Raw genomic sequence first — 57,671 nt, forward strand, 5'->3', positions numbered from 1 at the left:
GAGTGCATCGTGACAAAGCGCCATCATCCTCTGCACCATTGTGCTCGAACCGTTGAGTTCCATTTCATCGGTGAAGAGTGCCTGCACGCTTGACAGCCGAACCGCGACTCCTGCCTCCAGCAAGTCTTTACTGGCGATCTTCAGCGCAAGTTGGCCCATGCGGACCCGATCGAGCCAGTGCATCGTCAGCCGGTTCTTCTTTAGCCACCGACGGCAACATTCAACGACATGGTCCACACGCCATTCTTGATTCAGCGCGTACGATGCCGCCGCAATCGCGACGAGGAAACATAGCAACTCGGCACGCGTGCTGTCGTGCTCGGTGAATTCAGTTTTGTTCATGCTTATTGGCCTGCCTACGATCGTCTATCAACCTCACCACATGCGGGCATGGGCGCGAGAATCAACATGGGTGCGGATTCGCACTGTCCAGGTTATCGCCCCGTTGCCCAGCGCGTTGATTATTACTGGTTTGAACCTCTACTAAGGTGCACGCAGTACGAGCGGCCTCCGGATCTTCTGTTCCATGGCCGGCTCCGTCTACGGAGAGCAATCTGGTGCATAGCACGTGCAAGTCTACATTTCCGCCGCGTCAGCGGTTCGAACCAGCATAGTTGACATTGGGCATGTGACAAAGATCGACACGATTGCCTTGGCGCTGGCCTTGCTCGGCATGCGATTGGAGTTGAACGTGATCCCGGCGTAGAGATGAATCTGGAGATTGGGAGTTCGCGCGCTTCTCTGAGATGAGTACCGCGACTGACAGCGGACAAATTGGCCTGGAACCAGGCGGCCGAGACGCCTATTGCATACGGATATCGGCAAAACGATCGCTTCGGAATTGGGGCCACATATCGATCGCGCGTACACGCAATTCGACAAACAGCAGCCGAAGCTGAAATCGGCGGCTAATCAAATGCGATCGGAGGAAGTGCGGAACCGGCTAAAACCCTCGGAACCCTTGCTAATTCTTGGTGCGCCCGGCTGGGATCGAACCAGCAACCCCTGCCTTCGGAGGGCAGTACTCTATCCATTGAGCTACGGGCGCGTATGACCGAGGGCACCGCGTTCCATATACAAAACAATGGAGGCAGGGCCGCTGCGAGTCCGAAACAATACCTGTTTTCCGCCGATCCGTCCACCGCAAGGACCAGGCCAACCGATAACCGAACCCGCGAGCACCCTCGTCCCGGCAACCGGAATCCGGGTTAACACGCGCTGCGACAGGCCTTTGCGGGCACGCCGCCACGTAAACGTTCCGTCTATAATCGACCGTGCTGGTGAAAACGATCACGAACACCCCGGAAAGTCGTTGTTGGCGTCACGCTGTTGCTGAACCGACTCACAAATAAAAGGGAGACGAGACGAGCATGAGTGAATCACCCCACGGAGTCCCGATCAAAACGCCTGGCCAACTCATTGCGGCAATAGTCGCCGGGTTCGCCGTCCCGATCGTCGTGATCGTCCTGCTGGCCGTCTACGTCAACAACACGACGCGCACCGGCGCCGGCACCGACTCCCTCTCCGACGCCGAAGTGGCCGCGCGCATCGCCCCGGTTGCGCAGGTCGACATACGCGACGCCAACGCCCCCCGCGTGTACAAAACCGGCGAAGAAGTCTTCAAGGCGGTCTGCACAACCTGCCACACGGCCGGCGTAGCCGGCGCACCCAAGTTCGGCAATGCCGGCGACTGGGCGCCCCGCATCGCGGAAGGCTACGACACCCTGCTCCACAACGCGCTCAACGGCAAAGGCGGCATGCCCGCACGCGGCGGCACCAGCCCCGACGACTATAGCGACTTCGAAATCTCCCGCGCAGTCGTCTATATGGCCAACGACGCCGGCGCAAAATTCGCCGAACCCGCGCAACCGGCGCCAGGCGCGGCAGCGGGCGCATCGGCGGCAGCACCGGCGAGCGGAGCAGCAGCAGGCGCAGCCTCGACCGATAACGCCCAGGCCGCCGCCGCAGTCGCGGCACTGGCGAACGTGCCGCAAGCAAGTTCAGGCGCGGCAGCAGGCACACAAAGCGCGGATGCATCGCAGGCTGGCAAGACGCTCTACACGCAGGTCTGCCAGGCCTGTCACGCGGCCGGTGTGCTCAATGCGCCGAAATATGGCGATAAGGACGCCTGGGCCCCGCGCCTGAAAGAGCCGATGGACACCGTCTACAACTACGCATTGCACGGCAAGGGCGCGATGCCGCCCAAGGGTGGATCGAATGCATCCGATGCCGACGTGAAAGCCGCCGTCGATTACATGGTCGCAGCCGCCAAATAATTAGGCGCGTCCCTCACGCACCGCAAACAAAAAACCCTGCGCAAACGCAGGGTTTTTTAATGCAGCCAAGGCCAACCGAGACAATCAAGCCGGCTTCTGCAGCAACTCTTTGAGCCGCGCCATCCGGTCCTTCGGCGACATCGGCGCTTCCTCCTCGGTCGGCGGCGGGGCATCGTCGAGAAGCATTTCGGGGATAAACCGCGACGCCTCGCACACCACCGTCTCCCGCGCCCGCTTGCGTTTCTTGCACCAGTTCACATGAAGGCTGCGCTGCGCTCGCGTGATCGCAACGTACATCAGCCGCCGCTCTTCCTCGATCCGGCCGGTGTCGACCGGGGCGTCCGCGTCCGCATCGGGATTACCTCGATGCGGCATGATCCCCTCCTCGACGCCAACCAGAAACACGTGCGGATATTCGAGCCCCTTCGATGCATGCACTGTCGTCAGCCGCACGGCATCGGGGTTTTCGTCCTTGCCCTCCAGCATGGACATCAGCGCAACGGTCTGGATCAGGCCGAGCAGGTTCTTGCCTTCATCGCCGAAACCATCGGCGTTGTCATACCCCGTGGCCTCCGAATCCTCGGACGGCTCCGCCTCCGGCTTTGTGCCCTTTTTCTTCAGCCACTCGCAGAATTCAAGCACGTTCTGCCACTTCGATTGCGCCTGCCGTTCGTCGTGGGCATCGTAGAGATAGGCCTCGTAATGGATCGCCTCCATCATGTCGTCGAGCACCTGGGTGGCCGGATCGCGCCCCGCCCGATCGGCCAGGCGCTGCATCCATTCGCAGAACGCGCGCAACGGCTCGACCTGCCGCGCCGATAACCGCGCCTCAATGCCGCCCATGAACACGGCTTCGAATAGCGACACCTTCGCCTGCCCCGCGAACGAACCCAGCGCTTCGAGCGTGGTATTGCCGACACCCCGCCGCGGCGTGGTGATCGCGCGGATAAACGCGGGGTCGTCGTCAGGATTCGCGATCAGCCGCAAATACGCGACGATGTCCTTGATCTCGGCTTTATCGAAGAATGACTGGCCGCCCGACAACACGTAGGGAATCCGTTCCCGCCGCAAAACCTGCTCGAAGATCCGCGCCTGAAAATTCCCACGATACAAAATGGCGTAGTCGCGAAACGCCGCGCGCCGCTCGAACTTATGCGCCGACAGCCGGAACACCACCGATTCCGCTTCGTGCTCTTCGTCGTTGCAAGCGGTCACGGTAATGGAGTCGCCCATGCCGTGTTCGGACCACAGCTTCTTCTCGAACAATTTCGGGTTGTTCGCAATCACATTGTTGGCGGCCGTCAGGATGCGCACGGTCGACCGATAGTTCTGCTCGAGCTTCACCACGTGCAGCTTCGGAAAGTCCTTGCCCAACTGCGCCAGGTTTTCAAGCGTTGCGCCGCGCCAACCGTAGATGGCCTGGTCGTCATCGCCCACGGCCGTAAACGCCGCACGCGGACCGGCCAGCAATTTCAGCAGCTCGTATTGACAGGTATTCGTGTCCTGATATTCATCGATCAGCAGATAACGCAGCCGGTTCTGCCACTTTTCGCGAACCTGCTCGTTCTCCGCGAAAAGCTGCGCGGGCTTCAGGATCAGATCGTCGAAATCAAGCGCCTGATAGGCGTGCAGCGTTGCCACATAGCTGCGGAACACAATGGCCGCCTGCATCTCGTCCTCATTGGACGCGCTCGCCGCCGCCTGATCCGGCGACATCATGCCGTTTTTCCACAGCGAAATAATCGACTGGACCTTGCGGATCAGGCCCTTGTCGGTAGTTCCGAGCTGTTCCTGGACGAGGCCGAAGCAATCGCTGGAATCCATGATCGAGAACTGCGGTTTCAGGCCGACGTGCTCGGCCTCCTGCCGCATGATCTGGACGCCAAGCGAGTGAAACGTGGAGATGGTCAACTGGTTCACCGGCACCCGGCGGCCTTCCTTGCCGGGCGTGGTGAGCGTCTTCCCTTCGAGCAGCTTGGCCGTGCGCTCGCGCATTTCGAGCGCGGCCTTGTTCGTGAAGGTCAGCGCGGCAATGTGCTTCGGCTCGAAACCCTTGCCTTCGATCAGATGGGCAATCTTCTGGGTGATCACGCGTGTCTTGCCGCTGCCGGCGCCGGCAAGGACAAGACATGGGCCATCGAGATAGCGCACCGCTTCGGATTGCGCGGCGTTCATACCTGCTGCGGACATCGTTCGGACACTTTGAGATGCGTAAATCGGGCGGACGTTTCGGCTGCCGGAAATACGCTGTGGTGAGCAAAATTGCGCCACTCCCAAGCGGGCGCAATTTCGAGAGCGCGATGTTAACACGGGTTTGTTTGTTTGTTTCAATCCACGCGCCCGTGAGGCGCGACGCAGACGTAACCACCGGCCCAACATCGCCAGCGGCCCATGCCACAATACCGGCATCGCCAAGACAACAGGATGCCCGCATGACAGCACTTCTAAAAGTAGGCCTGATGGGCTATGGCTTTGCCGGCGAAACGTTTCACGCGCCGGTAATCGAGCATTGTGGCCGCGCGACGGTGTCCGCCATTGCCACCGGCAAACCCGAGCGGGCGCAGGCTGATTATCCGAACGCGACGATCGTCGAGGATTTCGATGCACTGCTCGCCCTCGATGAACTCGATTGCATCGTCATTGCAACGCCCAACGACACCCATTTCGATCTCGCCAGGAAAGCCCTGGAAGCGGGCAGGAACGTCGTGGTCGACAAGCCGGTCACCTTGTCCGGCGCTGACGCAAAAACGCTCACTGAGTTGGCCAAAACGCGCGGACTGCTGTTCGCGCCGTTCCATAACCGTCGCTGGGATGGCGATTTCATGACGGTGCGCGCGTTGATCGAAAGCGGCCGGCTTGGGCGCGTCACGCACTACGAATCGCATTTCGACCGGTTTCGGCCGAAAGTGCCGCAGCGCTGGCGCGAGGAAGCGTCGCGTGGTGGCGGCTTGTTGTTCGATCTCGGGCCGCATCTCATCGATCAGGCGCTGGCGCTCTTCGGCCAGCCACAAACCATATTCGCCAGCGTCAAAGCCCACCGCGATCACGCGAGCGCACCGGATTATGTTCATCTGCTGCTCGGCTATGCGGACAAGGAGATCGTGCTGCACGCGACCGCGCTGGCCGCGCTGGAACCGCCGCGCTTCGCCATCCACGGCACGCGCGGCAGTTATGTGAAAACGGGTCTCGATGTGCAGGAAGACCAGCTCAAAGCCGGTTTGCGCCCGGGAAACCCCGGCTTCGGCCACAATCCGCCCGGCCTGCTTCGCGAAGTCGATGGCGACCACGACTTGCGCCAGGAATTCGCGACCCGCGATGGCGCTTATGCGGAGTTTTATCGAGCGCTGGCGGCATCGGTGCTCGAGGGGAAGCCGTTCCCGGTCACGGCACAAGATGCCGTCGATGTCATGACCATCATCGATATCGCCATTCGCAGCAATGCCGAGGGACGCCGGCTGGATTTCACGCCGCTGTGATATCGCAGCGATAACGCAGCGATAACAATCGGCCCACGCAAGACTTTCAAACACACAGCGTTACATTTGCGCACCGTCCCGGCGTCAGCCGGCGCGGTGCGCGGACCGTTCTTCTCCAATCGTCTTATCTTAAAAACCAAAAGAAGGAGAACTTCAATGCTGACGCTTAAAGCAGGTTTTACCCGTGCGCTGATTGGCGTGGCGCTCGCGGGATCGCTGGCGGCGTGTGTCGTCGAACCGGCACGGCAAGTCAATGTCGTTCAGGAAACGCCTGTACGCCCCGATCCGCATATGGAAGCGGTTCATCGGATGGATCAGGTCAACGGTCGCATCAACGCGCTTTGGCATCACGTCGATCAGCGCGTAAGCCAGGGCTTTTATCCGCCGCCACAAGGCGATGCGTTCCATCATCGGCTGGATGCAGTGCGTCAGGAAGCGCGTGACATGGCTTCCCAGCACGGCGGGGGTTTGTCGGGTGAAGAACAGCACACGCTGAACGGCGAGCTGGACGGTTTGCAGCACGCGATTCGGTAAGCACCGCGGTTTTATGCGCCGAACGACAGGCCCTTGTGCGGGTATCCGTCGTTCGGCTTGGCTTTCTTATTCTCATTGATGCCCCGCATTGAGCTGAATCCCCAGCAACATCTCCGCTACGTCCAGAAAAGCGCGTCGATCCAGGGCTCGGAAAGGATCAAGAGCCGCTGCGTCGGCCTCTCCCGTTTGACAAGCTGAATTCGGTCGCGTAAATTCGCCGCACGCGTCGGGAGAGCGCGCTGGCTTCGGTTGTTCGCATCGAGAACGACTTAAAACGAAGCAAGCGCCGCCGAAGGGGCACACCCACAAACTCTCAGGCAAAAGGACCGGCCGCGTCGAAGTTCCGTATATGAACTGCGCCTTGAATTGGGCGCCAAAAACGGAAAGTCGAACTCTGGAGAGCGGCATCGGCTAACAAAGAAGTACCAGCCAGATGCCCACCGAAGGGGCGCGCGTTGGACGTCGGATCACTGGCGAACAGCGTGCAATCTCTCAGGTACCGAGGACAGAGGGGTCATGTACCGGATCGCTACGCGGTTTGGGCTTTGCATGTTGCATTGGCGTTATTCAATGCAGCAGCGAAGGCCGAAACCCCGAGCGGGTTCAACGCATGGCCTTTTTTTGTTTTCGCGCACGCCCGAGGCCCGCTCCATGTCTGATCTTCAACACACGCCTTTGCACGCCGCTCACCTTGCGCTCAACGCACGCATGGTCGATTTCGGCGGCTGGGACATGCCCGTCAATTACGGTTCGCAGATCGACGAACACCACGCGGTGCGCACCGACGCCGGCATGTTCGACGTGTCGCACATGCGCGTCGTCGATTTCACCGGCGACAAAGCCCGCGAGTTCTTCAAGTACGCAATCGCCAACAACGTCGACAAACTGACCGTTCCCGGCAAGGCGCTGTATTCGTGCCTGCTGAACCCGGAAGGCGGCGTGATCGATGACCTGATCGTCTATTACTTCGCCGATGACAACTATCGCGTCGTCGTGAACGCCGGCACGGCTGAGAAAGACATCGCGTGGTTCGGCCATCTGAATGCCGAAGGCGGTTTTGGACTGACCATCACGCCGCGCCGCGATTTCGCGATCGTCGCCGTGCAAGGACCGAACTCACGCGAAAAAGTCTGGCAAGTTCTGCCGGAAACGCGCGACGCCACCGCAGAACTCAAACCCTTCAACGCCGTGCAATTCCCGGTCAGCTCGTTCGGCGACATCATGCTCGCGCGCACCGGCTACACCGGCGAGGACGGTTTCGAAATCGTGGTCCCCGCTACGCAAGTGGTCGCGTTCTGGAACGCATTGATTGCGCAGGGCGTTAAGCCCGCGGGCCTCGGTGCACGCGACACGCTGCGTCTCGAAGCCGGCATGAACCTCTACGGCCAGGACATGGACGACACGGTTTCGCCGCTCGACGCCGGCCTCGCCTGGACCGTCGACTTGAACGATGCAAATCGCGCATTCGTCGGCCGTGCGGCGCTGGAAAAAAATGGATCGAAGGCGCGCTTTGTCGGTTTGATTCTGCAGAAGGAAAACGGCCGCGCCGGTGGCGTGCTTCGTGCCCACCAAAAAGTCGTCACAGTCGATGGCGAAGGCGAGATCACCAGCGGCACTTTCTCGCCGTCGATGCAGGAATCCATCGCGTTCGCCCGGGTGCCGGCGAGCGTGAAACCGGGCGACAAAGTGCATGTCGTCATCCGCGACAAACAACTGCCGGCAAGCGTGGTAAAACTGCCTTTCGTGCGCAACGGCAAGGTTTTGGCGTCGCTTTAAACAGCCCGCAAGCGCCTGCTGAAAACGCGGCGCACGTCCCACTCTCAAGACAACTGGAGCATCCGCATGAGCATCCCGGCCGACCTCAAATACACCGAATCGCACGAATGGGTGCGCACCGAATCCGACGGCACGCTGACCATCGGTATTACGGATCACGCACAGGAAGCACTGGGCGATGTCGTGTTCATCGAATTGCCGCCGGTGGGTAAAACCGTTGCCGCCGGCGACGCCATCGCGGTGATCGAATCGGTGAAAGCAGCATCCGATATCTACGCGCCCGTGGCCGGCGAAATCGTCGGCGCGAACGATGCGCTGACCAGCACGCCGGACCAGATCAACGGCACGCCGTACGAAAGCTGGCTCTTCAAGATCAAGCCCGCCGCCGACGCCAAGACAGATCGGTTGATCGATGCCGGTGCATACGGCGCCTCGATCGGCGAGTAAGACTTTTCAACGACCGTGCGGCGTGCTTTTTATAAAAAGCCGCCGCACCAGCAGGAATTCTCATGAAGCTCGAACACCCGGACCGTCTGATGAATCGCTCATCCTTGTCCCTCGCCGCGCTCGAATGCCACGATGCGTTCGCCCAGCGGCACATTGGCCCGGATGCGGCCGACCAGCACGCCATGTTGGACGCGCTTGGTTTCGCGTCGCGCGCGGCGTTCATCGACGCGGTGATTCCTACGGCCATTCGACGCCACGAAACGCTGCCGCTCGGCGCGTTCACGCAGCCGAAAAGCGAAGCGGAAGCGCTGGCGTCGTTGAGGAAACTCGCGGATCAGAACCTGGTGTTCAGGAACTATATTGGCCAGGGTTATTACGGCACGCACACGCCGGCGGTGATCCTGCGCAACGTGCTTGAAAACCCGGCGTGGTACACGGCTTACACGCCGTATCAGCCGGAGATTTCGCAAGGCCGTCTGGAAGCGTTGCTCAATTTCCAGCAGATGATTGTCGACCTGACAGGTCTCGCGATTTCGAACGCATCATTGCTTGATGAAGCCACCGCCGCTGCCGAAGCCATGACACTGCTGCAACGTGCGGGTAAGCCGAAATCAAACCTGTTTTATGTCGCCGACGACGTGCTGCCGCAGACCATCGAAGTCGTGCGCACGCGCGCAAAACCGGCTGGCATTGAAGTGAAAGTCGGTCCTGCCGCCGACGCAGCCACGGCCAACGCATTCGGCGTGCTGCTGCAATATCCGGGCGCGAACGGCGATGTGCATGACTATCGCGCGTTGACTGAAGCGGTGCACGCCGCCGGTGGTTTTGTAATCGCCGCCGCCGATCTGCTCGCGCTCACGCTGCTTACGCCGCCGGGCGAATGGGGCGCGGATGTGGCTATCGGTAATACGCAGCGCTTTGGCGTGCCGGTTGGTTTCGGCGGTCCGCACGCGGCGTACATGGCCGTACGCGATGACTTCAAGCGGCAAATGCCGGGCCGTCTGGTCGGCGTGACCGTCGATGCCCAAGGCAAGCACGCGCTGCGTCTCGCGCTGCAAACCCGTGAGCAACATATCCGCCGCGAAAAGGCGACATCGAATGTATGTACGGCGCAGGCGTTGCTCGCGATCATGGCCAGCATGTACGCCGTGTATCACGGGCCGCAGGGCCTGAAGACCATCGCGTTGCGCGTGAATCGCGTGGCGTCGATCTTCGCGGCCGGCGTGCAAAAACTCGGCTACACGCTCGCCAACGAGACGTTCTTCGATACTGTCACCATCGTCAGCGGCACGAATACCACGGCGCTGCATCAGGCGGCGTCGGCGGTGCATGTGAACCTTCGCCATATCGATGCAACGCACGTAGGCGTTTCCGTCGATGAAACCACCACGCGCGACGACCTCCTGAAGCTCTTCGCGTTGTTCACCGAAGTGGCAGGCAAGACGGAAACGTTCGATATCGACGCACTCGATGCAGACGCAAAAGTCTCGCTGCCGAAAACACTGGAACGCACGAGCGAATACCTCACGCATCCGGTGTTCAACCGTCATCACTCCGAGCATGAAATGCTGCGCTATCTGCGCAGTCTGGCGGATAAGGATCTCGCGCTCGACCGCACGATGATCCCGCTCGGTTCGTGCACGATGAAGCTGAACGCGACGTCGGAAATGCTGCCCGTGACGTGGCCCGAATTCGCGCAGATCCATCCGTTTGCGCCGGCTGAGCAAACGGTGGGTTATCGCACGATGATCGACCAGCTTGAGCAAATGCTGGTTGCGTGTACCGGTTACGCGGCTGTATCGCTGCAACCTAACGCTGGCTCGCAAGGCGAGTACGCCGGCTTGCTGATCATCCACGCGTATCACGAATCGCGTGGCGAAGGACATCGGAACATTTGTCTGATTCCGTCGTCGGCGCACGGTACGAACCCGGCATCGGCGCAAATGGCCGGCATGCAGGTTGTTGTCGTTGCGTGCGATGAACAAGGCAATGTCGATATCGCCGACTTGAAGGCCAAGGCCGAAAAGCACGCTGCGAATTTGGCAGCCATCATGATTACGTATCCGTCCACACACGGCGTGTTCGAAGCGAACGTGCGCGAAATCTGCGAGATCGTGCACGCGCATGGCGGTCAGGTTTACGTCGATGGCGCGAACATGAACGCAATGGTCGGCCTCACCGCGCCGGGCCAGTTCGGCGGCGATGTCTCGCACCTGAACCTGCATAAAACCTTCTGCATTCCGCATGGCGGCGGCGGACCGGGCGTGGGTCCGGTCGCGGTCGGCGCGCATTTGGCCAAGTTCTTGCCGAATCAGCATTCGACTGGCTACCAACGTGATGCAGCCGGGATTGGGGCGGTATCGTCGGCGCCTTATGGCTCAGCCGCCATCCTGCCGATCTCGTGGATGTACATCGCGATGATGGGTGCACAAGGCCTCACGAACGCCACCGAAAGCGCGATTCTCGCGGCGAACTATGTGGCGAAGCGGCTCGCGCCCCATTACCCCGTGCTGTACAGCGGCGCGGGTGGTCTGGTCGCGCACGAATGCATTCTCGATCTGCGTCCACTGAAAGAAACCAGCGGCATTTCGGTCGATGACGTCGCGAAACGCCTGATCGATTACGGTTTCCACGCACCGACCATGAGCTTCCCGGTACCGGGCACGCTGATGGTCGAGCCGACGGAATCGGAATCGAAGGAGGAACTGGATCGGTTTATCGATGCAATGATCGCCATTCGCGACGAAATTCGCGCGGTGGAGGAAGGCAAATCGGATCGCGAAGATAATCCGCTGAAGCACGCACCGCATACGGCAGCGGTTGTTGTCGCCGATGACTGGAGCCACGCCTACTCGCGTGAAACGGCGGCGTATCCGCTGACGTCTTTGATCGCGCGCAAGTACTGGCCGCCGGTTGGCCGCGCCGACAACGCCTACGGCGACCGCAATCTGTTCTGTTCGTGCATTCCGTTGTCCGAATACGGCGAATGAATGGACGCTAAATAAGCGCGCGTTTCAACTGTCCGGCTTTCCTGATAGCCGGACAGTTTTGCCGGAGTCACGCAACACCAGATACCATCTCACCCGAACCAAGCCAATCAGGGAGTTTTGCATGGCGCGACAGGTGCGAGTGGTGAGTAAAACGTGGCGTATTCCGGCGATGATCGCGGCCCTTGCAGCAACGGCATTGACCGCACAGAGCGCGTTCGCCGCAATGAATTTTTGCGCTGCGCCCGCGATGCAGAACAGTGAGCGCACGAACGCCGATCCGGGTGTGAAAGCACTGGTAAAAATGGTGCAGTCGCGGCTGAACGACCAGCCAAAAGCGCGGGCGACGCTTCATACAGAAGGCACGTTGCCGCATCAGGGCATTCGCGACGAAAGCGAAGAAGCGGAGAAGGATCTCGACTTGATGCGCGATGCCGCGCTTGCGTGGCGCGCGACCGGCAACGAAGCGTATTTGCGTCTTGTCGACCGGTTTTTATTCGCGTGGGTCACGACGTATCAGCCGAGTTTCAATCCTATCGATGAAACGAATTTCGAGTCGCTGATCCTCGCCTACGACCTGACCGCGAGCGCATTGCCGGTAAAAACACGGAATGCGTCGAATGCGTTCATCGCGAAGATGGTGACGGGATATGTAGCGGATATCGATAAACAAAAGCGTCCATTGACCGGCACGTATCGAAACAACTGGCAGAGTCACCGGATCAAGTTGATCGCGATGGGCGCGTTCACTATCGATGACCGCAAGTTGATTAACGCGGCGCAGCGTCTGTATGTGGAGCATATTGGGGACAACATTGCGCCGGACGGTTCGACCGTCGATTTCGCCGAACGCGACGCGCTGCATTACGTCACTTACGACCTGCAGCCGCTGGTCACAGCCGCGCTCGCCGCGCGTCGTCATAACCGCAACTGGCTGAGCGAGCGCGCGCAGTCGGGTGCGACCCTCGCCGCCGCGCTGAACTGGCTCACGCCCTATGCGCTCGGCACGCGCACCCACGAGGAATTTGTTCGTTCGAGCGTGCCCTTCGATGCCACCCGTCGCGAGGCCGGCCTGCCCGGTTATTCGGGTACGTGGGATCCGAAACACGCGGCCGAATTGTTTCATCTATCGGCGCGGCTCGACGGGCGTTACACGCCCATTTCGCTGCGCCTGGCGCCTACGCCGCCGGCCTGGCTCGCGGTTTGTTTGCCGCTGCCGGCGCGATGATTTTTTAGCACGACCTTTGCAGGAGCAGTCATGGCAGTCAGCGTTTTCGATCTTTTCAAAATCGGCATCGGTCCGTCGAGTTCGCATACGGTCGGGCCGATGCGCGCCGCCCTGATGTTCGTGCAAGGGCTCGAACGCGATGGTCTGCTGGACGCCACGGCTACGGTGAAATGCGAGTTGTACGGCTCGCTCGGCGCAACCGGTAAGGGTCACGGCACGGATCGCGGCGTGATGCTCGGCTTGATGGGCGATGCGCCGGATACGGTGGATGCCGGCACGATCAGCACGCGTCTTGAGACCGTCCGCGCGACAAAAAAGCTCATGTTGCTGGGCCGTCATGAGATTCCGTTTGTGTTGAAGGAACACATTGTTTTTCTGCGGCAGGCGCTGGCTGAGCATCCGAACGGCATGAAACTCCACGCCTTCGATGCCAACGGCGTGTCATTGCGTGACTCGACCTATCTCTCGGTGGGCGGCGGGTTTGTGGTGACGGCGGGGGCATCGAATGTGAAGGTGCTGACCGCTATTGAACAGTTGCCGTACGCGTTCCAGTCCGGCGATGAATTGCTTGCGTTGTGCCGTGAAACGGGGAAATCCGTGGCGCAATTGATGTGGGACAACGAGCGTGTGTGGCGTAGCGAAGACGAGATTCGTTCGGGATTGCTGCGCATTTGGGACGTGATGCAATCGTGCGTGAAGCGCGGTTGCGGAATCGATAACCCCGACGCCGATGGTTGCCTGCCCGGTCCGTTCCAGGTGAAGCGGCGGGCGCCGGTGTTGTATCGGGCGCTGGTTGATAAGCCAGAGCAGGCGTTGCGCGATCCGCTTTCCATGATCGACTGGATTAATCTTTACGCCATTGCGGTGAATGAGGAAAACGCAGTGGGCGGGCGCGTGGTGACGGCGCCGACCAATGGCGCGGCCGGGATTATTCCGGCGGTGCTGCATTACTACGATAGGTTCATGCCTGGGTCGAATGCGCAGGGCGTGATTGATTTCTTGCTGACGGCGGCGGCTATCGGGATTCTGTACAAGATGAACGCTTCCATTTCGGGTGCCGAGGTTGGGTGTCAGGGCGAAGTAGGCGTTGCGTGTTCGATGGCGGCGGCCGGGTTGGCGGCGGTCATGGGCGGAACGCCGACGCAGGTTGAGAATGCCGCCGAGATCGGGATGGAACATAACCTCGGGCTGACCTGCGATCCGGTTGGCGGGATGGTGCAAATTCCGTGCATCGAACGTAATGCAATGGGGTCGATGAAGGCGGTGAACGCTGCACGCATGGCAATGCGCGGGGATGGCAGTCATTACGTGTCGCTCGATTCCGTCATCAAGACAATGATGCAAACCGGGGCTGATATGAAAACCAAATACAAGGAAACGTCGCGGGGTGGGTTGGCGGTGAATATCGTCGAGTGTTAGTTTGTTCGCACCGGTGGACGGGGTTTTGGGCCGGGCGGGTTTTGGGGCGGTGGGCGGGGTCTATGCCGGGGTGGTGCTTTTGGCGTTAGTGGTCGGGGTCTATGCCGGGTTGCTGCTTTCCATGTTAGTGGTCTGCGAGAGTCGGATTTTCTCTTTATCACTATTAGCCACTGTGCGTGGCGGCACGTCATTTCTTTGTCCAAAGCGACAAAGAAACGAAGCAAAGAAAGCGCTTTAACCGCTCTACCCTAAGTGTCCACAGCGTGCAGTTTTGATTCATGGGTGCCCCAAAAGCACGGTGCTCGCCAGAGCCACGGATGTGTGAACCCCTCCTTCTCCGAACACCGATACCCACACGCTTCGCCACCAGTGACTGAACCTGCCCAAGGACCACCCCGCGCTATCCGCGGATAACCGACCATCAATATGCGCCCGCTCCGTCCATATCCCTCGAAAAATCGTAGCCAGAACAGAACCAGCAAAACCCCTCCCTAGCGCCGGCGCCCCGCTCAAGCGTAAGCTATGAAATCCAATGCCCATCGCCGTCCGCGCGAAACCTTCTGGGAGATTTCATCGCATGACATCTGCTGTCTCGTCCCCCAACACCCTTCCGACCACCGGCGCGCGCCTGGTCGTCGATGCACTCCTGACCCACGGCGTCGAACGCGTCTTCTGCGTTCCCGGCGAAAGCTTCCTCGCCATCCTCGATTCCCTCCACGACGAAACCAGCCGCATCCAGACCATCGTCTGCCGCCACGAAGCAGCAGCCGCAAACATGGCGGAAGCGATCGGCAAACTGACCGGGCGCCCCGGCGTGGCACTAGTCACCCGCGGACCAGGCGCCACGCATGCCTCCATCGGCGTCCACACGGCATTCCAGGATTCCACACCCATGATCCTGCTGATCGGCCAATGCGCACGCGAACACATGGACCGCGAGGCCTTCCAGGAAATCGACTACCGCCGCATGTTCGGGCAAATGGCGAAGTGGGTCGCCCAAATCGATGATCCGCGCCGCATTCCCGAATATCTGAGCCATGCATTCCACATCGCAACCTCCGGCCGGCCAGGCCCCGTCGTGCTCGCGTTGCCGGAAGACGTGCTGAGCGACGCGTGCGAAGCCGTGCCGGGTGCGCCGCGTTATCAACGTGTGGCAGCCTCGCCGGCACCCTCGCAGATCGCGCGTTTGAACGACATGCTCGCGGCATCGGAGAGACCCTTTGTCATTGCCGGCGGCAGCGGCTGGACGCCCGAAGCCACGGCGGATTTCGCGCGTTTCGTGGAGACATGGCAATTGCCGGTCGGCTGCGCCTTCCGGTTCCAGGACACGCTGAACAATAACCATCCGAACTATGCCGGCGATGTCGGCCTCGGGATCAATCCCGCCCTCGCCGCACGCATCCGCGATGCCGACTTGCTCCTGGTCCTCGGCCCCCGAATGGGCGAGTCGACAACCGGCGGCTACACGTTGCTCAATATCCCCAAGACCAAACAAACGCTGATCCACGTACACCAAGGCGCGGAAGAACTGGGGCGCGTGTATTCGGCGGATCTGCCGATCGTTTCAGGCATGCCGGAGATGGTGTCAGCGCTCGTGACACTCACGCCGCCCGCGGTCATCCCGTGGAGCGGCACTATTGAAGCAGCGCATGACGCGTATCTCGCGTGGCGCAAGCCGCGGCCCATGCTCGGCGATGTCCAGCTCGGCGAGATAATGGAGCAACTCAGCGAACACCTTCCGGCCGACGCCATCGTGACGAACGGTGCCGGAAATTATGCGACGTGGCTGCATCGGCACTATGCGTATCGGCATTTCCGCTCGCAGGTCGCGCCGACAAGCGGCGCGATGGGCTATGGCGTGCCCGCAGCAATCGCGGCGAAGTCGCTGTATCCGGACCGGGTAGTGGTCGCATTTGCGGGCGACGGATGTTTCATGATGTCGAGCCAGGAGTTGGCCACGGCCATGCAGTACAAGCTCGCGGTGATATTCGTGGTGGTGAACAACCAGCAATACGGCACGATCCGCATGCATCAGGAACGCCACTATCCGAACCGCGTGCACGGCACGGCGCTCACGAACCCCGACTTCGTAGCCTACGCCCGCGCATTTGGAGCACACGGAGAACGGGTGGAATCCACGGCGCAATTCATGCCCGCATTCGAGCGCGCGATGAAAACGGGATTGCCGTCAGTGATAGAAATAAGGATTCCGAAAGATGCGAGTACCCCGGCGGCGACCTTGGATCAGGTAAGGCAACAAGGGGAGAAGTTGCGGCAGAAGTGAACGGCCACCACGTACTGTGACGGCCACGGACACTCGCAAAAGAGCCAGATCAAGGCTCACGCGAAAGCGAACAAAATCAAGGAGACGCAAGACCATGGCATCGCAAGCATTTCTGCAGGCAAGAGACTTTCTGCTGCGTCATCGCGACGACTACGCCACCGCGTACAAAGACTTCGCGTGGCCCGAACTGACGGAGTTCAACTGGGCACTCGACTGGTTCGATGAATACGCACGCAGCAATCTCGATCCCGCGCTGTGGGTGGTCGAAGAGAACGGAGACGAAACGAAGCTCTCGTTTGCGGAGTTATCGGCGAGATCGAATCAGTTGGCCAACTGGTTGAGGCAGCAAGGCGTCCAGCGAGGCGACCGGATCTTGCTGATGCTGCCAAATCAGCCGGCGCTTTGGGAAACCATGCTCGCCGCGATGAAGCTCGGCGCCGTCACCATTCCCGCGACCATGTTGCTAACGCCGGCGGACATCGCCGACCGCATGACGCGCGGCGAAGTGAAGCATGTGATCGTGGCATCGAGTGAAACCGCGAAGTTCGATTCCATCGATAAAACCAAAACCCGCATAGCGGTCGCCATTCCGCAGAGCGCTGCGTTGCCCGAAGGCTGGCTGAATTTCGCCGATGCCTTCAACGAAAGCCCCTCGTTCGAGCCTGAAGGCAGGACGCTCGCGACCGATCCGCTGCTGCTGTATTTCACGAGCGGTACCACGAGCCGCCCGAAGCTCGTACTGCACAGCCATCAGAGCTATCCGGTGGGGCACTTGTCGACCATGTACTGGATCGGCCTGAAACCCGGCGATGTCCATCTCAACATCAGTTCGCCCGGCTGGGCAAAACATGCGTGGAGTTGTGTCTTCGCCCCGTGGAATGCGGGCGCGACCGTGTTCATCCACAACACGTCGCGCTTCAGCGCGAAGGCCACGCTGGAGGCGCTCGTCAAGCACCAGATCACCACGCTGTGCGCGCCGCCGACCGTCTGGCGCATGATGATCCAGGAGGATTTATCGGCGTATAAGGTGCACTTGCGCGAGGTTGTCGGCGCGGGTGAGCCGTTGAATCCCGAGATTATCGAGCGCGTGAAAAAAGCGTGGAACCTGACGTTACGCGATGGTTTCGGCCAGACCGAAACCACGGCGCAGATAGCGAATTCGCCGGGTCAACCGATGAAGCCAGGATCGATGGGCAGGCCATTGCCCGGTTATCGCATCACGCTGCTCGATCACGACGACAACCCCGCCAAGGAAGGCGAACTCGCGTTGATCCTCGACCCCAAGCCGCTGGGTTTGATGGACGGTTACGTGGATGATCCATCGAAGTCGCAGCAAGCGATGCGCGGCGGTCATTATCGTACGGGCGATGTGGCGTCCATCGACGACGACGGTTACTTTACCTACGTAGGCCGCGCCGACGATGTCTTCAAGGCATCGGATTACCGCATCAGTCCGTTCGAGCTGGAGAGCGTGCTGATCGAACATCCGGCGGTCGGCGAAGCGGCGGTGGTGCCGAGTCCGGATCCGCTGCGTTTATCGGTACCGAAAGCGTTCGTCGCGTTGCGCAACGGATATGAACCGACGAAGGAAACCGCCGGTGAAATCCTGAAGTTCGCCGCACAGAAACTGGCCGCGTACAAGCGCATTCGACGTATCGAGTTCTATGAATTGCCGAAGACCATCTCAGGCAAGATTCGTCGCGTAGAACTAAGGAAAACCGAAGAAGCGCGAGGCAGCGATGCACGCCGGGAGAATGAATACTGGGAAGAGGATTTCGCGGGATGAATGCGACTGGCCGGAGGTTGTGTCTGGCAACTTCCGGCTGGAGCGATAGCACCGTTCCCGTGTGAAGCATTCCTTTGCTCCGTCGCGACAATACCAATGCGCGTGACGGCGCTACACCGCTTTACCTGATTGCCGCCCAACCTGCGCAACGCAAGCACTCCAGTCCTCGCAAAGTTTTCTGAAGGAGCGGCTTTGCGTGTGAGCAAACTCCATATCGAAAGCACTTGTGAACTTAGGTTGGTCCAGGGTTTCGTGATAGCCCTGGCCGCCCATCCGATCGGCGAGCCAGCCTTTGGCGTTTCTCAAGGTTTCGCTGTTGGCCGGTGCTGCGTCCGGCGAATCCCAACTGAAATTCCGACATCCGACTAACGAGCGTGCGGCCGCCATGAACCACGCTTCGAACTCCCGATTCGCAAGGACGACGCTAACGCATCGGTGAGGTATGACCTCGCGCGTCCTCCGTCGAATCTCCTCCGCCATCTCAACGGGGCAATCGTCGTCGGCATCGAGCAGAATCAAGATCCAGCCGTTGTCGGTGCACTTTTTTGCCGCAAGCAAGAGGATTCGATTGAACTCATCGACGCGTCGAATGAACTTATCCCGATGAACCCGGATGGGCGGTTCAACGGTGGTGAACGCTTCCGGCGTGAGCCAACTACTTAGTCGCCGCAGAAGGATCGGTAATGCCTGTACTTCCCCGTCCCCTTCGACGATCGAGACCACGCGCGTCATGTCAATTGCCCTCGCCAAAAAGATCAGGCTGTCCTTGCCTGGATGCCTGATTTTCGACGATGGTGGGATCGGGGCCCAATTGATTCAGGCGCAACAACTCGCCGGCTGAAAAAAGATGCTCCCTCATTGTCTCTCTCGATGCTACGTCAAGAGGAGCGATGTACGTCTGTCCTGCCGTGGACGCGACAGCAAGAATGGCGTCCTCGGCAATTTCGAAATCATCGAGGAGATCCGGGCTATGGCTGGTGACGATAATCTGACTCTGTCCAGAAGCGCGTTTTAATGCTTCGCGAAGAGCCGCCGCAGCAGCTGGATGTAACGCGGTCTCCGGTTCTTCAATGCCGATCAGGGACGGTGCGTAGTCCACGTTCCTCTGGAATAACGCGGTTAGTACGCCGAGCGCTCGCAGGGTACCGTCCGACATGTTGTGTGCTAGAAAGCGCCACGGATGCTTGACGCCTGCCATATCTTGTCGAAATTCCAACGATTCCGCCGGACCAACCGAAACACGCGCCACGCCATGGACCATTGGAACGACGGCACGCAGATACTCTTGAATGAGCTGCATTGAAGCCGGCGATGCGCGTTCCAGATGTCCAATGACGCTTACGATATTCTCTCCCGATGGCTTGAGCAAACGTCCGTCTTGAGGCTTTTGCAGCTCACGAATGACCTTCGGGTTCAAGTTATAAAACCCCATAGACGTGAGCCCTTCATAAACCGGGCGGAATGCCTCAAGTCCGGACGCGCCGACCAACGCTAATCTATCGCTGCTCACGACCGGGAAAGTTGCCTCGCTTGTGTGAGTCAGTTTGCCGTGTTCTAACCGGAAGAAAGGTCCCTTGCCGATTTCACCCAAAACGCACTCTTCTTTTCGTATCTCGAATGCCCCATTCGCCAACGCCCCCACTTCAAACGCGTATCTGCCTTTCTGTCCCGTCCGCAAAATGAACTCGAGTCGAATTCCAAAATGCGTCGGATGACCGGCGGAACGCCTTCTTACTTCATTCAGTCCACCACGTTCGCTGATTGCGTTGTCCAGGGAACCGGTCAACGCATCGCGTACTAAATGCAACGCGTCCAGAAAGTTGCTTTTGCCAGAACCGTTCGCGCCCACCAAGAAAGTCAACGGACCCAAAGCCACATCGCAAGCAGCAATGCTCTTGTAGTTCCGCAGCACAACGCGACTCAGGAAAATTGTGGATGACATCTGGTGGTTGATCCGGTTCGCACGACGATGGCGACAGTGTATTCGCTTGTGATCTTGAAAGACCTGCACACATTCTAGCGTTCGAACGCTCCTCTACTGTGAAAAAGCCCCGCAGCGCGAAGCGCGTACGGGGCTTTTCATAACTTCGCATCCTCACAACATCAAACTGAACCTTACTTGCCACCCACGCTTTGCAGCGTCGTCCACTTGCCGTCGACGACCTTGTACAGCGTGATCCCGCCGTTCTTCAAATCGCCCTTCGAGTCATACGCGAGCGCCTTCGACGTCACGCCCGGCATGTCGGTTTTAGCGAGCACCGGCAGATACTTCGCCGGGTCCGTCGAGTTCGCGGTCTTCATCGCCGTGAACATGGCCATTGCGCCGTCGTACGCGTACGGCGAGTACGTTTGCACGTCTTCGTTAAACCGCGCCTTGTACTTCGTAACGTAAGCCGCGCCACCCGGCATTTCATCGAGAGGCAAACCAGCCAGCGATGCCACCGTGCCGTCAGCCGCATTGCCGGCGATCTTCAGGAACGTATCGGTCTTGACCATTTCGCCCGCCATCAACGGCGCGCGCAGGCCCAGCGTCTTCATCTGCTTGACCATCGGGCCAGCTTGCGAATCGGCGCCGCCGTAGTACACGAGGTCAGGATTCAACGACTTGATCTTCGTCAGAATGGCCTTGAAGTCGACAGCCTTGTCGTTCGCGTATTCGCGATCCACGATCGTTGCGCCCGATGCTTTCGCAGCCTTCTCGAACTGGTCGGCGAGACCCTGGCCATAAGCCGTGCGGTCATCGACGATCGCAATCTTCTTCATCTTCAGCGTCTTCACCGCGAACTCGCCGGCGACCGATCCTTGCTGCGTATCGGAAGTCATCATGCGGAATGCGGTCTTGTAACCTTGCGTCGTGTATTCCGGCGCGGTCGCCATTGCGATTTCGGGAATGCCGGCGTTCGCGTAGATGCGCGAAGCGGGGATCGTCGTGCCCGAGTTGAAGTGACCGAGCATGCCCTTGACGTTGTCGTCAACGAGCTTTTGAGCCACGGTCGTGCCGGTGCGCGGGTCAGCCTGGTCATCAGCGGAATCGAGCACGATGCGAATCGGCTTGCCGCCGATCACAGGCTTGGTCGCATTGAAATCTTCAACCGCGAGCACCACGCCGTTCTGGAAATCCTTGCCGTAGTGCGCTTGCGCGCCGGTCATCGGGCCGGCGAATCCTACCTTCACGTCCTCAGCCGTCTGCGCCTGAGCCGTTGCCGCGAGCGACAGTCCAGCAACACACATCGCTGCTGCCAGCTTCTTCATCGTGTAATCCATAACTCTCCTGATTCTCTGGTAGATGGCAGCGTGTGCCGGGATCGCCGTGCCTGCTGCCGTTTGTTTGAGCCAACCCGCCGTGCTGAATACAGCTCAGCCGATCGTCATCAAATTCGCATTGCCGCCCGCGGCCGCCGTGTTCACGCTCACCGAGCGTTCCGTCAGCAACCGTTCGAGCGCATATTCCTGCTCGCCGTCGTGCGCGTCGTCGGCGAATGCTCCCGCCGGCACACCCTGCACCGAGACGATCGGTCCCGGGCGTTTCGCGACGTCCTTCACCAAGGCCATCAATTCGTCGCTGTCGCCTTCGAACAAAACCGCATCGAAGGCCGCGTCCTGGCTCTTGCTCGTCGATGCATACGCCTTGATCGACGCCGGCAACGCCGCTACGAGTTGTTCACCCGCCGCACCGGAAAACAGCGCTTTGTTGCCCGTGGCGAGCACGGCGGCGAGTTGCGCGCGCGCGCCGCTTGCCGTCGATGCCACGCACAACACCGTGCCGCGTGCGCCGAGCGTGTACGTGTTGCGCTCACCGGTCGGGCCTGCCAGCACGGCGGTCGCACCGGCCATCACGTGTTGCAGATGGCCTTCGCAACGTGCCGCCGTTTGCGGATCACGCTCGGCGATCGCCCAGTCACGCAACGCGGTCAGCGCAGCCGGCGTTTCGTTCGCAGCCGTTTGATCCACGATCAGCGCGCTTTCCAGCGATTTCGGCAAGCCCGTGGGACGTTTGGCAAGCAGCCGTTGCAAGTACAGCGCGCCGCCTGCTTTCGGTCCCGTGCCCGACAAGCCTTCGCCGCCGAACGGCTGCACACCGACAACCGCGCCAATCACGTTCCGGTTCACGTAGATGTTGCCCACGTGCGCCCGGCTGACGACGTGCGCGATGGTTTCATCGATACGCGTATGGATGCCCAGCGTCAGCCCGTAACCCGTCGCCTTGATTTGGTCGAGCAGTTTATCAAGATGCGCCCGGCGATACCGCACTACGTGAAGTACCGGGCCGAAGACCTCGCGCTTCAACTCATCGATGGAATCAAGTTCGATCAGCGTCGGCGGGACGAATGTGCCTTGTGCGCAGCCATCGGGCATGGGCAACTGCACGACGTTGCGGCCCTTCTCGCGCATCGAGGCAATGTGGGCGTCGATGCTCTGCTTCGCTTCGGCATCGATCACCGGGCCGACATCGGTGGAAAGGCGGTCGGGATTGCCCATCGCGAGTTGCCGCATCGCGCCGGTGAGCATTTCGAGCGTGCGATCCGCGATGTCGTCCTGCAGGCACAATACGCGCAGCGCCGAACAGCGTTGACCGGCCGAATCGAAGGACGATTGCAGCACGTCCGCGACCACTTGCTCGGCCAGCGCCGACGAATCGACGATCATCGGGTTCTGTCCGCCCGTCTCCGCAATCAGCGGAATCGGCCGGCCGTCCGGGTCGAGCCGTTCGGACAGGGTCTTGTTGATCAGGCGCGCGACTTCCGTCGAACCGGTGAACATCACGGCACGCGTGCGCGGATCGGCGACCAGCGCCGCACCCACGGTTTCACCGTTGCCCGGCAGCAATTGCACCGCGCCCGGCGGCACGCCGGCTTCGCGCAGGATGCGCACTGCTTGCGCTGCGATCAGCGGCGTCTGTTCAGCCGGTTTCGCGAGCACCGGATTACCGGCAGCGAGTGCTGCGGCCACTTGTCCCATGAAGATCGCGAGCGGGAAGTTCCACGGGCTGATGCAAACCACGGGGCCGAGCGGACGGTGGGTATCGTTGGAAAACTCGCTGCGGATCTGCGCCGAGTAATACCGCAGGAAATCGATAGCCTCACGAATCTCCGACACCGCATTCGCCAGCGATTTACCCGCTTCGCGCACGACGAGACCCATCAGCGTATGCATCTGCGCTTCGAGCAGATCGGCCGCGCGGGCGAGGCAATCGGCACGTTCATCCACAGGCGTCGATTGCCAGATCGGCGCGACGGCGACGGCGTTACTCAGAGCGAGAGCAACTTGCTCGGATGTAGCCTCAACCACGGTTCCAACCAGGTCGCGCAAGTCGGCGGGGTTACGAACGTCCCGTGCGACGCCTTCCACTACGTCGGCGGTTTCGAGCATCGGCGCCGCGCGCCACGGATGATTCGCGCTTGCCAGCAACGCCGATGACAACGACGCCAGCCGATGCTCATTCGACAAATCGAAGCCCATCGAATTGAGGCGCTCGTTGCCGTACAACTGACGTGGCAACGCGATCTTCGCATGAGGCAGACCGAGCGGCGTGAGCTTGGACGCTTCGTCGATAGGGTCCTGCACCAGCTCGCTGACCGGAATCGCTTTGTCAGCGATACGGTTCACAAACGACGTATTCGCGCCGTTCTCGAGCAAGCGGCGCACGAGATACGCGAGCAGCGTTTCGTGCGTGCCAACGGGCGCATAGACGCGACACGGCCGGTTGAGCTTGTCGCGTCCGGTGACTTCTTCGTACAGCGGTTCGCCCATGCCGTGCAGGCACTGGAACTCGTACTGCCCGGGGTAATAGTTCCCCCCGGCGAGGTGATAAATAGCCGACAGCGTGAACGCGTTGTGCGTGGCGAATTGCGGATACACGGCATCGGGCGCGCTGAGCAGTTTTTTCGCGCAGGCCACGTACGAGATGTCCGTATAGATCTTGCGCGTATAGACCGGATAGCCTTCGAGGCCATCCACTTGCGCGCGCTTGATTTCCGAATCCCAGTAAGCGCCTTTCACCAGCCGAACCATGATCCGATGCCGGCTGCGACGCGCCAGATCAATCAAATAATCGATAACGAACGGGCAGCGCTTTTGATAAGCCTGCACCACGAAACCGATGCCGTTCCAGCCGGCCAGTTCCGGATCGAAGCACAGCGCTTCGAGCAGATCGAGCGAAATTTCAAGCCGGTCGGCTTCTTCCGCATCGATGTTCAGGCCAATGTCGTAACGCCGCGCGAGCAGCGCCAGCGCTTTCACGCGCGGCAGCAACTCGGTCATCGTGCGTTCCTGTTGCGAGCGCGAGTAACGCGGATGCAGCGCGGACAGCTTGATGGAAATCCCCGGGCCTTCGTAAATGCCCCGCGATCCGGCCGCCTTGCCAATCGCGTGAATCGCCTGCTCGTACGACGCGTAATAGCGAACCGCGTCTTCTTCGGTCGTCGCTGCTTCGCCGAGCATGTCGTAGGAATAGCGGAAACCGCGCGCCTCGAACTTACGGCTGTTAGCCAGCGCTTCCGAAATCGTCTCGCCCGTGACGAATTGCTCGCCCATCAGGCGCATGGCCATATCGACGCCCTTGCGGATCAGCGGCTCACCGCCACGGCCAATCAGGCGCGTCAACGCCGACGACAACCCCGCTTCGCTATTCGTCGTCACCAGCTTGCCGGTGATCATCAGGCCCCACGTCGCCGCGTTCACGAACAGCGACGGCGCCTGGCCCATGTGCGAGCGCCAGTCGCCCTTGCTGACCTTGTCGCGGATCAGCGCGTCGCGGGTGGCGCGATCGGGAATGCGCAGCAAGGCTTCCGCGAGACACATCAGCGCGACGCCTTCCTGGCTGGACAGCGAAAACTCATGGATCAGCCCTTCGACGCCGCCGCCCGTCTGTTTCTTGCGCAGCGCTTCGACGAGCTTCGTCGCCATGGCATTCGTTTCGGCGGCGACGTTGGCCGACAACCGCGCCTGTCCGATCAGAAACGGCACGCACTCCGGTTCCGGCCGCCGGTACGCGGCCGTGATCGCGGCGCGCAGCACCGATTGCGGTTGCACGTTCTGGGCGAAATCGAGGAAGGGATGCGGCGCGCCGTCCTCTTCCGAGTCGGCGTGCACCGACGGTTCCAGCGTATCGGCTGAACCGATTGCACCGGACAGTTCAGGTGGCAACTGTCCATGTTCGATGCGTTCGAGATACGCGAAGATAGCTTGCTTGATGAGCCAGTGCGGCGTGCGTTCGAGCCGCGTGGCAGCGTCTCTAAGACGGGTACGCAGCAGATCGTCGACTTTAACGCCCAGGGTGGTGCTCGCCATATATCCTTCCTTGCCGGAATCGGACCGGCGATAGCTTGAAAAGTGGCGGAATCGTAACCCGCTCATAAAAAAGGTGCAACCAACTTTTCGAGACGGGTTGCACCTATTGAAATTCCTTTCGGAACAAGGGATTACGGGTAATTGAGGATGGCCGTGTGGGCTGGACGTGCTCTAGGATTTCGCGTTTGATAATTTTTCTTGAGCCACCCCTAAGTAATCGCTGTCTGGTGCCGATAAGAACTGGTACGGCCATATCAGCGATGAAACTTTGCGGCCGTCTTACATGCAGCCGCGCGGTTTCGGGGGAGAAGAGGATATGAGCACCTGGACGATTTTTTTCAGCATTTGGGCGATGTGCGCGCTGTGCGTGGTGTTGTTCATCCGCGGCGCGCATCCGCACGTCGAGCGTCCTGAGAGCGACCGCGACAGCGGGAATGACATGACGGTCGGCGGCCTGACGGTTGCGCGCGTGCAAGGCGCGGACCGCGGCAATAGCTGAAGAACGAGCAAAGGCGCCGGGCAACGCGAGGCTAAAACCCACTTACCGACGCAAGCGAAACTAGATATCGAGTGGATCGACCTCGACATTCCATCGGATCACGCCTTTTACCTTGAGACTGCGTAACGCCGGCTGCCAGGCCCGCAACGCATTCTGCAACACGGCACGCGACGCGCATTCCAGCAACAACTGCGCGCGGTGCACGTTAAACACCTTCACGATTGTCAACGGCACCGCGTCGTACACGGTCACGCGTTCGGCGCCTGCCAGCGCCGCGAACTCCGCCGCCGCCGCTCCCAGAAAGTCCAGCGCGGCCTCCAGCGTGCGTCCTTCGGCGCGAAGCATCGCCTGATAGACGAACGGCGGCAAATGGGCATCACGGCGCTCGGCTAGCGTGGAATTGGCAAACCCAACGTAGTCGTGCCGCGCCAGCGCGTGATAAAGCGCGTGCCGCGCGTAACGCGTCTGGATCATCACTTCACCCGGCAAGCCAGCGCGCCCCGCCCGGCCGCTCACCTGCATCAACTGGGCGAAAAGCCGCTCGCTGGCCCGGAAATCGTGAGAAAAAAGCGCGGTATCGGCGTTGAGCACGCCGACCAGCGTCACGCGCTGAAAGTCGTGCCCCTTCGCGATCATCTGCGTGCCGACGAGGATATCGACCTCGCCCGCGTGGACATCGGAGAAAAGGGCTTGTGCGCTGCCCTTGCGCCGCGTGCTGTCGGCATCGATGCGTAGAACCCTCGCTCCCGGCACAGCCGTCGCGAGCGTTTCTTCGACGCGCTGCGTGCCGCGGCCCATCGGCGCGATATCCACATTGCCGCAGTCCGGGCAGGACTTGGGAATCCGCGATTCCCAGCCGCAATGGTGGCAACGCAACGCGCGCTCGGGCTTGTGAAGCACGACGTAGGCGCTGCATCGCGGGCAGCCGGCGACCCAGCCGCAGGCGTCGCACGAAAGGATGGGCGCGTAACCGCGCCGGTTGAGGAACACGAGGCTTTGCTCGCCGCGTTCCAGGCGCGTTTTCATCGCGGCGATCAGCGGCCCCGACAAGCCCTCCACCGACGCCCGGCCGCGCTGCCGCTCCTCTTCCAGGTCGATCAGCCGAACGCTTGGCAGAACCGCCGTCGCCACGGCTCGGCGCGTGAGCGTGAGCTTGGTGTATCGGCCCTGCTCGGCCTGCCACCAGCTTTCGAGCGATGGCGTCGCCGACCCCAGCACCACCGGAATTTCCAACTTATTCGCCCGATAAACCGCGAGATCCCGCGCCGAATAGCGCAAGCCTTCCTGCTGCTTGTAGGCGGGATCGTGTTCTTCATCGACGACAATCAGCGCCAGCTTCGGTAACGACGCCAGCACCGCCAGCCGCGTCCCGAGCACGAGCCGCGCGCGGCCCGTGTGCGCCGCGAGCCAGTTGCGCGCGCGCTCGCCTTCGGCCAGCCCGCTATGCATCGTCACGATGGCGCCCTCCGGCAGCGCGGCGAAACGCGTGCGGAAAGCAGCTTCGAATTGCGGCGTGAGATTGATTTCCGGGACGAGCACGAGCGCTTGCGCGTCAGGGCGCGAACCAAGTAAATGGGCCAGTGCGTGGAGATAAACCTCGGTTTTGCCGCTGCCGGTTACGCCGTGGAGCAAGAACGCGGCGAAACCTTTCGCGCCGGTTATCGCATCGACGGCATCGGATTGCTCTGCGGTCAATTGCGGCAAAAGCGCGTCGGCGGCGTGCAGCGCGGCCTTTTCAACCGCGGGCGCCAGCGCAATGTCCTGCTCCGGCACATCACCGGTTTCCAGCGATACCCATCCGCGCATCTGCCATTCATCAAGCGTGGCGCGCGCTTTCGGATGCAGCGCGCGGGCCTCGGCAGCGGGTAACGTGGGATTGGCAGCGAGGGCATCGGCGAGACGGCGCAGTGCGGTGGCGCGCGCCGGCAACGCATCGGGCAAACTCGCGCGCCCTTCCGGCATCAGCCGATACCGCTCCTCCGGCGCCAGCAATTTCGCCCAGCGCGAGGCGTCGCGCAGAACCTGCGGCAGCGCGGGCAACGCCACTTCGCCCAGACCGCGCTGGTAATACTCGGCCGCGAACAGCGTCAGCGCACGCCATTCGTCGGCAAGCGGCGCGAGCGTGCTGCAAATAGCGGCCACATCACGCAGCTTGTCCGTCGGCACGTCGGTGTGATCCGTGACCTCGCAAATCAGGCCGACCGCATCGCGACGTCCGAACGGAATCCGTACCAGCATGCCGGGCAGCGGCGTGGGGGCCAGATCGTATCGATAGTCGAAAAGCGTCGGTAGAGGATGGTCCAGCGCGACGCGGACAAAGACGCTCAATTGTTCCACCGGCCGCAAGCCACGCCTGAGCAACCGTTCCACCTGAACATTTGACTGTGCGGGGCGTAGTTAAAGTGAAACATCACAATCGACGCTAAGCTGCGGATTATTTTTGAGATTTCGAAGCTTTCCACAGGCCTGTGGATAACTTTGTTGAGAACTTTGATTGACAGGGACAAAAAATGGCGATCTCGCTCGTTGTGTGCGGTAGCCCACATTCCGGGTTGATCTCGAATTTCTCTTATTAATCATGTATTTGAAGACACAAAACATGCCCTCATCATGGCGTTCCGGTCTGAATTGAAGATGGCGCGCCGCAACGTACAAAATGTGCATAAGTCAACTCTTGACATTGGCGGAACGGCCAATCTACGGGCATTTGGCGGCACTTTTGTCTTGCCGCCCAAACGTTTGACGTAAGCTTTTCGTGACGCAGGGCAGCAATCTTTTTTGACCAAACGTCAGTTCTTTAAACGAATGGCGCGACTGTGACGATGTACTTCGTCAACGAGTTCCGCCACGTTCTCCGGACGCGTGAATTGCGAGATACCGTGGCCGAGATTGAAGACATGGCCGGGGAAATTACCGAAGCTGTCGAGCACGGCGCGCGCTTCGGTGCGAATCACGGCCGGCGATGCGAACAGCACCGCTGGATCGATGTTGCCCTGGAGCGCGACCCGATCGCCCACCTTTTCGCGCGCCTGGCGCAGGTTTACGGTCCAGTCGAGACCCACCGCGTCCACGCCGATTGCGGCGATTTGTTCCAGCCACAAGCCGCCGCCCTTCGTGAACGTGATAACCGGCACCTTGACGCCGTCGTGTTCGCGCTTCAATCCTGCGACCACTTTCGCGATGTAGTCGAGCGAGAAGCGTTGATACGCGCCGTCGGCGAGTGCGCCGCCCCAGGTATCGAAGATCATCACGGCTTGCGCGCCCGCTTCGATCTGCGCGTTCAGATAAGCGACGACCGCCTGCGCGTTGATATCGAGGATGCGATGCATCAGGTCCGGCCGCGTGTAAGCCATGGCCTTGACCGTATGGTGATCGGGCGATCCGCCGCCTTCGACCATGTAGCAGGCGAGTGTCCAGGGGCTGCCTGAAAAACCGATCAGCGGCACTTTCTGGCGGCCTTGCGCATCGGTGAGTGCGCGGCGGATTTGCGATACCGCGTCGGTCACGTAGCGCAGCGTCGCGTCGATATCCGGCACGTGCAGCTTGGCCATGTCCTCTTCGGTGCGGACTGTGCGCTCGAATCGGGGGCCTTCGCCCTGGACAAAATTCAGGCCGAGGCCCATTGCATCGGGGATAGTCAGGATGTCCGAGAACAGGATGGCGGCGTCGAGCGGGAAGCGTTCCAGCGGCTGAAGCGTGACTTCCGTTGCGTAATCGGGATTGGTTGCGAGGCCCAGGAAGCTACCGGCGCGAGAACGCGTGGCGTTGTACTCGGGCAGATAGCGGCCCGCCTGACGCATCAGCCAGATCGGCGTGTAGTCGGTGGGTTGGCGCTGCAGCGCGCGCAGGAAAGTGTCGTTCAGGAGTGTGGAAGGCACGTGGCTTGGAGCGTAGGGCAAAGGGACATTCTACCGGACGGGGGGCGGGTCGTTCGTACTCAAGGGGGGGCGTTCGCACTCGATTTGGGGTTGGTGGTGGGGTAGGTTTTGGGGCGGCGAGTGGGGGGTATTGGGTCAGTGCCGGGTTGGTGCTTTCGGCCGTGGTGGTCTGCGAGAGTCGGATTTTCTCTTTATCACTATTAGCCACTGTGCGTGGCGGCACGTCATTTCTTTGTCCAAAGCGACAAAGAAACGAAGCAAAGAAAGCGCTTTCAACCACGCTACCCTAAGTGTCCACAGCGTGCAGTTTTCATTCATAGGTGCCCCAAAAGCACGGTGCTCGCCAGAGCGGAGGATGTGTGAACCCCTCCTTCTCGCGAATCCTGACATGAACACGCTTCGCCCCGTACGCTCTCGGGCAAGCACCATTGCCAAGGAACCCGCGCGGCCTCACGCGTTCCGGCTGCCGCGCTCTTCGCGTGTCAGCTACGTGGTCTGACGGTTATGTCCGTAGGTCACGGCACCACGCGTGTTGCTGCTCCAGTTTTGGTGAGTTACCCGCGTGGTCACCACAGTTATTTGCGTGGGTACGGCCTTACGCATCTTCGCGACCTCGTTTCCAGCAGGGTTGGCGACATGGTTCGAGGCGTGTACACATTTGGAGGGAGGTTATCCGCGGATAGCGCGGGGTGAACCTTGGGCAGATTCAGTCACTGGTGGCGAAGCGTGTGGGTATCCGTGTTCGGAGAAAGAGGGGTTCACACATCCGTGGTTCTGGCGAGCACCGTGCTTTTGGGGCACCTATGAATAGAAACTGCACGCTGTGGACACTTAGGGTAGCGTGGTTTAAAAGCGTTTTCTTTGCTTCGTTTCTTTGTCGCTTTGGACAAAGAAATGACGTGCCGCCACGCACAGTGGCTAATAGTGATAAAGAGAGAATCCGACTCTCGCAGACCACTAACGCCGAAAGCACCAACCCGGCATAGACCCCGACCCATGAACCAGGCAAACCGGCACTGACCCCAACCCCACCCCCACCCCCAGAACCGCCCCAAACCCCGGACCGAGTGCCAACGACGCCCTATCGGCGACTGAAATAATCTTTCCAGGAGTATCGATGAAAGTTCTTGCCCTTGGATGCGCGTCACTTCGCAGTGTCTTTCGCACAGGTATTTGCGCCCTGCTGCTCGGCTTCACCATCGGCGCGCAGGCGCAAACCGTGCAAGGCGGCAGCATCACCGTCGCCCCCGGTGCGACATCACCGGCCAGCACTCAGGCAACTCCGCCCACCCCATCGAGACTCGACGAAATCCTCGCCCGCGGCACACTGCGCATTTGCACGACCGGCGATTACAAGCCGTACTCGTTCCTGAGGCCCGACGGCCAGTTCGAAGGCATCGACATTGATGCCGCACAAAACCTCGCCCAGTCGATGAACGTCAAAGCCGAGTTCATCAAGACATCATGGTCGAACTTGATGAACGATTTCGTCGCAAGGTGCGACATCGCAGTCGGCGGGGTTTCAACCTCGCTCGAACGCCAGAAACGCGCGTTCTTCACGCAACCCTATATGGTCGACGGCAAGACGCCCATCGTCCGCTGCGCCGACGTCGATAAATACCAGACCGTCGCGCAAATCGATCAACCCGGCGTACGCACCATCGTCAATCCGGGCGGTACAAACGAGAAGTTCGCGAAGCAGTTCTTCACGCACTCGCAACTGATCGAGTACCCCGACAACGTGACCATCTTCAAGCAAATCCTCGACGACCAAGCCGACGTGATGGTCACCGACGCCTCCGAAACCCTGCTCCAGCAAAAGCTGAATCCAGGCCTGTGCTCGGTCCATCCGGACAAGCCGTTCCAGTTCGGAGAAAAAGCGTACCTGCTGCCACGGGGCGATGTGGTGTTCCAGCAGTACGTCGATCAATGGCTGCACCTGTCACGCTCGACAGGCGAGTTTCAGGCAATGCTCGATAAATGGCTGAAATGAGGACTGCAGGCGGCCGGTCGCGGCCTAGCCTGGGGGCGGCTCTTTCCCATCATTTGTTCAGATTGCCGACGGCTTGGAGCGTTTCAGCCCATCGGCCCGACGCGGCGGTCGCCTCGGCGAGTAGTTGGTCCCAGTCATCAGGCGGTTGACCCTTACCCAGCATTTTTGAGAAGACCTTGTAGGCGTCGCTTCCCGAGCCGTAGGCGCGCTTGCTGTCCTCATCATTTACCCAGCCGAGGAGGATGATCTTCGAAGCCTTGTGGTAACGGAAGAACAGACGGTACTGCTGGAAAAACTTCGCACGAAACCAATGCTTACGATCATCGCCGAGCGTGGTGCCCTGTCGATATTCAGCCTTCTCCGGATCCTGTGGGATCGCGTCCAGCATCAGATGCGCGATTACGGCGAGCCGCTTGGCAGCATTCCTCTTGTGGAAATTGTCGGGATCCTTTTGACTGAGCGCGAAGACTTCCGAGTAGAGCGGTTCAAGCTGATCGATGAAAAGCGGGTGGCCGAAAATCGTCCACCCGTTGACGACAAGAGGAACTGGTCGTGCGGTCATTCATCGTCCGGTGAAAGCGGCGCATCAATATCGAAGACAACGTCCTTCGTCAGCGCCCGAAGGCTCTGGACAAACTCGGGTGCGAATGACTTCAGGCGCTCCGGATGGCGTTCGATATCGTGCGCCAGAAAGTCCAGAAACGGACCAAAGGCAGGATCTTCTTCGTCGGCTGCGACCCGGGTCATGGTGACCTCGCCAGTCGGCTTGACGCGATAGTGGATCTTGTCTCGCTTGCCGAGCTTGAGCGCACGCCGGATCGTCTCCGGCACCGTGGTTTGATATCGGTCGGTCAGCGATGATTCAGCTTCCATCGCGAAATCGTTCTCGATTGCGTATGACATGTCGGACCCCATTCCGTAACAACGGCACACATGGTAATGCAAACGAATTGCCACGTCAATGCAAATGCATTACCTTCAATCTGAGGGTCCGAATCATGAGCCGCCATGGCCTAATCGATGGTGCCATCGTGGGCGCGGGCGAAAGAGTCGGCGCGCTGCCGTGCGGTCGCGACCGCCCTTTTTCCCCAACCGCTCACGCCCACGTCAGCTTCAGCAGGTTGATAACTCTACGTAAGCATCACGTAAGTTCATGTCGCTCGGCATCGAAAAGTCAACGCTCTGCATGTAACAATTCACCGAAGCGTTCCGACGTTTTTTTCATCCAGAGCGCCGCCGCTTTCGAATGCGCCTGGATCCGGCCGAAGCCATGCGTCATGTCGTGCGCATCGATTACCTCGCTACGCCCGCCATTCGCCTCCAGAAAACGCGCGAATTCGTGCGCGTCGTCATAGAGCGGATCGTAGGCTGCAGCCACGATCAACGCCCGAGCCGGCGTCCGATCGTAGGATTGCGCGAGCGGAAAAGCACGCACGTCGTCATCGGCCGGCGGTTCAGCCGTCAGGAATTGAGCCCAGTAAAAGCGCATTTCTTCCGTGGTCAAACCCGGCCCTTCGGCGTTGGCTGTAAAGCTGCCGCCCTCGAAACGGCAGCGCGCCACCGGATAGATCAACAACTGCGCGGTGACCAGACCGGCTACACGATCGTTCGCAGCACGCGCAGCGACGGCCGCGAGATGGCCGCCCGCGCTGTCGCCGGCCACGCCCAGCCGGTTGGTCGCGAAGCCCAGACGCGACCGATGCTCGGCAAGCCACAGCAGAGAGTCGACCGCATCGTCAACGGGCGCGGGGAACGGATGCTCCGGCGCCATCCGGTAATCCACGCTCACGACCGCGCAATGCGAGTCCAGGGCGAATCGCGCGATCATCAGGTCGTGCGTGTCCAGATCCCCGACCACCCAGCCGCCGCCATGAAAATAGACCACCAGCGGCAATGGCCTTCTAGCCCCCGCCGGCCGATAAATCCGCGCCCGCAGCGTACGCCCGTCAAGCGGCAGGACCGTATCCTCAACGTCCAACCCCGCCGGACGGGGCGCGGCGAACTCGCGCGCCACATTCTGAAACTGTCGGCGTATGGCGATCGGATCGGCATCGGCCGGCAGTTCGGGGAACGCCGTGGCCACCCTGGCGTAATAGGCGAGAAGGTCTGCGTCGATGGTCATGCGCTTGTCTCCAGTACAGTGCGCCGCCCGGTCGGGTCGACGTTTTTTAATTGTCCTTAAAATCTACATATCGTGCTCGGCAGCGCGAGCATTTCTAAGAGGCGTCGAAATATTGGCTCGTAAATCACAATAATCGACAAAATATGGACGAAATAATCGCCGAACCCCATGCGTCAAGGGTTACAACCTGAAACACTTTGTTACGGTGATGCCCGGATTATTCGCCCACAATCTCCTCAACGGTCTCAACACGGATGTGACCGAGTGCAGCGTTGGTGAACTACAACGTTTTGAGTTGCATTCGGCGGTCGGCCTGGTGCCGAATCCCAGTTTCAGGGACATGTTTGTTGGGGTCGTTGGTCGATGAATTATCGGCCGGTCCCACCCTTGGTCTCCTCGCGCTAACCCCGTAGCGTGTGGTTTTTAGCGGGCTCCAGGCCCGCTTTTTTTTCGTCTATACAAACGTTTGCGTAAGAACTTAAATGGTCGCCGTGATTACTCCGGCGGCCATTTTCGGTTGTAGATCTCAGTAATTACCCATAATTAAGCCGTTTTAGACTCTGATAGCTTCAGTTCATCGATCATCTTCGCTCGCATGATGAACTTCTGGACCTTGCCGGTGACTGTCATCGGCAGCTCGTCGACAAAGCGGATATGCCGCGGAATCTTGTAGTGCGCGATCTGCCCTTGGCAGAACTCGCGAATATCTTCTGCCGTCGCGTGCTCGCCTTGGCGGAGAACAATCCACGCGCATACTTCCTCGCCGTATTTACTATCGGGAACACCGAATACCTGCGCCGATTGAATTTTCGGGTGCCGGAACAGGAATTCTTCGATCTCGCGCGGATAAATGTTCTCGCCGCCGCGAATCAGCATGTCCTTTAAACGTCCGACGATATTGCAATATCCCTCGGCATCGAGCGTCGCCAGATCGCCGGTATGCATCCAGCCATCGATAATCGCTTCGCGCGTTTTTTCTTCGTCGCCCCAATATCCTTTCATTACCGAATATCCGCGCGTGCAGAGTTCGCCGGTCTCGCCAACCGGGACGATTTCGCCGAGCGGATCGACCAGCTTCACCTCCAGATGCGGCTGGATCTGACCGACGGTCGTGGTGCGTTTATCAAGGGGATCGGTGGTCGAACTCTGAAACGACACTGGGCTCGTCTCGGTCATCCCGTATGCGATCGTGATTTCGCGCAGATTCATCTCCGCGACCACGCGCTTCATGGTCTCGATCGGGCAGGGCGAACCCGCCATGATCCCGGTGCGCAAGCGGCTGAGGTCGTACGTTTCGAAGTTCGGGAGATCGAATTCCGCGATGAACATCGTTGGCACGCCGTGCAATGCGGTGCAGCGCTCTTCATCGACAGCGGCTAACGTGGCGGCGGGATCGAAAGCTTCGCCGGGGAACACCATCGCCGCACCCACCGATACGCACGCAAGCACCGCCAACACCATGCCGAAGCAGTGATACAGCGGCACGGGAATGCACAGCGAATCCTGTTCGGTGAGCAACATCGAGCGCGCGATGTAACGGCCGTTGTTCACCACGTTGTGATGCGTAAGCGTGGCGCCCTTCGGATTGCCGGTGGTGCCGCTCGTGAACTGGATGTTGATGGGATCGTGGGCCGTCAGTGCCGATTCCAGCGCGTCGAGCTGTGCCGTGTTGAGCCGATCCCGGCCGTGCGACATGACATCGGGAAAACGCAGCATGCCGGGCGTCGCGCCCTCGCCCATGCGGATCACGGCTTTTAAATCGGGGAAACGAGCAGCGTTCAGTGCGCCAGGTTCTGCGGTCGCGAGTTCCGGCGCGAGCGTTTGCAGCATCTCCAGATACTTCGATGTCTTGAACTGTTCCGCTGCGATCAACGCCTTGCAGCCGACCTTGTTCAATGCGTACTCAAGCTCCGCCAATCGATACGCCGGGTTGATGTTCACCAGGATCGCGCCGATCCGCGCCGTCGCGAATTGCGTGAGCAACCATTCAGAGCGGTTCGGCGACCAGATGCCTACACGATCTCCCGTTCCCACGCCGAGCTTGAGCAAACCCGACGCGAGGACATCGACTTCATCGGCGAATTCACGCCAGGTCCAACGGATATTTTGCTCGCGGAAAATCACGGCAGAACGGTCGGGGTATTTCTCGGCCGTACCGCGCAGGAAGCGGGAAACGGTGGCGTCGCTCAGTGGGATGTCTGTCGAGCCGCGAACGTACGACAGGCCGTCGCGTGGTTCGATCTGCGGCCCGGCGTTCGTCGGTTGGATAGGCATATCGAAGGTCTCCTCCGTGGGATGGCGCTAAAGGCGAAGAGGATGCGCCATGAAAGCGATTCGGAAGGCTAATTGTGCATCGCGAGGGAAAGCCAGGGCATTGAGTGTTACCCGCAAGTTACCCGCAAAAACGTCCGGATCAACGCATGTTGGTTGTGCAGATTTGCGCGGAAGCGTGCGGCCTTGAGCGTATGTGTATGTGTTAGCCCGTGCATCGCCGTTTCTTCGAAGGCCAATAAAAAAAGCAGCCCGATGGCTGCTTTTTTATCTCGCCAAACTCGCGAAAAACTCAGTGATTACCGCGCAATTTCCGCAGCCGCTGAATCGCCGCGATCTGAGCCGTCGCGTACGCCAACTCCGCTTGCGCGGTTGCGTACTCGAGGTTCGAACCCGTGTTCTGCAACGCTTCTTCAGCGCGCTTCTTCGCTTCGAGCGCCTTCGCTTCATCGAGATCCTGACCACGGATCGCGGTATCGGCCAGAACCGTCACTACGCCCGGCTGAATCTCGAGAATCCCGCCAGCAACGAACACAAACTCTTCGTCACCGTTCTCCGCTTCGATACGCACTGCACCCGGACGAATCCGCGTGATGAGCGGCGTGTGGCCCGGCAGAATGCCGAGTTCACCCGCTTCGCCCGGCAGCGCGACGAACTTCGCACGGCCCGAGAAGATCTGCTCTTCCGCGCTGACGACGTCTACTTGAATAGTTGCCATATCGACTCCCAGTTGAGTGTATTACGAGGCGCTCGCTTTGGATAAAGCCAGCGCCCGTTGCGTTACACCCGACCCTTACTGGATCTTCTTAGCCTTTTCGAAGGCTTCGTCGATCGTGCCGACCATGTAGAACGCCTGCTCCGGCAGATGATCACATTCACCTTCCACGATCATCTTGAAGCCGCGGATGGTTTCCTTCAGCGGCACGTACTTGCCCGGCGAGCCCGTGAAGACTTCCGCGACGTGGAACGGCTGCGACAGGAAACGCTGGATCTTACGAGCGCGCGCAACCGCGAGCTTGTCTTCCGGCGCGAGTTCGTCCATGCCCAGAATCGCGATAATGTCGCGCAATTCCTTGTAGCGCTGCAGCGTTTGCTGCACGCCACGCGTGATGTTGTAGTGCTCTTCGCCAATCACGTTCGGGTCGATCTGACGCGAGGTCGAATCGAGCGGATCCACAGCCGGATAAATACCCAGCGAAGCAATATCACGCGACAACACGACGGTTGCATCCAAGTGACCAAACGTGGTCGCCGGCGACGGGTCGGTCAAGTCATCGGCGGGAACGTACACGGCTTGCACCGAAGTGATCGAGCCGGTTTTCGTCGACGTGATCCGTTCTTGCAGACGGCCCATTTCTTCAGCCAGCGTAGGCTGATAACCCACTGCCGACGGCATACGTCCCAGCAAAGCTGACACTTCCGTACCAGCCAGCGTGAAACGGTAGATGTTGTCCACGAAGAACAGCACGTCCAGACCTTCGTCGCGGAAATGCTCGGCCATTGTCAGGCCGGTCAGCGCCACGCGCAGACGGTTGCCCGGCGGCTCGTTCATCTGGCCGTACACCAGCGCGACCTTGTCCAGAACGTTCGAATCCTTCATTTCATGATAGAAGTCGTTCCCTTCGCGGGTACGCTCGCCAACACCGGCGAACACGGAATAACCACCGTGCTCCTTAGCGATGTTGTTGATCAGTTCCATCATGTTCACGGTCTTGCCCACACCGGCGCCACCGAACAAACCAACCTTACCGCCCTTCGCAAACGGGCAGATCAAGTCAATAACCTTGATGCCGGTTTCCAGCAGTTCAGTAGACGGCGACAGATCTTCGAACTTCGGCGCCTTCTGGTGAATCCCGCGCGTAACGTCCGAGTTGATCGGGCCGGCTTCGTCGATAGGACGACCCAGCACGTCCATGATCCGGCCAAGCGTCGGCTTGCCGACAGGCACGCTGATCGGCTTACCCGTGTTCTTCACGACCGTACCGCGGCGCAATCCATCCGATGCACCCAGGCAAATGGTACGAACCACGCCGTCGCCCAGCTGCTGCTGGACTTCAAGCGTCAGTTCCGAGCCTTCCAAAACGAGCGCGTCGTAAATTCTCGGCATGTCGGAACGCGGGAATTCCACGTCGATAACCGCGCCGATGCACTGTACGATCTTGCCTTCTACCAAAGCAGTAGTACTCATCGCATTTCCTTTAGATACTTGATTCTTCACTCGCGCGACAGGCGCAGTTCGATTCGACGCTCACGATCAACCGACCGCTGCAGCGCCACCGACGATTTCTGACAATTCCTTCGTAATCGATGCTTGCCGGCTCTTGTTGTACACGAGCTGCAATTCACCAATCACGGTCTTCGCGTTATCGGACGCGGCCTTCATGGCGACCATGCGAGCCGATTGCTCCGATGCCATGTTTTCCGCCACCGCCTGATACACGAGCGCTTCGACATAACGCACGAGCAGTTCGTCGACGACCGTCTGCGCATCCGGCTCGTAGATGTAATCCCACGATGTCTTCGGCGTGACCAGTTCGCTGTTTTTATCCAGGCCGTCCTTGCGCGCGAAATCGCTTGCCGACAGCGGCAGCAACTGTTCGATCACGGCTTCTTGCTTCATCGTGTTGACGAAGCGCGTGAAAGCCAGATAAACCGCGCTGATCTTGCCTTCCGAATACAGGTCGAGCTGAACCTTGATCGCGCCGATCAGCTTTTCCAGATGCGGCGTGTCGCCCAGATGCGTGACTTGCGACACGGTCTTGGCCCTCAACCGATTCAGGAAGCCCAGACCCTTGCTGCCGATCGCCGATGCTTCGATCGTCTGCCCCTTCTGCTCCAGCTCCTTGAACTTCAGGAGCGCCGCGCGAAGGATGTTCGTGTTCATGCCGCCGCACAGACCTTTATCGGTCGTGACGAGGATCATACCGGCCGCTTTCGCGCCCTTGTTCTCAACCATGAACGGATGGCGATACTCAGGCGTGGCAGCGCTCATGTGAGCCGCGACGTCGCGGATCTTGTCGGCATACGGGCGAGCAGCGCGCATGCGCTCCTGCGCGCGGCGCATTTTCGACGCAGCCACCATTTCCATCGCCTTGGTGATCTTGCGCGTGTTTTGCACGCTCTTGATCTTGCCGCGGATTTCCTTCATTCCAGCCATTGCTTACTCCTTGTCGGCCCGAGTTAGCGCGTAAGCGTTACTCGGGTCCCATGCAAAGCGGTCGATCCGAGTTAGCGTGAGCGTTACTCAGGCCCATGCAAAGCTATCGAAGTGGCGCGGGATGCTTCGTTGATTCTAAAAGCGGCCCGCGCCGCTTCAAATTTCGACCAATACGAGGATCAGTAAGCGCCCGACTTCTTGAAGTCCTTCAGCGCGGTATGCAATGCGCCTTCGTCGTCCTTCGACAAGTCTTTGTTCTGTTCGATGCGATTGATCAAGTCCGTGTGCTTCGTCTTCAAGTAGTCGCGAAGACCCTTTTCAAACGGCAGCACCTGAGCAACTTCGAGATCGTCGAGGTAACCGTTGTTCGCGGCAAACAGCGCGATCGCCAGTTCCCAAACTTGCAGCGGCTGATATTGCGGCTGCTTGAGCAATTCCGTCACGCGACGGCCGCGCTCCAGCTGCTTACGCGTAGCTTCATCCAGGTCCGATGCGAACTGCGAGAACGCAGCCAACTCACGATACTGCGCCAAGTCGGTACGAATACCGCCGGACAGCTTCTTGATGACCTTGGTCTGCGCTGCACCGCCGACTCGCGACACGGACACGCCTGCGTTAATAGCAGGACGAATACCAGCGTTGAACAAGTCGGTTTCCAGGAAGATCTGGCCGTCGGTAATCGAGATCACGTTCGTCGGAACGAATGCGGTCACGTCGCCGGCTTGCGTCTCAATGACCGGCAGCGCCGTCAGCGAACCGCTCTTGCCCTTCACTTCGCCCTTCGTGAACTTCTCAACGTAGTCTTCCGACACGCGAGCAGCACGCTCCAGCAGACGCGAGTGCAGATAGAACACGTCGCCCGGATACGCTTCACGACCCGGCGGACGGCGCAACAACAGCGAAATCTGACGATACGCCCACGCTTGCTTGGTCAAATCGTCATACACGATCAGCGCGTCTTGACCGCGATCGCGGAAGTATTCGCCCATCGTGCAGCCGGCGTACGGTGCGAGGTATTGCATCGCAGCCGATTCCGAAGCCGAAGCCGCGACCACGATGGTGTATTCCATCGCGCCGCTTTCTTCAAGCTTGCGCACCACGTTCATGATCGACGAAGCCTTCTGGCCGATTGCAACGTAGATACAGAAGAGGTTCTTGCCCTTCTGGTTGATGATCGCGTCAATGGCCACAGCCGTCTTGCCGCACTGGCGGTCGCCAATGATCAACTCGCGCTGGCCACGGCCAACCGGCACCATTGCGTCGATGGACTTCAGACCCGTTTGAACCGGCTCCGACACGCCCTTACGCCAGATCACGCCCGGCGCAATCTTTTCGACGGCGTCGGTCATCTTTGCGTTGACCGGACCCTTGCCGTCGATAGGCACGCCCAGAGCATCGACCACACGGCCGAGCAGTTCCGGACCTACCGGCACTTCGAGAATACGGCCCGTCGTCTTGACGATGTCGCCTTCCGAAATGTGTTCGTATTCGCCCAAAATCACGGCGCCAACCGAATCGCGCTCGAGGTTCAGCGCGAGGCCGAAGGTATTGCCCGGGAATTCGAGCATTTCGCCCTGCATCACGTCCGACAAACCGTGAATACGCACGATACCGTCGGTCACGGAAATCACAGTGCCTTGGTTGCGAACATCGGCGCTCGCTTCCAGACCCTGGATCCGGCTCTTGATCAGCTCGCTGATCTCAGAGGGATTGAGTTGCATTAGTCACTCCTGATAGTCAATTCTTTACGTGCGCCGGCGCAAAAGCGCGTCAGGCGGACAGAGCCGTCTGCATGCTGGCGAGGCGCGCGCGGACCGAGGTATCGAGTACTTCGTCGCCTACCGTCACGCGGACACCGCCAATCAGCGACTTATCGACTTCAACGGCAGGTTTCAGCTTGCAGTGGAACTTGCGTTCGAGATTCGCGACAAGGTCGGTCAACTGTGCGCCTTCCAGCGGAAATGCGCTGACAATCAGCGCATCGGCCGCACCTTCGCGGGAATTCTTCAGCTCGTCGAACTGCACGGCAATTTCCGGCATCAGCGTCAACCGGTGGTTGTCCACCAGCATCCGCACTAAGTTCTTTGCCTCCGGCTGTTGCGCGAGCGGCGATTTCACCGCCGACAACAACAGCTCGCTGACCTGATCGCGGCTCACTTTCGGGCTCGTCGCAATGGACAGCACTTCAGGCAGACGCGCAACCTGAGCCAGCTCCTCGACGAAGTCAGACCAGGCGGCGAGCTCACCCGCTTCGGCCACGCGGAATATGGCTTCTGCGTACGGTCGGGCGATGGTTGCAAGTTCGGCCATGATCAGAGCTCGGTTTTGAGTTGATTCAGCATATCGGCGTGAACCGATTGATCGACTTCGCGCTTCAGGATCTGCTCGGCGCCCTTCACGGCCAGCGCCGCGACTTCGCCGCGCAATGCTTCGCGCGCTTTGACGACTTGCTGTTCTGCGTCGGCCTTCGCTTGCGCAATGATGCGCGCGGCTTCAGCCTGGGCGTTAGCCTTGATTTCGTCGGCGACGGCGACTGCGCGCTTTTCAGCATCCGCAATACGCTGTTGGCCGTCGGTACGGGCTTGCGCGAGTTCCTGGTCGACGCGCTTATGTGCGGCTTCGAGTTCGGCCTTGCCCTTTTCAGCGGCTGACAAGCCGTCGGCGATCTTCTTCGAGCGCTCATCCAGGGCGTTGATCAACGGCGGCCACACGAACTTCATCGTGAACCACGCGAGGATCAGAAACACGACCATTTGCGCAAACAGGGTTGCGTTGAGATTCACGGTGTTTCCTTAAACGTTGCTAATCCGGAGAGTGAAACGGCAAGGCGCTTGATCGAGGGTTGCATCGATTAAGCGCCGTTGCACGTTCCGTCCTGCGCTTAGTGCCTAAAGCCTAAGCGCACACTTCCGAGGAACCTCAGCCTGCGGCGAGCTTCGACAGCAGCGGGTTCGCGAACGCAAACAGCATTGCCACACCAACGCCAATCAGGAACGCCGCGTCGATCAGACCAGCCAAGAGGAACATCTTGGTTTGCAGCGGGTTCATCAGTTCCGGCTGGCGAGCACACGCTTCAATGTACTTGCCGCCCATCAAACCGATACCGATACAGGCGCCGATTGCACCCAGGCCGATGATGATGCCGATACCGATGGCGGTCAGACCCTGGATGTTGGCGATGAAAGCGTTCATGACTACTCCTATGTGAAAAAGACTTTGGAACTAGATTTATAAAATTGAAACTCGATACGATTCTGCTGATTTTTGGTTCGCCGCTGCGTTGTTCCGCAGCGTTTTACCGAACTACTGTGAGCCTTCCCTGCTGCCTGATTGCGTTACTGAGTGCTTAGTGCGTGTCATGCGCCTGGCCGAGATACACCAGCGTCAGCATCATGAAAATGAACGCCTGCAGCAGCACGATCAGAATGTGGAAGATCGCCCAAACCGTCCCTGCAACTACGTGGCCCAAAAAGCCGAGCACAGAGGCGTCCGCGCCGAAATGCCACATGCTGCCGAGCAGCGCGATCAGCAGGAACAACAGTTCGCCTGCGTACATGTTGCCGAACAGCCGCATGCCGAGGGAAACCGTCTTGGCGACGAACTCGATGATGTTGAGTGCAAGGTTCGGGATCCACAGCAGCGGATGCGCGCCGAACGGAGCGGACAGCAGTTCGTGCACGAAGCCGCCAGCGCCCTTGATCTTGAAGTTGTAGTAAATCATCAGCACGAACACGCCGATAGCAATGCCCAGCGTGCCATTCAGATCAGCCGTCGGGACGATGCGCATATGCGGGAACGTCTCCGACAGACCCAGCCAGCCGATCACGCGCGTGGGCAGGTCAACCGGGATGAAGTCGAGCGAATTCATGAGCGCGACCCACACGAACACCGTGAGGGCGAGCGGGGCGATGAAACGGCGGCTGCCGTGGACCATCGACTTCGACTGGTCTTCCACCATCTCGACCAGCATCTCGATTGCGCACTGGAAGCGACCCGGCACGCCGGACGTCGCTTTGCGAGCCGCCAGACCAAGAATCGCGATGGTGACGATGCCGCAAAGAATCGACCAGAAAAGCGTGTCGAGATTCCAGACGTGGATGTCGAAAATCGACGTCTGCTGCGACGTGGAAAGATTCTGCAAATGGTGCGCGATGTACTCCGACGGATCCATCGCGTGCGTTCCTTCGCTAGCTGCCATAACTTTAAAGCCACCCAAATTGTCGAAAATCTTCCGCCGCCTGCGTGATCCTCGAGCCGCCACATGGTTGGCGGTTCGCAGGGCGCAGGCCCGCGTGCAGGACACGAAATCCGCACGTATTATTTTGCTCTGATACCGTTGGCACTTCACTTACCTGGCGCGTCAAGTCTGCGAGGTACGTTATGTCGCGCACCTTCGCGCACCCTCTATGTCGCGCGCCTTATTTCCAGGCCATCGCGATCCAGTACGTCTTCAACGCGATGAGGTACGTCACCAGCAACGGCACCCATAGCACGCCTTTGAAACCGTACGCGATCGCCACGAACATGGCGATAGTCGCGCCCATCTTGATTGCTTCGCCGATCACCCAGCTTGCGACGGTTTCAGCGCCGCTCTTCGCTTTCAGACGTGCGGCGAACAATCCGCTAGGCACCCAGCAAATCGCCCCCCCGAGGAACGCGGACAGCGCAGCGGCACCCGGTGGACTGTAGAACAGCCACCATGCCAACGTCGCACACAGGGACAAAACCATTTGCGCCGCCACGACCTTGAACGGCGTGACACGCGATGGACGACTCACTCCGGGACCAAACAGCGTCTCCGCCTCTGTCCGCGTAAGCGGAACAGTCTTGTTATCTTGTGCTTCGGCGTCCCACGAATCGTCGAATGGATGATCCGATGCGTGGCGCGACTGACCAGAAGAAGTGGTGGTGGACGTTGAACTGGACATCTTGTGTCCGGTCAAATCAGCGGCAGGGCGTGAATCGCGCCCATCTTGCCCGCCTTCCGGCGCTCGATCCTGCTCTCGCACCGCCATCACACATCTCACTAAAGTCAGTTACAGCCTACGCATTTACCGCTCGTTCATGGCTGGATTCAACCACATACTTACGTTGCGCTTTCGGAGTCGCCAAGCTGATAAATCCGGGGGATTGTAAGCGATTGTTGTCACAGATTCAATAGCTTAGGGCCATCAAAAAACAAGCGGACGAGCCTTAAAAACACGTCTCTGAAAGGAGATTTCGCTTGTACCGACAAAGAGTTTGATTAACGCCGGATGCGCACCGGTTTCACGTCGTTTTTCAGCAGGACACGGATTCGCATTGCGTGCGCCGCATCATTTTTATCTGATTAAACGAGCCATGCTCCGACGGCCGCCGCGACGATCCAGAATGGAATGGAGATGAGGTGAAACGGACCCCACATGCCGCGTTCGCCCGATAGTCGAACGGCGATCAGATTGGCAAGCGAACCAATCGCAATGCCAAATCCACCTACGCTCACGCCGAATGCCAACGCTCGCCAGTCTTTCGAAAACTCCGCGAGCATGATCGCGGCCGGCACGTTGCTGATTCCCTGGGACAACACGGCGCCGGCCGCGTACGCCTTGAGTGGCGAATCGAGGCCCAGGCTTGCTATTGCGTGATGCACCCACGGCAATGCGGCCACGCTGCGCAGCACGATGAACATCAGCACGAAGATCAGCAGCAGCAACCAGTCGATCTTCAGCACGACGTGACGTCGCCACAAGAGGAAGCCCACCGCGACAGCGGTCAGGCCGATGCCGGCGTAATGGGCATCGGCGAGAACGACGAACGCGATGAACGCAATGCCCGCTACCGCGCAGAGAGGGATATCGACGGAATGCGCTTCGGTATCGCCGGAAAGATCGAGCGGCTTGTCGTGGAACATCACCGCGGCTAACGCGTAAAGCATCACCATGAGCACCGCGCACAACGGCAGCAGCGCCCACACGAATCCGCCGAAGGACACGCCGCTCGTCTGCCAGAGGAACAGGTTCTGAGGGTTGCCGAGCGGTGTCAGGATCGACCCGGCATTTACGGCGATCGCGATGAAGATCACTAGCCGCTTGATGGGAAGCGGCGCGAGTTTATGCAGCGATAAAGTCAAAGGCACGACGGCGAACAACGCGACGTCGTTGGTGAGCAAAGTCGAGAGCACTGCAGCGAGGCCGATCAGCAGAAACGCGAGCCCGCGTTCGCCGTGAATTCGATGTACAACGCGGTGCGCCATCCACATCAGGAAACCCGACAGCTCGACCGCCTTGGTCAACATCAGCAAGCCGGCAAGCGTCAGCACGGTCTGCCAGTCGATCAACGCGGGTAACGACGCCCACGGCTTGGGATGCAGCACCTGCAACGCGATGAGCGCGACCAACAGGATCGCCAGCACGGGCTCTTTGGTGACAAGCGCCCAGGCTTTCGCCCAAGGATTGGTTCGTAAGCGTTTGGAGCCCGCTGGCGACTGCATCGCGGCTTATGCCTGCGCTGCGGATGCGTTGTCCGTGGTTGTCGGTTTGCCATTGACGGCGCCGGTACGCAGACGTCCCAAAATGCCTTCGAGCGCATCGAGATCGCCGAAATCAATCTGCAGCTTGCCGCGCCCTCGCCCGCCCATCTTGATCTTCACGTTCGCCGACAACAGGTCGGACAATTCCTCTTCGAGCCGGCGCGTGTCACGGCCACCATCGTTCGCGACGCGCGCTTTCGTCGCGGGCGCTTCTTTGGTCGTCGATGAAACCAGCTTCTCGGTCTCGCGCACCGACATGCGCTTGTTGACCACCTGGTTGGCCAACTGGATCTGCGTGGCGGCATCGACGGCAAGTAGCGCGCGGGCGTGACCCATGTCGAGATCGCCCGCGAGCAGCATGGTTTGAACCGGCGTAGCCAGGTTCAGCAGGCGTAGCAAATTCGATACGGCACTACGCGAACGCCCGACCGATTCGGCCGCTTGCTCGTGCGTGAAATCGAATTCATCGAGCAGGCGCTGGATGCCCTGCGCCTCTTCCAGCGGATTCAAATCCTCGCGCTGAATGTTTTCGATCAGCGCCATGGCCGCTGCGGCCTGATCCGGCACGTTCTTCACAAGCACCGGCACTTCTTCAAGGCCAGCCAATTTCGCCGCACGGAAGCGCCGCTCGCCGGCAATGATTTCGTACCGGTCGTTGCCGATCGAACGCACGAGGATCGGCTGCATCACGCCCTGCGCGCGGATGCTGGCCGCGAGTTCCTGCAGCGCGCCTTCGTCCATTCGCGTACGCGGCTGGTACTTGCCGGCTTGCATCGAGTCGAGGCGTAGAACGTTCGGCAGGCCTTCGCTGCGCACGGCCTCGGTGATATCCGAGCTTCCGCCCAGCAGGGCCTCCAGACCGCGCCCAAGGCCCTTCTTCTTCATCGTTGCGTTCATCTTGCTTCCTCGTTCTGCCATCTTGACGCTGTGTCCGTTAAAGCGCGCGTACGCGCTCGATCATTTCCGTACCGAACTGGATATACGCCTGCGCGCCACGCGATGCCCGGTCAAACACGACACCCGGCAAACCGTAACTGGGCGCTTCGGCCAGACGGACGTTGCGGGGAATGACGACGTCGAAGAGCTTGTCACCGAAATGCTGTTTCAGTTGATCCGATACCTGCTGCTGCAACGTAATGCGAGGATCGAACATGACGCGCAACAATCCGATCACCTTCAAGTCGCGGTTGAGATTCGCGTGGACCTGCTTGATCGTGTTGACGAGGTCGGACAGACCTTCCAGCGCGAAATACTCGCACTGCATCGGGATGACCACGCCGTGGGCGGCGCACAAACCGTTCAGCGTGAGCAAGGACAAAGCAGGCGGGCAATCAATGAGGATGAAATCGTAATCGGCTTGGACTTCCGTCAAAGCCTTGCGCAGCACGCGTTCGCGGTTTTCCACGCCGACCAGTTCCACTTCGGCGCCCGCCAGTTCGCGGTTAGCCGGCAAGACGTCGTAGCCGACCGCGTCCGTACGAGTACGCGCCTCAAGCACGGTCACTCCGTTGACCAGTACGTCGTACACGGTGTTCTCGACGGCGGCTTTGTCGACGCCGCTTCCCATGGTGGCGTTGCCCTGCGGGTCCAGGTCGACTAGCAAGACGCGCTGGTCGAGCGCCGCCAGACTCGCCGCGAGGTTGACTGCTGTCGTCGTCTTTCCGACGCCGCCCTTCTGGTTCGCGACGCAGAAGATTTTTGCCATCGTGATGTGTCCCTTCTTTCCTGACTGGATTTCAGGCGCGCGTGAGATGTCGACTGCAGTGTTCAATGTGGGGCCGCTCCGATTTCAATTTCGATCAGGTGGCGCTCGGCGTCGAGCATGGGCACGCGGAGGCGTTCGATACAGCAGACTTTCGTGTCGGCGGGAAGGCGAGCAATCTCGGCATCCGGCCTGATTCCTTTCATCGCCCAGATGCGGCCGTTGCCGGCAACCAGATGACGCGCAAGTGTAACGAAGTCAGAGAGCTCTGCGAACGCGCGCGAGACGATTACATCGAAAAGACCTGGGACTTCTATACCGGGGTGCAGATTTTCGACACGCCCTGTCACGACCGACAAGTTGATCAGTCCGAGTTGCAACTTAGCCTGGGATTGGAAGGCCGTTTTCTTGTGAACGATGTCGTTCAGCGTGACTTGCCAGTCGGGCAGGACGATCGCCATGACGATCCCCGGCAGGCCACCGCCCGAGCCAACATCGAGCGCAGACTGAGGCCCGGTGCGGCGTGTGATAAACGGGATGATCGCGAGAGAATCAAGAATGTGCTGGATCAGCATCTGGCGCGGATCGCGAATCGCGGTCAGGTTGTAGACTGCATTCCACTTACCAAGCAGGGCCACGTAGTCGAGCAACTTCTGGCGCTGCGCGTCCGTGACGGCAATGCCGAGTTGCTCGATTCCTTCGTTTAGAAGCTTTTGTAGTCCGGCGTCCCCGGCGTCACGCTGCATCACGAGACGGAGCGAGCGCTGCCACGCCCGGCCCTGTTATTTCCGGCTGCTACCTGACCTGCGGCGCTGTCGCGTCGGCCCAACGCCCGCTTGAGGTGAACCATGAGCAAGGAAATGGTAGCCGGCGTAATACCCGAAATACGCGATGCCTGGCCAATCGTCTCCGGGCGGTGCTGGATCAGTTTCTGGCGAGCCTCAAAGGACAATCCGCGCACTTCTGCGTAATCGAATCCTTCCGGCAAACGCGTATTTTCGTGCGTCCCGTTGCGCTCAATCTCACCAGCCTGACGGTCAATGTAGCCCTGATACTTCACCGCGATCTCGATCTGCTCTTCGATTTGGCCGAGCAAAACCGGATCTTGGGCCAGCGGTGTTTCCGGACCGGAGGTGTGATTCCGCAATGCGCAAACGTCCGCATAGGTGACACCCGGTCGCCGCAATAAATCCGCCAAGCTGTATTCGTGGTCAATCGGCTTACCGAGTAGTGCGATAGCTTCTTCTACGGGCAGCGTTTTAGGGTTAACCCAAGTCGATTTCAGGCGCTGTGTTTCACGTGAAACAGCATCGCGCTTTTCGTTGAAAACGCTCCAGCGGGCGTCATCCACCAAGCCCAGCGCCCTGCCCGCTTCGGTCAAACGCATATCGGCATTGTCTTCACGCAGCGACAGGCGGTATTCCGCGCGGCTAGTGAACATGCGGTATGGCTCCGACACCCCTTGGGTGACCAGATCGTCGACCAAAACACCCAGATATGCTTCATCACGACGGGGACACCACGCATCCTTGCCGCTGACTTGTAATGCTGCGTTGAGACCCGCGAGCAAGCCCTGTGCAGCCGCTTCCTCGTAGCCGGTTGTGCCGTTGATCTGTCCTGCGAAGAACAGCCCACCAATCGCTTTGGTTTCCAACGACGCCTTCAGCGCTCGTGGATCGAAGTAATCGTATTCAATCGCGTAGCCCGGTCGCAGAATGTGCGCGTGCTCCAATCCCTTCATGGAACGAACTAATTCGAGCTGAACATCGAAGGGCAAGCTCGTAGAAATGCCGTTCGGATAGAACTCGTTCGTCGTCAGGCCTTCCGGTTCCAAAAAGATTTGATGCGAATCCTTGGACGCAAAGCGGTGAATCTTGTCTTCTATCGACGGACAATAGCGCGGCCCGACGCCTTCGATAACGCCTGTGTACATTGGCGAACGGTCGAGGCCGGCCCGAATGATGTCATGCGTACGCTCGTTGGTATGCGTCACCCAGCACGGCACTTGCCGCGGATGCTGTTCAACGCGACCGAGGAACGAGAACACGGGGACCGGATCGAGATCGCCGGGTTGCTCTTCGAGCTTCGAATAATCGATGGTCCTGCCATCAATCCGCGGCGGGGTGCCCGTTTTTAACCGACCCTGCGGAAGTTGAAGCTCCTTCAGCCGCGCCGACAAGGACACGGCCGCCGGGTCACCTGCCCTGCCGCCCGTGTAGTTGTTCAAACCCACGTGAATCTTTCCGTCGAGGAAAGTGCCGGCCGTCAACACGACCGCTTTCGCGCGGAATTTCACGCCGACCTGAGTCACGGCACCGACAACGCGGTCGCCTTCGACGATCAAATCGTCCACTGCTTGCTGGAACAACCAAAGATTGGGCTGATTTTCAAGTCGATGCCGAATCGCTTGTTTGTACAAAACGCGATCCGCTTGCGCCCGCGTAGCACGGACTGCCGGCCCTTTCGATGAGTTCAGAATCCGAAACTGGATGCCCGCTTCATCGGTTGCCGCGGCCATTGCGCCGCCCAGCGCATCGATTTCCTTGACCAAATGGCCCTTTCCAATCCCGCCGATAGAGGGATTGCAGCTCATTTGACCGAGTGTTTCGATGTTATGGGTCAACAAAAGCGTCGCCGCACCCGTTCGGGCCGAGGCTAAAGCGGCTTCAGTTCCAGCGTGACCGCCACCTACGACGATCACATCGAATTCAGTTGGATAAAGCATGGGTTCCCGCGCGAGGTGGCGGACCTTCAAAAGAGATATCGAAGAATTATAGCCGGTTAGCTTTTGTCGAGATTCAGGCCAAACGGCCAACGCGAAAAAAATGGCATGTTTCACGTGAAACATGCCATCAAAATTCGTTGGAATTCAAAGTCGTACCGAGAATCTGTAGATCGCGCAGAAATTCATTAACAACCGCTTAACGCAAAAAATCGTGTTTCACGTGAAACACGTTGAGCTGTAACCGCGCTAAGCGATCTTCTTCGCCAACCCCAAGTACGTTTCAATAACCTTCGGATTGTGGGCCAATTCGCTGGCAACACCTTCCATTGCGAACTCCCCCGTTTCGAGCACGTAACCGTAATCCGATATCTGCAGCGCTGCGCGGGCATTTTGCTCGATCAGCAACGTAGCGACGCCCGTTTGACGCAACGCGCTGATGATGTGGAATATCTCCTTCACGATTAACGGTGCCAACCCAAGACTAGGTTCATCCAGCATCAGCAAATCGGGCTTGCCCATGAGCGCACGGCCAACCGCAAGCATTTGCCGCTCCCCGCCCGACAGGGTTCCCGCCGTCTGCTTCCGTCGCTCCTTCAGACGCGGGAACAAGTCGAACACATGATCGAGTTGATCGAGAAAATTGCGTTCGCCTGCCCGCTTTCGCCGATACGCACCCAAAACCAGGTTGTCTTCCACGGTCATACTCGCAAACAGCTCACGCTTTTCCGGCACAAGACACATACCACGTGAAACACGCTTCTCGATTGCCAGCGCAGAGACATCTTCGCCCCGATAGAGAACGGTCCCTTTCGCATAGCCCGTGGACGGAAGTGCGCCCATGATGGCGTTGAGCAAAGTGGATTTGCCCGCGCCGTTAGGTCCAATAACCGAAACGATCTGCCCTGCGCCTACGTTGAGTTTTCCGTTGTGAAGCGCCTCGACCTTGCCATAACGGACCGACAGACCGGCGACTTGAAGAATTGCATCAGCCATCAGTCCACCCCACCCAGATAGGCTTCCAAAACCGCAGGGTCCTTCTGGACATCCTCAGGCAATCCTTCTGCAATTCGGGTTCCAAATTCCATCACCACCAACCGGTCGGTCAGATTCATCACGAAATCCATGTCATGTTCTACCAGCAAGATGCTCATGCCCTCGCCCTTCAGGCGTCGCAGCAACCCCGCCAGTTGCTGTTTCTCCTGATAGCGCAAACCAGCAGCGGGTTCATCCAGCAATAGCAAAGTCGGATCGCAGCATAGAGCGCGTGCAATTTCCAGAATTCGTTGTTGCCCCAGCGCCAAGCTGCCGGCTTCATCGTAGAGATGTTTTTCCAGGCCCACGCGTTTGATCTGCTTCGCGGCTTCCGCCATCAAACGTCCTTCTTCCGCTGTGTTCAGGCGCGCGACGCTGCGCCAGACGCCCGTCTTTCCCCGCAAGTGCGCGCCTATGGCGACGTTCTCCAGAACCGTCATGCCCGATAGCAGTCGCACGTGCTGGAACGTCCGTCCAATACCGCGTTTGACGATTTCACGTGAAGTCAGCGCATCGATACGTTCGCCCTGGAAGGTGATCGAGCCGCTTGTGGCTTGCAGCACACCGGTGACCAGGTTGAATGTCGTCGATTTCCCCGCGCCGTTCGGTCCAATCAAACCGATGATCTCGCCCGCTTTCACCTGGAAACTGACATCGTTGACGGCGACCAGACCGCCGAACTCCTTGCGAGCTTTATCGACGACCAGCAAAGGCTCGCCGATGATCGGCTTCGGGCGTTGCGGCAGCGCTTCCGCGTGCTCGGGGGCACGGGCACGCGGGCCGCTGGGGAAGAGCCGTGCGACGAACGGCCAGACCCCTTGCCGTGCGTATTGGAGCAACAGCACCATCAACACCCCGAACACGATGATCTCGAAATTGCCATTCGAGCCAAGCAGTTTAGGCAGCAAGGTCTGCAGATAGTCCTGCAGGACGGTGAGGATCGTCGCGCCCAACACCGCACCCCATACATGCGACACGCCTCCCACCACCGCCATGAACAGGAACTCGATGCTGTGATTGAGACCAAACGGCGTCGGATTCACCGCACGCTGCAAATGCGCGTACAGGAAGCCTGAAATCGCGGCCAGCACGGCGGCGTAGACGAAGATCACCACACGCATCCACGCGGTATTCACGCCCATGGCTTCGGCCATCGTGCCGCCGCCGCGCAGCGCGCGAATAGCCCGGCCAGGACGACTATTAAGCAGATTCTGAACAGATACGACCGCGAGCAACACGACAACCCAGATCAGGTAGTAGATCGACCGCCCGGACTCGAGATGCCATCCGAACAGGTTGAGCACTGGAATGCCATTGATGCCGTCGTACTTGCCGAGAAATTCGAGATTCCCAAACAGGAAGAACAGCGATAGCCCCCACGCGATGGTCCCGAGCGGCAAGAAGTGGCCCGACAGTCGCATGGTGACCATCCCAAGCAACAGCGCGATCAGCGCCGTCAGCACCATGCCCACTATTAACGCGAGCCACGGCGACACACCGAACTGCGTCGTCAGGTAGGCCGTTGAATAAGCACCCACGCCCACGAACGCCGCTTGCCCGAAGCTCGTCATCCCGCCGATGCCCGTCAACAGCACGAGCCCGATAGCGACAATGGAATACAAACCAATGTAGTTCAGCAGCGTGATCCAGTACTCGGGCGTGCGGATCGGATGCGGCAGCACCGGCAGCGCGAATACGACCAACAGAAATACCCAGAAAAACTTGTTTCGCATGACGAATTTCATCGCGTCACTCCTCGTCTTCGTCCGAATGCGGACTTGCCAGACTCCGCCACAGCAGCACCGGAATGATCAGCGTGAAGACGATCACCTCTTTGTATGCGCTCGCCCAGAACGAGGAATACGATTCAAGCAGCCCGACCAGCAGCGAACCCGCAGCGGCCAGCGGATAACTCACCAAGCCGCCCACGATCGCCCCAACGAAGCCCTTCAGGCCGATCAGGAAACCCGAGTCGTAGTAAATGGTCGTGATTGGGGCCACCAGGACGCCGCAGAGCGCGCCCAGGCCGGCCGCGAGCGTGAAAGAAAGCCTTCCCGCTTGGGTTGTGCCGATGCCCACCAGACGCGCGCCAAGCCGGTTTACCGAGGTCGCGCGCAGCGCCTTCCCGGAGATCGTGCGGTCGAAGTACAAATAGAGCGCAACGATCAGCACCGCGGCCGTCCCGACCACCCAGAGACTCTGCCCGGAGATGGACACGCTGCCGAGATTGAACGTGGCATCGGAGAACGCAGTCGTGCGCGAGCCTTCCGCGCCGAACATCACGAGGCCGAGGCCGACCATCGCGAAATGCACAGCGACCGCCACGATCAGCAGCAGCAGCGTGCTGGCTTCGGCAATCGGCTCGTAGGCCAACCGGTAGACGAATGGACCCATCGGAATCACGATCAGCAGCGCGAGCGCGACCTGCAGGATCATGGGCAACGGCTGCATCAGCACGCTCTGCGTCAGCCCATAGACTGCCACCGGGAACAGCAGGTATTTGCCCGCCAGCACGGCGAGCGTGCGCCCTATCTGCCGGTATCGAGACGGATGCCGCACGATGCCCGCAATCTCCGCGACGAAGCACCCCACGCCCATGGCGATCAGCAGCCAGCACGTTGCCGGTAGCTTCTGGGTTTGCAGCGCGGCCAGCGTCAGCGCGCCGTATGCCACGAACTCGCCCTGCGGGATGAAGATGACACGCGTCACCGAAAACACGAGGACCAGCGCGAGCGCGAGCAATGCGTAGATTGCGCCCGTGGTGATGCCGTCTTGCGCGAGAATCGCCGCAATCGATAAGTCCATACTGCCTCTTTAGGAGCATCCTGCTACTGGGGCTGCCGGGTCAACCCATCGAAAACATGGCCTGGCACTGCGGGAAAAATGCAGTCTCAAAGCCACGGTTGATATCCCGGAACGCTGAGCGCCAGAACGCTAACGCGCCGAATTTGCCGGCGCGCAAGCGATCCATGTCACAACTAGTCGTTCTGCAGCTTCCACTTGCCGTCGACAATCTGCACCATCACGCGGGCGCGGTTGTCGAGGCCGTTGTGATCGGTGGGCGTGGTGTTCATCACGCCGTGCGCGAGCGGCAGGTCCTTCACGTTTTCCAGCGCGTTACGCAGCGCCACACGAAACGCTTCGGTGCCCGGCTGAGCCGTCTTGAGCGCTTCGGGAATAGCTTGCTCCAGCATGTGCCCGGCGTCCCATGCGTGACCGCCAAACGTGGATACCGACCCCACTCCGTACGCCTTCTCATAGGCCGCCTTATAAGCCAGCGACGACCTCTTCACCGGGTTGCTGTCCGGCAATTGATCCGCCACCAGGATCGGCCCCGCGGGCAGCAATTCACCATCGCAATCCTTGCCGCACACGCGCAGGAAGTCGTTGTTCGCCACGCCGTGCGTCTGATAGACCTTGCCCTTGTAACCGCGCTCTTTCAGCGCCTTGGCGGGCAGCGCCGACGGCGTGCCTGCACCCGCGATCAGCACCGCATCCGGATTCGCGCTCATGGTCTTCAGCACCTGACCGGTAACCGAGGTATCGGTGCGGGCAAAACGTTCGTTCGCGACAATCTTCAGGTTGTGCGCGGCCGCAGCGGTGTTGAACACGCTATACCAGCCGTCGCCATACGCATCTGCAAAGCCGATGAACCCCACCGTCTTCACGCCATGCTTCTCCATGTACTCGGCAATCGCATCAGCCATCAGGCCGTCGTTTTGCGGCGTCTTGAACGCCCACGAGCGCTTGGCGTCCATTGGCGAGATGATTGCAGCGGAGGCGGCCATCGAAATCATTGGCGTCTTGCTCTGGCTCGCGGGGTCAAGCATGGCCAGCGAGTTCGGCGTGACGGTCGAGCCCACGATAGCGTCAACGTGATCTTCGTCAATCAACTTGCGCGTGTTCTGCACTGCGCGGCTGGTGTCGGACCCATCGTCGAGCACGATGTACTCCACCGTCTTCCCGCCGATCTCCTTCGGCAACAACGCGATCGTATTTTTCTCGGGAATCCCAAGCGATGCCGCCGGCCCTGTCGCCGATAACGTCACGCCGATCTTCACCTGCGCGAACGCGGCGCCGCCACCCAAGGCGAGCGTCACCGCGAGCGCTGCACTCGTCAGCCGTCCCTGCCACTTCCACGGGTTATTCTTGTTCATTGCATCGTCTCCAGACGCTATGCCATCGCGCATGCCTTGTACGCTACTGCGAGTTGTTTTGTCGTGCGGTCATGGCTTGACTGCTGCTCATTAACTGCCGCTCAATCTATTTTCGGTCATTGCCTGTGCCTAGGCTCGTTTTCCCGCAGCGTTAGCCATCAGGCCAGCGCTGCCGAGCCCATCTAAAACGTCCACTCGATAACACCTCGAAAAAAAAAGCGCGTTCGAAGCAACGCGCCTTGGGTCGGTTCATATCGTCGTGTGGGTCGCGGTCAGTCTTTGGCAAGCTTCCACTGCCCGCCGACGATCTCCACCATCACGCGCGCCCGCTGATCGAGTCCTGAGTGATCGTTTGCGCTCATGTTGAAGATCCCGTGCGAGCCGGGCAAATCCTTCGTGCTTTCGATAGCCGCGCGCAACGCTTCACGAAATGCCTGCGAGCCCGGCTGCCCCTTCTTCAACGCGATCGGAATTGCCCGTTGCAGCAACAGGCCGGCGTCCCACGCGTGACCACCGAACGTAGACACGGAACCCGCACCGTACGCACTTTCGTAAGCCTGCTTATAAGTCAGCGCGGCCTTCTTCACGGGGTTCGAATCGGGCAACTGCGCGGCAACCAGCAACGGCCCAGCCGGCAGGAACGTGCCTTCACAATCCTTGCCGCACACGCGCAGGAAGTCGTTGTTCGCCACGCCATGCGTCTGATAGATCTTGCCCTTGTAACCCCGCTCTTTCAGCGTCTTTTGCGGCAACGCGGCCGGCGTGCCCGCACCCGCGATCAGCACGGCATCGGGATTCTGCGACATGGCTTTGAGAACCTGTCCTGTCACCGATGTATCGTTGCGCGCGAACCGTTCGTTAGCGACCACCTTGATCTTCGCGACATCCGCTGCCTTGGTAAATTCCTTGAACCAGCTTTCGCCATAAGCGTCGCTGAAACCGATAAACGCCACCGACTTCACGCCGTGATTCGACATATGCTGCGCGATAGCGGTTGCCATCAGGATGTCGTTCTGCGGCGTCTTGAATACCCACGCGCGTTTTGCATCCATCGGTTCGACGATCGTGGCCGCTGCGGCCATGGAGATCATGGGGGTGGAGGTCTCAGACGCCACATCGATCATCGCGAGCGAATTCGGGACCACCGTGGAACCAATCAGGGCATCGACGTGATCTTCACTCGTCAGCTTGCGGGCATTCTTGACGGCTTGGGTGGAATCAGTCGCGTCGTCGAGCACGATGTATTCCATCTTCTGCCCGGCGATCTCCTTCGGCAGCAGCGCAATGGTGTTTTTTTCCGGAATTCCCAGCGATGCAGCCGGGCCAGTGGCGGATAACGTCACGCCAATCTTTACGTCTGCGAAAGCCTGCGTACATGCTGCTGCGGACACGCTCGCGACGAGTGTCGCCGTCGAGATCCAGCGTAAAGCCGACTTCATTGATATGCCCCGTAAATGTGTTTTGTTCACTGGCGCGATTTTACGATTTTTATATCCCGACCACGCGGTCGGTGAATCGGAAGTGTAGCGGACCAGAACCACGCGGGGCAAGCGTTTTGAAGGAGTTTGAACGCGCGAATGCGTGCCAAAGCACGCATTAAAAAATGCCCGGGGAAAACCCGTACGGAAATGACTGAATTAATGTAAATCGCAGGCGTTTGAAGACCGTGTCTGGCCCCTTGATCCCGGCAGAATAAATCGATTTGGAAGTGAAAATCCGTGAATGCGGAGTACAAATAAAAAGCGCTGTTGGAGTCATCCAACAGCGCTTTCGGTCGGGCACTTGATGCCTCGTTGTCTCCTCGTTCTCCACCTCAAAATTCGGTGCAACAGAACTGAAACGGATATTAGATTGCGCAACCAATACCGACAACCTAGCATTTACCCTAGTGGTGCACGTTAGCACCTTTATTGGGCGCCAGTTTATCCAGGTCCTGTTAAATACTGCAGTTAACTGCGGGAAAACCATGGCTCGCAAACGTTATAGTTCGGATCACCAACTAAATTGCGAGGTTTCTACTTGCATCGCTTCAGCCGCGTAACGGTTTGACCCGTGCAACGATTTCTCCCACAATGCCGCGCCGGAACAGCAGCACGCATGCAATAAAGATCAGGCCGGTCACGA

At 59.6% G+C, this 57,671-nt stretch carries 44 protein-coding genes, 1 tRNA gene and 2 riboswitches (1 of these 47 running past the window's edge); of the genes, 12 read left to right on the plus strand and 33 right to left on the minus strand.

What is annotated here, in order from left to right:
- Together HB376_RS17810 and HB376_RS17815 are read right to left on the minus strand one after the other, a co-directional pair.
- Nucleotides 1–342: hypothetical protein (locus HB376_RS17810; RefSeq protein ID WP_213764994.1), on the minus strand; the 342-nt coding region annotated here is incomplete at its 3' end.
- Nucleotides 343–972: 630 nt separating this feature from the next.
- Nucleotides 973–1,048, minus strand: a tRNA-Arg gene (locus tag HB376_RS17815).
- Between the two features lie 322 nt (nucleotides 1,049–1,370).
- Between HB376_RS17815 and HB376_RS17820 the strand changes: the two genes are divergently transcribed.
- The gene (locus tag HB376_RS17820; protein WP_213764995.1) at nucleotides 1,371–2,276 is read left to right on the plus strand and encodes a c-type cytochrome; all 906 of its coding nucleotides are present in this window, start codon (nucleotides 1,371–1,373) and stop codon (nucleotides 2,274–2,276) included.
- Between the two features lie 84 nt (nucleotides 2,277–2,360).
- Here HB376_RS17820 and HB376_RS17825 read toward each other — a convergent pair whose 3' ends face one another.
- On the minus strand, nucleotides 2,361–4,466 hold the full coding sequence (locus HB376_RS17825) for a UvrD-helicase domain-containing protein (protein WP_213764996.1): 2,106 nt from the start codon (nucleotides 4,464–4,466) through the stop codon (nucleotides 2,361–2,363).
- A gap of 242 nt (nucleotides 4,467–4,708) precedes the next feature.
- On the opposite strand from HB376_RS17825, the gene HB376_RS17830 reads away from it, so the two are divergent.
- The 9 genes from HB376_RS17830 (at nucleotide 4,709) to HB376_RS17870 (ending at nucleotide 18,213) form a co-directional block, all read left to right on the plus strand.
- Nucleotides 4,709–5,752, plus strand: coding sequence for an oxidoreductase (locus HB376_RS17830; protein ID WP_213764997.1), 1,044 nt, complete (start codon nucleotides 4,709–4,711; stop codon nucleotides 5,750–5,752).
- A gap of 156 nt (nucleotides 5,753–5,908) precedes the next feature.
- Nucleotides 5,909–6,286 carry a hypothetical protein gene (locus HB376_RS17835; RefSeq protein WP_213764998.1) on the plus strand — a complete coding sequence of 126 codons (378 nt, stop codon included), beginning with the start codon at nucleotides 5,909–5,911 and terminating at the stop codon, nucleotides 6,284–6,286.
- Between the two features lie 217 nt (nucleotides 6,287–6,503).
- Nucleotides 6,504–6,626: riboswitch (glycine riboswitch) on the plus strand.
- Nucleotides 6,627–6,670: 44 nt separating this feature from the next.
- Nucleotides 6,671–6,805: riboswitch (glycine riboswitch) on the plus strand.
- 132 nt (nucleotides 6,806–6,937) lie between these two features.
- Nucleotides 6,938–8,062, plus strand: a complete 1,125-nt coding sequence (gcvT, locus tag HB376_RS17840; RefSeq protein WP_213764999.1) for a glycine cleavage system aminomethyltransferase GcvT — start codon at nucleotides 6,938–6,940, stop codon at nucleotides 8,060–8,062.
- 66 nt (nucleotides 8,063–8,128) lie between these two features.
- Nucleotides 8,129–8,509 carry a glycine cleavage system protein GcvH gene (gcvH, locus tag HB376_RS17845; protein ID WP_213765000.1) on the plus strand — a complete coding sequence of 127 codons (381 nt, stop codon included), beginning with the start codon at nucleotides 8,129–8,131 and terminating at the stop codon, nucleotides 8,507–8,509.
- Between the two features lie 62 nt (nucleotides 8,510–8,571).
- On the plus strand, nucleotides 8,572–11,499 hold the full coding sequence (gcvP, locus tag HB376_RS17850; protein ID WP_213765001.1) for an aminomethyl-transferring glycine dehydrogenase: 2,928 nt from the start codon (nucleotides 8,572–8,574) through the stop codon (nucleotides 11,497–11,499).
- Between the two features lie 121 nt (nucleotides 11,500–11,620).
- Nucleotides 11,621–12,724 (plus strand): alginate lyase family protein, encoded by a 1,104-nt coding sequence (locus HB376_RS17855; protein WP_213765002.1) that lies wholly within the window; start codon nucleotides 11,621–11,623, stop codon nucleotides 12,722–12,724.
- Nucleotides 12,725–12,754: 30 nt separating this feature from the next.
- Complete coding sequence (locus tag HB376_RS17860; protein ID WP_213765003.1) at nucleotides 12,755–14,143, plus strand: L-serine ammonia-lyase; 1,389 nt, start codon at nucleotides 12,755–12,757, stop codon at nucleotides 14,141–14,143.
- 577 nt (nucleotides 14,144–14,720) lie between these two features.
- A complete protein-coding gene (locus tag HB376_RS17865) occupies nucleotides 14,721–16,427 on the plus strand; it encodes a thiamine pyrophosphate-binding protein (RefSeq protein WP_213765004.1) in 1,707 nt (568 codons plus the stop codon).
- A 94-nt stretch (nucleotides 16,428–16,521) separates the two neighbouring features.
- Complete coding sequence (locus HB376_RS17870; protein ID WP_213765005.1) at nucleotides 16,522–18,213, plus strand: AMP-binding protein; 1,692 nt, start codon at nucleotides 16,522–16,524, stop codon at nucleotides 18,211–18,213.
- A 111-nt stretch (nucleotides 18,214–18,324) separates the two neighbouring features.
- On the opposite strand, the gene HB376_RS17875 is transcribed toward HB376_RS17870, so the two are convergent.
- The 4 genes from HB376_RS17875 to putA all read right to left on the minus strand — a co-directional run bounded on the left by HB376_RS17875 (nucleotide 18,325) and on the right by putA (nucleotide 25,503).
- Nucleotides 18,325–18,945 (minus strand): DUF4276 family protein, encoded by a 621-nt coding sequence (locus HB376_RS17875; RefSeq protein WP_213765006.1) that lies wholly within the window; start codon nucleotides 18,943–18,945, stop codon nucleotides 18,325–18,327.
- A gap of 1 nt (nucleotide 18,946) precedes the next feature.
- Entirely contained in the window at nucleotides 18,947–20,155 is a 1,209-nt protein-coding gene (locus HB376_RS17880; protein WP_213765007.1) for an AAA family ATPase, read from the minus strand.
- A gap of 173 nt (nucleotides 20,156–20,328) precedes the next feature.
- Complete coding sequence (locus tag HB376_RS17885) at nucleotides 20,329–21,477, minus strand: branched-chain amino acid ABC transporter substrate-binding protein (protein WP_213765008.1); 1,149 nt, start codon at nucleotides 21,475–21,477, stop codon at nucleotides 20,329–20,331.
- A 93-nt stretch (nucleotides 21,478–21,570) separates the two neighbouring features.
- A complete protein-coding gene (gene putA, locus HB376_RS17890; RefSeq protein ID WP_213765009.1) occupies nucleotides 21,571–25,503 on the minus strand; it encodes a trifunctional transcriptional regulator/proline dehydrogenase/L-glutamate gamma-semialdehyde dehydrogenase in 3,933 nt (1,310 codons plus the stop codon).
- Nucleotides 25,504–25,819: 316 nt separating this feature from the next.
- On the opposite strand from putA, the gene HB376_RS17895 reads away from it, so the two are divergent.
- Nucleotides 25,820–26,002, plus strand: a complete 183-nt coding sequence (locus tag HB376_RS17895; protein WP_213765142.1) for a hypothetical protein — start codon at nucleotides 25,820–25,822, stop codon at nucleotides 26,000–26,002.
- A gap of 60 nt (nucleotides 26,003–26,062) precedes the next feature.
- Here the strand turns inward: HB376_RS17895 and HB376_RS17900 are convergent, their stop codons facing one another.
- Nucleotides 26,063–28,330, minus strand: coding sequence for a primosomal protein N' (locus HB376_RS17900; protein WP_213765010.1), 2,268 nt, complete (start codon nucleotides 28,328–28,330; stop codon nucleotides 26,063–26,065).
- Nucleotides 28,331–28,791: 461 nt separating this feature from the next.
- Nucleotides 28,792–29,880: a uroporphyrinogen decarboxylase gene (gene hemE, locus HB376_RS17905; protein WP_213765011.1), complete on the minus strand. Its 1,089-nt coding sequence runs from the start codon at nucleotides 29,878–29,880 to the stop codon at nucleotides 28,792–28,794.
- 1,117 nt (nucleotides 29,881–30,997) lie between these two features.
- On the opposite strand from hemE, the gene HB376_RS17910 reads away from it, so the two are divergent.
- Nucleotides 30,998–31,873: a transporter substrate-binding domain-containing protein gene (locus tag HB376_RS17910; RefSeq protein ID WP_213765012.1), complete on the plus strand. Its 876-nt coding sequence runs from the start codon at nucleotides 30,998–31,000 to the stop codon at nucleotides 31,871–31,873.
- Between the two features lie 49 nt (nucleotides 31,874–31,922).
- Here the strand turns inward: HB376_RS17910 and HB376_RS17915 are convergent, their stop codons facing one another.
- The 24 genes from HB376_RS17915 to HB376_RS18030 form a co-directional block, all read right to left on the minus strand.
- Nucleotides 31,923–32,435: a type II toxin-antitoxin system YhaV family toxin gene (locus HB376_RS17915; protein ID WP_213765013.1), complete on the minus strand. Its 513-nt coding sequence runs from the start codon at nucleotides 32,433–32,435 to the stop codon at nucleotides 31,923–31,925.
- Nucleotides 32,432–32,776 carry a type II toxin-antitoxin system PrlF family antitoxin gene (locus HB376_RS17920; RefSeq protein WP_255631413.1) on the minus strand — a complete coding sequence of 115 codons (345 nt, stop codon included), beginning with the start codon at nucleotides 32,774–32,776 and terminating at the stop codon, nucleotides 32,432–32,434. The genes HB376_RS17915 and HB376_RS17920 overlap by 4 nt, the downstream gene beginning before the upstream one ends.
- Nucleotides 32,777–33,047: 271 nt before the next feature.
- On the minus strand, nucleotides 33,048–33,995 hold the full coding sequence (locus HB376_RS17925) for an alpha/beta hydrolase (RefSeq protein WP_213765015.1): 948 nt from the start codon (nucleotides 33,993–33,995) through the stop codon (nucleotides 33,048–33,050).
- Nucleotides 33,996–34,538: 543 nt separating this feature from the next.
- Nucleotides 34,539–36,269 carry an AMP-binding protein gene (locus tag HB376_RS17930; RefSeq protein WP_213765016.1) on the minus strand — a complete coding sequence of 577 codons (1,731 nt, stop codon included), beginning with the start codon at nucleotides 36,267–36,269 and terminating at the stop codon, nucleotides 34,539–34,541.
- 289 nt (nucleotides 36,270–36,558) lie between these two features.
- Nucleotides 36,559–36,984 (minus strand): F0F1 ATP synthase subunit epsilon, encoded by a 426-nt coding sequence (locus HB376_RS17935; RefSeq protein WP_031364241.1) that lies wholly within the window; start codon nucleotides 36,982–36,984, stop codon nucleotides 36,559–36,561.
- Between the two features lie 75 nt (nucleotides 36,985–37,059).
- Entirely contained in the window at nucleotides 37,060–38,454 is a 1,395-nt protein-coding gene (atpD, locus tag HB376_RS17940; RefSeq protein WP_213765017.1) for a F0F1 ATP synthase subunit beta, read from the minus strand.
- Nucleotides 38,455–38,520: 66 nt separating this feature from the next.
- Entirely contained in the window at nucleotides 38,521–39,423 is a 903-nt protein-coding gene (atpG, locus tag HB376_RS17945) for a F0F1 ATP synthase subunit gamma (RefSeq protein WP_213765018.1), read from the minus strand.
- Between the two features lie 179 nt (nucleotides 39,424–39,602).
- Complete coding sequence (atpA, locus tag HB376_RS17950) at nucleotides 39,603–41,144, minus strand: F0F1 ATP synthase subunit alpha (protein ID WP_213765019.1); 1,542 nt, start codon at nucleotides 41,142–41,144, stop codon at nucleotides 39,603–39,605.
- 49 nt (nucleotides 41,145–41,193) lie between these two features.
- Nucleotides 41,194–41,733, minus strand: coding sequence for a F0F1 ATP synthase subunit delta (locus tag HB376_RS17955; RefSeq protein WP_213765020.1), 540 nt, complete (start codon nucleotides 41,731–41,733; stop codon nucleotides 41,194–41,196).
- A gap of 2 nt (nucleotides 41,734–41,735) precedes the next feature.
- A complete protein-coding gene (locus HB376_RS17960; RefSeq protein WP_213765021.1) occupies nucleotides 41,736–42,206 on the minus strand; it encodes a F0F1 ATP synthase subunit B in 471 nt (156 codons plus the stop codon).
- Nucleotides 42,207–42,342: 136 nt separating this feature from the next.
- Complete coding sequence (gene atpE, locus HB376_RS17965; RefSeq protein WP_047895197.1) at nucleotides 42,343–42,615, minus strand: F0F1 ATP synthase subunit C; 273 nt, start codon at nucleotides 42,613–42,615, stop codon at nucleotides 42,343–42,345.
- A 154-nt stretch (nucleotides 42,616–42,769) separates the two neighbouring features.
- Nucleotides 42,770–43,621, minus strand: a complete 852-nt coding sequence (gene atpB / locus HB376_RS17970) for a F0F1 ATP synthase subunit A (RefSeq protein WP_213765022.1) — start codon at nucleotides 43,619–43,621, stop codon at nucleotides 42,770–42,772.
- A 220-nt stretch (nucleotides 43,622–43,841) separates the two neighbouring features.
- Nucleotides 43,842–44,438, minus strand: coding sequence for an ATP synthase subunit I (locus tag HB376_RS17975; RefSeq protein WP_213765023.1), 597 nt, complete (start codon nucleotides 44,436–44,438; stop codon nucleotides 43,842–43,844).
- A 314-nt stretch (nucleotides 44,439–44,752) separates the two neighbouring features.
- Complete coding sequence (locus tag HB376_RS17980) at nucleotides 44,753–45,892, minus strand: SLC13 family permease (RefSeq protein WP_213765024.1); 1,140 nt, start codon at nucleotides 45,890–45,892, stop codon at nucleotides 44,753–44,755.
- 6 nt (nucleotides 45,893–45,898) lie between these two features.
- The gene (locus tag HB376_RS17985; RefSeq protein WP_213765025.1) at nucleotides 45,899–46,828 is read right to left on the minus strand and encodes a ParB/RepB/Spo0J family partition protein; all 930 of its coding nucleotides are present in this window, start codon (nucleotides 46,826–46,828) and stop codon (nucleotides 45,899–45,901) included.
- Between the two features lie 37 nt (nucleotides 46,829–46,865).
- Nucleotides 46,866–47,636 (minus strand): AAA family ATPase, encoded by a 771-nt coding sequence (locus HB376_RS17990; RefSeq protein WP_213765126.1) that lies wholly within the window; start codon nucleotides 47,634–47,636, stop codon nucleotides 46,866–46,868.
- 62 nt (nucleotides 47,637–47,698) lie between these two features.
- Nucleotides 47,699–48,379, minus strand: coding sequence for a 16S rRNA (guanine(527)-N(7))-methyltransferase RsmG (rsmG, locus tag HB376_RS17995; protein WP_213765127.1), 681 nt, complete (start codon nucleotides 48,377–48,379; stop codon nucleotides 47,699–47,701).
- Nucleotides 48,379–50,358: a tRNA uridine-5-carboxymethylaminomethyl(34) synthesis enzyme MnmG gene (gene mnmG / locus HB376_RS18000; RefSeq protein ID WP_213765026.1), complete on the minus strand. Its 1,980-nt coding sequence runs from the start codon at nucleotides 50,356–50,358 to the stop codon at nucleotides 48,379–48,381. The genes rsmG and mnmG overlap by 1 nt, the downstream gene beginning before the upstream one ends.
- A gap of 246 nt (nucleotides 50,359–50,604) precedes the next feature.
- On the minus strand, nucleotides 50,605–51,351 hold the full coding sequence (locus HB376_RS18005) for an ABC transporter ATP-binding protein (RefSeq protein WP_213765027.1): 747 nt from the start codon (nucleotides 51,349–51,351) through the stop codon (nucleotides 50,605–50,607).
- Nucleotides 51,351–53,135 carry a branched-chain amino acid ABC transporter ATP-binding protein/permease gene (locus tag HB376_RS18010; protein ID WP_213765028.1) on the minus strand — a complete coding sequence of 595 codons (1,785 nt, stop codon included), beginning with the start codon at nucleotides 53,133–53,135 and terminating at the stop codon, nucleotides 51,351–51,353. The genes HB376_RS18005 and HB376_RS18010 overlap by 1 nt, the downstream gene beginning before the upstream one ends.
- Before the next feature lie 4 nt (nucleotides 53,136–53,139).
- Nucleotides 53,140–54,195 carry a branched-chain amino acid ABC transporter permease gene (locus HB376_RS18015; protein ID WP_213765029.1) on the minus strand — a complete coding sequence of 352 codons (1,056 nt, stop codon included), beginning with the start codon at nucleotides 54,193–54,195 and terminating at the stop codon, nucleotides 53,140–53,142.
- 173 nt (nucleotides 54,196–54,368) lie between these two features.
- On the minus strand, nucleotides 54,369–55,547 hold the full coding sequence (locus HB376_RS18020) for an ABC transporter substrate-binding protein (protein WP_213765030.1): 1,179 nt from the start codon (nucleotides 55,545–55,547) through the stop codon (nucleotides 54,369–54,371).
- Nucleotides 55,548–55,819: 272 nt separating this feature from the next.
- Nucleotides 55,820–56,986: an ABC transporter substrate-binding protein gene (locus tag HB376_RS18025; protein ID WP_213765031.1), complete on the minus strand. Its 1,167-nt coding sequence runs from the start codon at nucleotides 56,984–56,986 to the stop codon at nucleotides 55,820–55,822.
- Between the two features lie 590 nt (nucleotides 56,987–57,576).
- On the minus strand, nucleotides 57,577–57,671 hold the end of the coding sequence (locus HB376_RS18030) for a branched-chain amino acid ABC transporter permease (protein WP_213765032.1). It continues 877 nt past the right edge of the window; the window shows 95 of its 972 coding nt (coding positions 878–972); the start codon falls outside the window, past its right edge — the gene reads right to left on this strand; its stop codon occupies nucleotides 57,577–57,579.

The sequence above is a fragment of the Caballeronia sp. dw_19 genome (assembly GCF_018449515.1).
GTDB lineage: Bacteria > Pseudomonadota > Gammaproteobacteria > Burkholderiales > Burkholderiaceae > Caballeronia.

Excerpts from the sequence above, each read along its gene's own strand:
- HB376_RS17820 (WP_213764995.1), top strand. The coding sequence starts at position 1,371 with ATGAGTGAATCACCCCACGGAGTCCCGATCAAAACGCCTGGCCAACTC.
- HB376_RS17825 (WP_213764996.1), bottom strand. The coding sequence starts at position 4,466 with ATGTCCGCAGCAGGTATGAACGCCGCGCAATCCGAAGCGGTGCGCTAT.
- HB376_RS17830 (WP_213764997.1), top strand. The coding sequence starts at position 4,709 with ATGACAGCACTTCTAAAAGTAGGCCTGATGGGCTATGGCTTTGCCGGC.
- HB376_RS17835 (WP_213764998.1), top strand. The coding sequence starts at position 5,909 with ATGCTGACGCTTAAAGCAGGTTTTACCCGTGCGCTGATTGGCGTGGCG.
- gcvT (WP_213764999.1), top strand. The coding sequence starts at position 6,938 with ATGTCTGATCTTCAACACACGCCTTTGCACGCCGCTCACCTTGCGCTC.
- gcvH (WP_213765000.1), top strand. The coding sequence starts at position 8,129 with ATGAGCATCCCGGCCGACCTCAAATACACCGAATCGCACGAATGGGTG.
- gcvP (WP_213765001.1), top strand. The coding sequence starts at position 8,572 with ATGAAGCTCGAACACCCGGACCGTCTGATGAATCGCTCATCCTTGTCC.
- HB376_RS17855 (WP_213765002.1), top strand. The coding sequence starts at position 11,621 with ATGGCGCGACAGGTGCGAGTGGTGAGTAAAACGTGGCGTATTCCGGCG.
- HB376_RS17860 (WP_213765003.1), top strand. The coding sequence starts at position 12,755 with ATGGCAGTCAGCGTTTTCGATCTTTTCAAAATCGGCATCGGTCCGTCG.
- HB376_RS17865 (WP_213765004.1), top strand. The coding sequence starts at position 14,721 with ATGACATCTGCTGTCTCGTCCCCCAACACCCTTCCGACCACCGGCGCG.
- HB376_RS17870 (WP_213765005.1), top strand. The coding sequence starts at position 16,522 with ATGGCATCGCAAGCATTTCTGCAGGCAAGAGACTTTCTGCTGCGTCAT.
- HB376_RS17875 (WP_213765006.1), bottom strand. The coding sequence starts at position 18,945 with ATGACGCGCGTGGTCTCGATCGTCGAAGGGGACGGGGAAGTACAGGCA.
- HB376_RS17880 (WP_213765007.1), bottom strand. The coding sequence starts at position 20,155 with ATGTCATCCACAATTTTCCTGAGTCGCGTTGTGCTGCGGAACTACAAG.
- HB376_RS17885 (WP_213765008.1), bottom strand. The coding sequence starts at position 21,477 with ATGGATTACACGATGAAGAAGCTGGCAGCAGCGATGTGTGTTGCTGGA.
- putA (WP_213765009.1), bottom strand. The coding sequence starts at position 25,503 with ATGGCGAGCACCACCCTGGGCGTTAAAGTCGACGATCTGCTGCGTACC.
- HB376_RS17895 (WP_213765142.1), top strand. The coding sequence starts at position 25,820 with ATGAGCACCTGGACGATTTTTTTCAGCATTTGGGCGATGTGCGCGCTG.
- HB376_RS17910 (WP_213765012.1), top strand. The coding sequence starts at position 30,998 with ATGAAAGTTCTTGCCCTTGGATGCGCGTCACTTCGCAGTGTCTTTCGC.
- HB376_RS17915 (WP_213765013.1), bottom strand. The coding sequence starts at position 32,435 with ATGACCGCACGACCAGTTCCTCTTGTCGTCAACGGGTGGACGATTTTC.
- HB376_RS17920 (WP_255631413.1), bottom strand. The coding sequence starts at position 32,776 with ATGTCATACGCAATCGAGAACGATTTCGCGATGGAAGCTGAATCATCG.
- HB376_RS17925 (WP_213765015.1), bottom strand. The coding sequence starts at position 33,995 with ATGACCATCGACGCAGACCTTCTCGCCTATTACGCCAGGGTGGCCACG.
- HB376_RS17930 (WP_213765016.1), bottom strand. The coding sequence starts at position 36,269 with ATGCCTATCCAACCGACGAACGCCGGGCCGCAGATCGAACCACGCGAC.
- HB376_RS17935 (WP_031364241.1), bottom strand. The coding sequence starts at position 36,984 with ATGGCAACTATTCAAGTAGACGTCGTCAGCGCGGAAGAGCAGATCTTC.
- atpD (WP_213765017.1), bottom strand. The coding sequence starts at position 38,454 with ATGAGTACTACTGCTTTGGTAGAAGGCAAGATCGTACAGTGCATCGGC.
- atpG (WP_213765018.1), bottom strand. The coding sequence starts at position 39,423 with ATGGCTGGAATGAAGGAAATCCGCGGCAAGATCAAGAGCGTGCAAAAC.
- atpA (WP_213765019.1), bottom strand. The coding sequence starts at position 41,144 with ATGCAACTCAATCCCTCTGAGATCAGCGAGCTGATCAAGAGCCGGATC.
- HB376_RS17955 (WP_213765020.1), bottom strand. The coding sequence starts at position 41,733 with ATGGCCGAACTTGCAACCATCGCCCGACCGTACGCAGAAGCCATATTC.
- atpE (WP_047895197.1), bottom strand. The coding sequence starts at position 42,615 with ATGAACGCTTTCATCGCCAACATCCAGGGTCTGACCGCCATCGGTATC.
- atpB (WP_213765022.1), bottom strand. The coding sequence starts at position 43,621 with ATGGCAGCTAGCGAAGGAACGCACGCGATGGATCCGTCGGAGTACATC.
- HB376_RS17975 (WP_213765023.1), bottom strand. The coding sequence starts at position 44,438 with ATGGCGGTGCGAGAGCAGGATCGAGCGCCGGAAGGCGGGCAAGATGGG.
- HB376_RS17980 (WP_213765024.1), bottom strand. The coding sequence starts at position 45,892 with ATGCAGTCGCCAGCGGGCTCCAAACGCTTACGAACCAATCCTTGGGCG.
- HB376_RS17985 (WP_213765025.1), bottom strand. The coding sequence starts at position 46,828 with ATGAACGCAACGATGAAGAAGAAGGGCCTTGGGCGCGGTCTGGAGGCC.
- HB376_RS17990 (WP_213765126.1), bottom strand. The coding sequence starts at position 47,636 with ATGGCAAAAATCTTCTGCGTCGCGAACCAGAAGGGCGGCGTCGGAAAG.
- rsmG (WP_213765127.1), bottom strand. The coding sequence starts at position 48,379 with ATGCAGCGTGACGCCGGGGACGCCGGACTACAAAAGCTTCTAAACGAA.
- mnmG (WP_213765026.1), bottom strand. The coding sequence starts at position 50,358 with ATGCTTTATCCAACTGAATTCGATGTGATCGTCGTAGGTGGCGGTCAC.
- HB376_RS18005 (WP_213765027.1), bottom strand. The coding sequence starts at position 51,351 with ATGGCTGATGCAATTCTTCAAGTCGCCGGTCTGTCGGTCCGTTATGGC.
- HB376_RS18010 (WP_213765028.1), bottom strand. The coding sequence starts at position 53,135 with ATGAAATTCGTCATGCGAAACAAGTTTTTCTGGGTATTTCTGTTGGTC.
- HB376_RS18015 (WP_213765029.1), bottom strand. The coding sequence starts at position 54,195 with ATGGACTTATCGATTGCGGCGATTCTCGCGCAAGACGGCATCACCACG.
- HB376_RS18020 (WP_213765030.1), bottom strand. The coding sequence starts at position 55,547 with ATGAACAAGAATAACCCGTGGAAGTGGCAGGGACGGCTGACGAGTGCA.
- HB376_RS18025 (WP_213765031.1), bottom strand. The coding sequence starts at position 56,986 with ATGAAGTCGGCTTTACGCTGGATCTCGACGGCGACACTCGTCGCGAGC.